The organism is Flavobacterium sp. HJSW_4, assembly GCF_042436695.1.
GTDB lineage: Bacteria > Bacteroidota > Bacteroidia > Flavobacteriales > Flavobacteriaceae > Flavobacterium.
This window is the reverse complement of record NZ_JBHNPP010000007.1, coordinates 57,672-114,625: the sequence shown is the minus strand read 5'-3', so window position 1 is coordinate 114,625 and position 56,954 is coordinate 57,672. Positions and strand designations below refer to the sequence as shown.

The window sequence follows — 56,954 nt, the reverse complement described above, 5'->3', positions numbered from 1 at the left end:
TTTATATTGTGAATCAAGCCTAACATAGCCGCAAACGGAGCCCCTCTTAAACTCGCACTCAATAACTTAACATTTTCTAATCTTGACTCATTTAAAATTTTAGACAATTTATCTGATAAAAAGAAAACTATCCAAATAAATTTGTTTGGATTTGAAATTATTTCACTTGAATTGAATTCTCCATTAGCAATTATTGGTGTAGAACATAATCTAATTTCTCGAGGGAATTTCTTAAAAGAATTTGATATAGTACTTTTTATAAATTTTTCAATATAAATTTCTCTTTCTTTAAATACTTCAATGAAATCTACCTGTGAAGCTTTTCCAATAGTTATTGTTTCATTTTCTGAATTACTATTTATTATTGCTTTTGAATCTTTTTTCAGTTTATCAATTTTTCCTAGCAAATGATGACCATTTATTATTACTAATTGTTTTTTATTATCATTCAATTTTAAAAAAATACTATCCATTGCATGGTCGTCAATATCAGTAATTCCTTTAAAATTAATGACTATTGGTTTATTAGCTTCAGTCTCACTAACTATCAAGGCTAATAATTCACATGCATCTTTTTCTAAAATATTTAATAATGAAGTTCCATTAGCTATCCACGTTAAAACTTGAATCCTAGAATATACATAAGATGTAGTAGTGAAAGAAATATCATTTAATTTATGTTCCATCTCCATGATTAAAAAGGTATTTCAAATGTTATTCTACTTCCAACTAAAAAATCTTCATATTTTTTAAAATACCCTTCATTCCTTAATCTTGTATCTACAAATCCATTAGTATAATTGCCAATACTATCAATTGAAATTTTATCGATGCCAATTGCACCTTCAGTAGTTTTAGCCTTTTTCCAAAGTTCCTGTTTCCACAATATTTCACCATCAAAAGATGACATAATCACATAGCCATCTGACAGAATAATGTCGTCAATAGCTCTGTAAAGTCCAATTTTGTTTTTACTCTGAAGAGAGGAAATTAGCAATGCTTTTAAATTTGAATTTTCAAGATTTTCATTTAAATAAGATTTTGTGTCTTTCATTGACCTCAAAAAACCCCGACCACTATCACAAACTACCGTGCTAATTCCCCTTTTTGTTCTTTGAACTGCAACAAATGCAATCTCTCTACCATGTAATAAAGAGTTTACTACAAGTTCAGACAATGTAATTGTAAAAACACTTTCAAGATTTTTATTCCAATTATCATGAAAAATTTTTGAATTGAAGATATTGTTTAATCGAAAGTGAATAGAGTGTTTAATCTCTTGTCTTTTAGTATCTTTCCAATCAATTATTTCAGATTGATTATTATAATCAATGTTTGGCACATCACTATAATAAAATATTTTTGTAGTTATGCTTGTTTTATTATTATCATAGCCTCCAAGCATTCCTTTCCAATCATACAAGTCAAATTCATGGGCGATTCTTAAAAAGCCTATATCAGATAAAAAGCCTTGAAATTCTGGTTGCCAAAAAGCTAAAACTTCGATTGGCTGACCAATAAAGTCTCTAATAGTTTTTGAAATACCTAAAAAAGCTGTTAAAGCAGAGATGCTAGCATTTTTAGGAGGAATATTTCTCATATCCCACACTGGAATTTTGCCATTTCCAATAATATAGCTTTCACGTAGTAAGTTTAACTCTTTTCCTAAGTGATAATTTAAATTTGATAAATTAATTAAAGAGCCAATGTTAATTATTTGTTTTTCCATTCAAAGACTTTAATTATTTAATATTTACCAAATGTAGGTAAATTCCATCCAATTGAAACAATTAATTTATTACTGATTATAGTACCCTCCTTGTCCTAATGGTGACCAAAAGCAATAGCGTATAAATTTATTTCTTCGCTTATCTTCGGGTATTTCTCGAACTAGATGAGGTATTCCACCTTCTCTAACATTCTTCTGTGCCAAAAAAGCAAATGTCAACTCAACAATATCAATTACGTTAATAAATGTATGTTCTAAAAATTCATGTAACGAAGTTCGTTCTAATTTGATTTTTTTGTGTTGAAGTTCAATCGTCGGGGATATTATATCTCCATTAGATTGTAATTCATAATCTAAAACTTTTGTGTGGTCAAGCCTATGGTCAAGCCCATTCCTTAGCTCACGAATAACTTGCATAAAATGAATAGCATTTCCGATGAAAAGTACAAAAGAATCATTCTCATTATATTTTTCCTTTAATTTTTGATGCAAATTAGGAAAGTGAGATTGTTTTGTTAAACCAATATTAGGATAAAAATTAACGATTATGTCCATCAACGTTTGTTCTACGTGGTCTGCTTTTTGAAAAATGGTTTTACACTTCGACTCGAGACTAACTACAGATGGTAGTTTATAAGAGCTTAACTGCTTTTTTCTCTCTTCATATTCGTTGGAAGCACTATCTTCAGCCAATTGATACTCTTTAATTTCTTTTTCAAGGATTGAAATTTCAGAAAGTAAATCAATAGCTAGACTAATTATTTTTTTACAATCAATGGAATCCACGATATAATCTTTATTGAATAGAGTCATAGCTGTCAATAAAGTTCTCGAAACAACTTCAGATTCAGTCCCTTTGTCTATAATAAGTTTTTGAATTGTAGTTGGAAGATTAATATTTGTTCTTTTAGGGTCAATGGTATCTGCCATTACCATTTCATATATTGCTCTTTCTTTTATTATCAATGCTCGTCCTCCAATATCTCTCATTTCCATAATTGCTCCTTCTTCTTTCGAGCCAATATCTGCATATCCTCCAGATTCTCTTTTTCTATCAATCGGCTTTTTTTCTTCCATCATTTACGTGTGAATTAAGATTAAAGATGTTTTTATAATCAAACTACATATTAAAAACGATTGCACTTAAATTAGAGGCTTTAAAAATCTTGAAATTTTTCTTGGTTTATAATCTCCCCAAGGCATTAATCGATTTTTTGGGTACGTAACATATAGAAACCTTTTAGCCCTAGTAAAAGCCACGTATGTATTGTTTTTTTCTTGTTGTAATTCTTCGCCTCCTTTATTAATCGCTCTAAAATCTGGAAATGTACCGTCGTCCATCCCTATTAAAAAAACAATTTCACTTTCTTGCCCTTTCATTGTATGAACAGTGCTGAGACAAACACCAAAATCTTTGTTATTTGAATTATTGGTCAGGCCTAACGCTATTGCGGATTTGAATCCATCTAATGATGGTCTTAGGTTTTGTTTTTTATATTGAATCAATTGAGTAGCAAAATCTTCTAATTCATCTAGAGTGAGTTTCTTTTCATCATCATCATTTATTAGTTCATTAAATAGCTTTTTTAATGCCTCAATTTTCAAATGAAGATTTTCAATTGTAGAATCAGTTACTATTTCTTTAATATTTAATGAAATTGGATATTTAGAAGCTTCAAGTTCGTTTGAACTTAATACGTCATTGACTTTCAGAATATCTTCTAATTTTTTTTGATGTAGTTTGTCAAGAGGATTAATTTTCACTCGAAAGTATAAATCAAAAATTTTCATTGAAATCGAACTAAATTTAATTCCTATATTTCCAGATTTGAAGTAATAAGGTATATCTTCTTTAATAAGTAGTTCTTCAACGTATTTGAATACAAATCTATTTCTTCCTAAGACAGAAATTTTGTCAAATGTAATTTCACCCTCAATATCATTGTGCGATTTTAGATTAATGAGTTTTTTAATTCCATTTACTACCAATTTAGCTTCATCAATTTCTGTCTCAGCATCTTTAATTTGAAAAACTCCATTAATTACATAGTTAATAGCTTCTACTTCTAATCCCATTAGAATATTTGAAGCTTCAATTACGGATTTAGAGCAACGATAGTTTTCATCAAGTGTAATTTTTTGGGCTTTGAAATCTGATACAAAATCTTCTTGCATAAATGATGATGCTGAGCCATTAAAACCATAAATTGCCTGATTAGGGTCTCCTACCATCATCACATTTTTTATAATGTTACCACATAATGATTTTAAGAGAAAATATTGAAGTTTATTTAAGTCTTGACATTCATCAATGCAGACATAAGAATAAGCTTTACGATATAGATTTGCAACAGCTTCATTATTTGTAAATAATTCGTAAACCAACCTTATTATATCATCAAAATCAATAGCATTATTTGACTTTAATAAATCTTGATATGTCTCGAATAAGTATTGATATTCTAAGTTTTCTGAACTTTCAGCTAATTCCTCCGCTGAAATAAGTTCTCGTTTGACCTCCGAAATAAACTGTAGTACATTGTAAGTGTATTCATTTTTTTTCTTTGGTTCTAAATTGTCGTATATATCTGTGAAAAATGGCACAGACTTAATCGCTTGTTTAATTAGTTCTAATCTATCGGAATCGTCTTCAAAAATATGAGGCATTCTATTATATCCCAGAAGCTTAAATCTTAATTCAAGGATAGATTGACAAAAACTGTGAAATGTGCCAACAAAGACTCTTTTGTTAATGTTATCTGACGAACCTAGTCTATCTTTAATTTCAGCGGCAGCCTTATTAGTGAATGTAATTGCTAATATTTTATCATTTACATTTTCAGATAAACGTTTTATTCTTTCGGTTAAAACCCGTGTTTTCCCGCTACCTGCACTTGCTAAAACCAAATAAGCACCTTGGTTTAAGTTTACAATACTACTTTGATTTGGTGATAAATTAATTTTATTCATTAGTTGGGGGATTTATTATTATATTCACTTGGTCAAATAATTCTGTAATTTTAGCAGGTAAGCCTTTTTCAGAATTATAGATAAGTTCTGACAATAAACTAGGATATTTGGTTTTGTTAAGAGTTAACAAATCATTTATTGCATTTGCTCTGCCTTCTTCACCATTATAATCTCTTAAACTATCTACAAAAATATTTTGAGTACAAGTTTCGCATACGTCTTCTGTTTTCATTCTGCCTTTTGAAGTTCCATTTTTATTTGCAATCAATTCGTCTAAATCCTCAATATCTAATATTGTTTTAAGACAAATTTCAATTTCCTCAGAAAAACCATTATTTGAAATGTAAGATTCAAAATCATCTCCGTTGTCAAAATGAACTATATTCTGAGGCAAAATTATTTGATTTATTGCTGAATTTGATTTAGATAATTTTTTAAAATCTTTTTTTAACTTTTTAATTATCGCTTCTTCTCCATCGCTTAAAATAAACCATTTTAAATGGAGACTCTCTGCAAAATAAATAAATGGAAAATAATTTCCTCCACCATCAATTCCGACAACATCAATTCCAAGTTCTATAGTACTTTTGTCAAAATGTTTTTTGAGTAGTAAAGGCAATGCTTGTTCTTCTGTCTCTCCCTCACATAGTATTATTACCTTAGAAAAATATAGTTCACCTCTTGTATTGACAACTTGACGATTAATTTTTCGTATTTCCTCAGGAGTCAAATCAATATCGTTAATTTTACCAATTAGTGTTGTGTCAATATTTTTAACGATACTTCTTATTTCTTTTAGTTTAGCACTTCCAGCAATATAGCTTGAATGAGTAGCTACTATTTTTTGCCCAATTATATCATTAATTTGAGAATATAATTTTTTTTGAGCGTTTGGATGCAAATGTGACTCAGGCTCTTCAATTGCAATTATTGGATAATAGGCAACTTGGCTATCGTGAGCTAACTTCATGTTTTGCAAAATGAATGCCTTTAGAATTAGTAATGAAGACCAACTTCTTGTCCCCATTCCATGATACTCCATAGAAAATTGAGAATAATTAATCTTAATTCCTTTATTTAAGTCTCTTAATTTCTTCGTAAATGGAGTGATATCTACAGTATTATTAGGATTGTCCATTGCGGTATCCAATTCTTCCAAAGTCTTGTGTAAATTTGTTAAGATATCACTTTTGTCGATTGTTTCTTTATTCAATTCCCTAATAAGTTCTTCAATGGTTTCCTTGTCGCCATCAGAATAATTGATAGAAGAAAGAATCTTTCCTAGAAAAGAAGTTTTAGATTTTAAATCTTCTAGAACATCTCTATTAGCATCTAAATAGAAAAATGGAATCTCATCAAAGTAAAAACTTAAAGAGTTGTTGTAATCTTTTTGATACCAATATTCATTAGCATCATTTTGAAAATCAACCCATTCATCAATAACAAATTGTTTTTTTGTAAATGTCTTTCTAATTAAGTTTTCTTCTATTACAGTTCTAAACGCTAATATTTGATTGTTACTAGTATCCAAGCTAATTCTATGCTCAGTAAAAACGGTGAACCATAGGGGTTCAAATTCAGGGAGTTGGGCATTGTTTGCGTCTACACTTATAAAAAGTAAGTCAATAATTATTTTATTTCGATTAATAGCATCTGAAAAGAAAAAATCATCATCTGTGATTTGAAATGAATTGGATAATGCAATCTGGAGTGCTTTTAAAAGGGTTGTCTTGCCTGCATTATTTGTGCCAACAAGAACAGTTGTTGGTTCGAAATCAATTTCAATATTATCTAATCCTCTAAATCCGTGTACTCTTATTTGTTTTAGTAATATTCCCATTTTAAATCATTTCGTTAAATTAGATGAATGCATTTGTGGTTATAATGTTTTTGTATTCTTTGTCTTAAATTATATAATAAGGCTTTTAATTTAATTTTTTAGTCAGAAAGAACGAATTTATGAAATTACTCCTTTGCGATACTATTTCGGACAAGCAAATTGTGTCGTTTTACTTTAATGTATGAATCAAGGTAAACAATTTAAACCCAATATCATTATACAAGTTTCGTTATGTCTATTTTTGAAAAGCTCCATCTTTTTAATGCAAAATCAATGATTTTCTTATGTCTTTTTTCAATAGAGCCAATTTTCCAAGTATTATCAAGTGAAAACTCTTTAATTTCTGCTTGTTGGTTGAGTAAAGGATTTTGATTGTAAGACTTTATTTTTTCTGAAAATGGTTTGTTGCCAATAGAAGCATTATGAGAGCCAGATATTAACATAAGATTCCCTACTGAGTTCAAATATTTAGATAGAAATTCTTCAGTATATTCGTTTTTTTCGTTTACATCGTATCCAGATGCTAATTTTTCATTTTCTCCGGGAGTTCTTGGAGAAATATGTTCAATTTGTTCTTTATCCAAAGAAAATTGCTTAATTGAATATCCCTTATTTTGGATGGAATTTTCATACTGCCAAAGTAGATAATTTAATACAGTACTGCCATAAAGACCTCCATTAAGGTAGCTTTTAAAATTACTATCTCCCCAATACCATTCGAAGTTAAGTTTTTCATTGATTTTATTAATTAATGCCGATAAATCTCCATTAAAGTTTAATAAAATGCTATTTAGACGTTCTTGAATATTAGCTCTAGAGTTAATTAGTTTTGCACGAAAAGTTATAATTTCAAGAATATTAAAGAGAATAGAAAGTTTGCTTTTATCTTCTCCAAAAAAATTATAGCCTTTTATTATGAATGGGTATATATACGCAGGAACAGATAATTGTTTTAATTTATGAGCATAGATGTCATCTACACTTTCAAATTTTTTCATGTTTGAAAAAGTTGTATGCAGTTCCGATATGTAGCTCTTAATCCAATCTATTTTGTCTTTTGATTTTTTAAAAACATCTTTTAGGTCATCTAGTGTTCTATAATTATATCCTCTTATATATGCATTGTTGTGATAAATTAAGATACTGTCCTCATTTAGAGTTTTAAGGTCATTTATAATTAGATAAATGTGTTTAAAAATATTAGAGATGTTTTCAATGTTTGATTCAGTTTCTTCAGGAATACTGTAAACATACATTTGATACATGAAGTAGGATTTTATCTTTTCCATGTTTGTTAAGTCCTTTCCTCTGTTGTTTTCTAGTTCAAACATGAGTGCAGAATCTTTTTTTCCTCCAAGTTCAATAATTGTTAAATCTGTGCTTTCAATTTTATCTAATAACTTCAGTATTTTTTCTGTTGGAAGTTTGTCAATTTCGTTTTCAAAATGCTTTTTACCTCCTTTTATTCTTTTTTGAGAAGGAGAACTAGTTTGAAAATCTGATTTATTATCTATGATTATTGCATCATAGCAAGCTCTGTCGTACTCAACAGGACGCAACTTAATATTTCCTCCATTTTTTAAAAATATATTTTCTTTTGTGGCGAAGTCGAACTCTTTTAATAATATATCTTTATTTCGGCTTTTTAAAATGTTTAAAATTGCTCTAATAAAAATTGATAAAGTTGTAATTCTCTGTTGCCCATCTATAATTTCATAAGTGACATCTTTTTTTATTGTCTCTAAAAGAATATTTCCATAAAAATAGTTATTATTTCCTTCGATTTGTTCTAATAGGTCATTTAGAAAAACATTCCATTCTTCCTTCTCCCAAGAATAGGCTCTTTGATAAACAGGTATTAAAAATGATTTTTGCGAACTGTCAAATAGTCCTAAGATTGATTTTCTGTAAAAATCCATGTTATTTATTGATTATTAGTGTTTTTTTATGTAGCCTAATTTAAAGCTAAGAATGATTTTAAACTCTGCTGATTTTTTCAAATGTATTAAAATCAAATTCCAAATTTACAGGTATTTTTACTGTTTTATTACAGCAATTTGTGTGTCATCTAAGTGTACTTATTAAGTGGTAAAATGTATAATAATGTCATATTTTGTAACTTCACTTTTTAGTAAGTGATTAATAGCCAGATACACAATGTAATACAAGTATTACTCATAATCAGGTGGTCCCTGGTTCGAGCCCAGGTGGGACCACTCTTTTAGAAACACAAAGCCTTTACAGAAATGTAGAGGCTTTTTTGTTTTTAGTCCTTTTTTTTCGATGTGAAAATTGAAATTTTTGCATTAGAATAATTAAATTCAAATCTTTTAAAATATCTTAACTTTATCCATCCGAAACAAATTTAATCTTCAGATGGATAGATTAACTCCCGAACAGAGGAGGAAAACTATGCAGGCGATAAAAAGTACTGCTACAAAAGGTGAAGTAAGGCTTGCTAAAGCATTATGGAAATTGGGTCACAGATACCGGAAAAATAATAAAAAGGTATTTGGAAGGCCTGATCTTACTTTTGCCAAATACAAAATTGCCATTTTTGTGGATAGCGAATTCTTTCACGGAAAAAATTGGGAAACGGAGCAGTTCAGAATTAAAACGAATCGTGAATATTGGATTCCGAAAATTGAAAGAAATATTCAGCGTGACGAAGAAGTAAATGCTTTTTTAATTTCAGAAAACTGGACTATTTTAAGATTTTGGAGTAAGGAAATTGAAAAAAATCTAGAAGTTTGTTTGGCAAAAATTGAAGGGACAATAATGCTTTTGAGTATTTAAATTTTTTCAGTTTTTAATTGTCTGGCTTCTGCTTTCTCGATGCATTTGAATATTTCAGAAGCAATTCTTTCTATAACAGGCATGCTTACCGAATTTCCAGCTTGTTTGTAAAGGCTAGAATTTGAAATTTTGGGTAGTTTATAATGATCTGGAAAGCCTTGAAAACGAAAACATTCTCTTGGAGTTAATTTTCGAAAACCAAATTCGGTTGTAATAATTGGAACATTGTGTCCGCCAGTTCCCATATTTGCAGTTAAAGTAGGACAAACTTCTTTTTTGTTTTCTCGCACATACTGCCTCCTAAACTGGTAGATCCTGTCTTCTCGTACAACCGCTTCCTTCAACATGTTGTACATGTATTTGTCTTCGGTGTAATAGAATTTTTTATCGACTTTTTCTTTTGTGATTAAATCGGTAACTTTTTTTGTTAATTCTTCTTTGTCGGGGAAATTAAATTTAAAGCCTTTTTTAACGAAGTTCTTATCAAAAGCAACCATGAAAATTCGTTCGCGATTGTGCGGAATATTTCCGAAATCTCTGGTGTTTAATATGGCGGAGTCAAAAGTGTAGTCGCGTTTTTTGATTTCACGCTGAATTACTTTCATAGTATTTCCCTTGTCGTGTCCTTTTAGATTTTTGACATTTTCAAGAAATACCACTTTTGGCCGCATTTCATCAATAAAATCTAATATTTTGAAAAAATGATTTCCTCTGCTGTCTTTAAAACCTTTTCGGTGGCCAGCAAGAGAAAATGGCTGGCATGGAAAACCTGCAGTCAGAATGTCAATTTTATTAAGATCTTTAACGTCAAGCTGCATTACATCTCCTTCAATAAGGGTATGTTCAAAATTATTTCTATAGGTAACACAGGCTTTTTTGTCAAATTCATTCGCCCATTCTAATTTAAAACCAGCATTTTCAAAACCTAAACATATACCGCCTACGCCTGCGTATAAACTTCCGACTGTATATTGGTTTTTCATTTTTTGTTTTGATTGTGAGTTTGAATTTGGATTTCTAGCCCTTTTAAAGTGGTCTAAATTTATTTGTGCAAATATATTAATTTGAGAACATTCTCTATAAATGTATTTAGAATTGGAATCCAAACTTCTTTTTTTGACGTAAATCTAATCAATGAAATTTTTTTTCACGAAGTAAAAAATGTATTTTTGTTAAAATCAGGAAATTCTTATAAGCTTGTAAATCTTGTATATGACTTTAAAAAAGAGATTTTGCATGTCAAAGGGGTTTCTGAAAGGAATGCTGGAATTTTTCAAAAGAAATGTTAAAATTAGCCTCTCCTTTTTTGATTTAAAAGTTGGTTTTATGCAAAAAACTTATACTTTTGTTCCAGATTTTGGAAATGGAATGTATTTGTGCGAAATTCCATTAAAGAAAATTTGTCAATATTTATCTAGACTTGCGTTAGCAAAAGCTTGAATTTATGAAAAATCTAAAAGCCCCATTTTTAGTAATTGCCTTATTATTAAATGTTTTATTAGCGTCTGCGGAAACTTCTTCGCATCCGCCAAGCCCAACGGCAAGAACTGCCAGTGCTATGGCTGAAGATGATTGTCCTCCACCTAACAATTGCGAGGCAGATATGCCAATAGATCAAAATATTGTTTTTCTGGTAATCACCGGTTTGGCTTTAGGTCTTACTGTAATATATAAAAATCAAATAAAAAAAGCTTCAATTTAAATTGAAGCTTTTTTTATGGAAAATGTAAAACGTTATTTGTTGATCGAATAAAGTCTAGAGATGTATTTTCCGACTACATCAAATTCAAGGTTGATTTTTGTTCCAACTTTGAAATTTTTAAAATTAGTATGCTCATAAGTATATGGTATGATTGAAACACAAAATTCATTTGTTTTTGAATTTACCACAGTAAGACTTACTCCGTTTACGGTAATCGAGCCTTTCTCAATTGTGATATTGTTTAAGTTTTTATCGTACTCAAAAGTGTAGTTCCAGCTTCCGTTTGCTTCTTCGATTTTGATGCAAGTTCCGGTTTGGTCTACGTGGCCTTGTACAATATGCCCGTCAAGACGGTCTCCAAGCTTCATTCCTCTTTCTAGATTTACAATGTCGCCAGTTTTCCAATCGCCGATATTGGTTTTTAGAATAGTTTCCTCAATTGCGGTTACTGTGTAAAGAGAATCTTTAATAGCGACAACTGTAAGGCATATTCCGTTGTGCGAAACGCTCTGGTCGATCTTTAATTCGTGGGTAATTGATGAGTCAACTGTTATGTGAAGATTGTTTTGGTCTTTTTGAATTTCGTGAATCCTGCCAAGTGTTTCTATAATTCCTGTAAACATTGTGGTTTTATTTTACTAAATTTGCACATCAAAATTAGTAATAAATAAACTGAGCTCATGAATAAAAAAGCAGAAAATATAATTGTTGGAATTTCAGTTGGAGATTTAAACGGTATTGGAAGCGAAGTTATACTGAAAACATTCGAAGATTCTCGTATGTTGGAATTGTGTACGCCGGTTATTTTTGCAAATGCTAAAATTCTTTCATTCGTTAGAAAAAGCTTTACATCGACAGTTCAATTTCACGGAGTTGATAAATTAGAGCAGATCATTCCTGGAAAAGTAAATGTTTTGAATCTTTGGAGAGAAGGAGTTGATATAAATTTTGGTGTAAATGATCCTAAAATAGGAGAGTATGCTATAAAATCTTTTACAGCCGCTACAAAAGCTTTGAAAGATGGCGAAATAGATGTTTTGGTGACGGCGCCTATCAATAAATACAATATACAGTCTGAGGATTTTAAATTTCCAGGTCACACAGATTACCTTGATAAAGAATTAGAAGGCAATGCGCTTATGATGATGGTTCAAGATAATTTAAGAGTAGGGTTGATTACAGATCATGTGCCTTTAAATGAAGTTGCTTCTCATTTAACAGAAGAATTAATTGCTAAGAAGATTGAAACGATAAGAAAGTCTTTAGTTCAGGATTTTAGTATTGTGAAACCAAAAATTGCAGTTTTAGGATTGAATCCTCATGCTGGCGATGGTGGTGTGATTGGAAAAGAAGATGATTTGGTTTTAAAGCCAACTTTAAAGAAAATATTCGATTCTGGTACTATGGTTTTTGGTCCATTTCCTGCTGATGGTTTTTTTGGAAGCGGTCAATATGAAAAATATGATGCTATTGTAGCAATGTATCACGATCAAGGATTAATTCCGTTTAAGACATTGTCTTTTGGAAAAGGAGTGAATTATACGGCAGGTTTAAATAAAGTGAGAACCTCTCCAGACCACGGTACAGCTTACGATATCGCTGGAAAAGACATGGCAGATTACAATTCGTTTAAAGAGGCAGTCTATCTTGCGATCGATATTTTTCGCTCGCGTAATCAGTATGAGGAGATTAGCCAAAAACCTCTTAAAATAAAAGAAAAACAGTTATAAACAAAAAAAGGTGAATAAGATTATTAGATTTGTAATAATTTTATATCTTTGCACCCCAATTCAGATATCTAGTTTTAGAACTGAATTGTTCAAATTGATGTTGAAATGAGCAAAACAAAAGAATTTTTAATTCCTTTCGTAGGATTAAAACTAGGAAAACACCATTTTGAGTATCAGATAAATAACGAGTTCTTTAAGAATTTTGAATACGATGAGTTTCAAAGTTCGGATATTAAAGTCAACTTGCTTTTCGATAAGAAAAGTACAATGTTAGAATTAGAATTCAAACACAAAGGAACGGTAAACGTGCCTTGTGATCTAACAGGCGAAGATTTTGATTTACCTATAAAAGGGAAAATGAAGTTAATAGTTCGCTTTGGAGAAGAATTTAACGATGATAATGAAGAATTGTTGATTTTGCCGCATGGAGAACATGAGATAGATGTAGCGCAGTATATTTATGAAATGATCGCGCTTTCTGTACCTCATAAAAGAATTCATCCAGGAGTTAAAGATGGAAGTCTGCAAACAGAAGCTTTAACAAAGTTGAATGAGTTGAGTGTGAAAGAACAAAAGGAAGAGAGTAACAAAGAAGAAGATATTGACCCGCGTTGGGAAAAATTAAAGAAACTATTAACGGATAAATAATATAGTAAAATGGCACATCCTAAGAGAAAAACCTCGAAAACAAGAAGAGATAAGAGAAGAACACATTACAAAGCTACTGTAGCTCAAATCGCTACATGTCCTATTACAGGTGAGGCGCATTTATACCACAGAGCTTACTGGCATGAAGGTAAAATGTACTACAGAGGGCAAGTTGTTATCGATAAATCTGAAGCGGTTGCTTAATACGTTTTTGTAAATTATACTAGAACTCTCACATAGTGAGAGTTTTTTTTGTTGGTTATAATTTTCGTTTTTTAGGAAAATATAGACAAATTCGTTACGTTTTTTTTTGTAATTTTCGGGTCTTTTAAAAATTTTTCAAATTATCATTAATTTGAAAGGAAAATAATAGAATATAATGAATACAATCACAGCCGCAATTACCGCTGTTGGAGCTTATGTTCCTGACTTCGTTCTTTCGAACCAAGTACTAGAAACAATGGTTGATACCAATGATGAGTGGATTACCGCTCGAACAGGAATTAAAGAAAGAAGAATTCTTAAAGATGCTGATAAAGGTACATCTTACCTTGCTATACAAGCAGCAAAGGATTTGATTGCAAAAGCAAATATTGATCCGCTTGAGATTGATATGATCATTATGGCTACTGCAACACCAGATATGATGGTGGCTTCTACAGGAGTTTTCGTTGCTACAGAAATTGGAGCAACAAATGCATTTGCATACGATTTGCAAGCTGCATGTTCAAGTTTCTTATATGGAATGTCAACTGCTGCTGCATATGTTCAGTCAGGACGTTACAAAAAAGTGCTTTTAATTGGTGCTGATAAAATGTCATCAATTGTAGATTATACAGACAGAGCAACTTGTATTATTTTTGGTGATGGAGCTGGAGCAGTTCTTTTTGAACCAAATTATGAAGGTCTAGGTTTACAGGATGAATATTTAAGAAGTGACGGTGTAGGACGCGACTTCCTTAAAATTCCTGCAGGAGGTTCTTTGATTCCACCTTCGGAAGATACTGTAAAAAACAGACAGCACAATATTATGCAAGACGGTAAAACTGTTTTCAAATATGCTGTAACTAATATGGCTGATGCCAGCGAACTGATTTTGCAAAGAAATAATTTGACAAATGAAGATGTTGACTGGTTGGTGCCGCACCAAGCTAATAAACGTATTATTGATGCTACTGCTGGAAGATTAGAATTGGAAGATTCTAAAGTTTTGGTAAACATCGAAAGATACGGAAATACTACTTCTGGAACTTTACCATTAGTATTAGCTGATTTTGAAGATAAGCTTAAAAAGGGAGATAATATTATCTTTGCCGCTTTTGGTGGAGGATTCACTTGGGGATCTATCTATTTAAAATGGGCATACGATAAGAAATAAATTAAAACTAAAAACGAATCATTATGGATTTAAAAGAAATTCAAAACCTAATCAAATTTGTTGCAAATTCGGGCGTTGCAGAAGTGAAGTTAGAAATGGATGATGTAAAAATCACTATCAGAACAACTTTAGAAACAAATGTAACTGAAGCAACTTATGTACAGCAATTGCCAACTCAGGCAGCTTTACCTCAAGCGGTAGTTCCGCAAGTTACAGCTCCAACAGTTGTAAGTGTAACTCCAGAAGCGCCAGCTGCTAACGATTCTAAATATATTACTATAAAATCTCCAATCATTGGTACATTCTATAGAAAACCATCTCCAGACAAACCAGTTTTCACAGAAGTTGGAAGCACTGTATCTAAAGGAGACGTTCTTTGTGTAATTGAAGCAATGAAATTATTCAACGAAATTGAATCTGAAGTTTCTGGTAAAATTGTAAAAATTCTTGTAGACGATATGTCTCCAGTAGAATTTGATCAACCTTTATTCTTAGTAGATCCATCATAAATAAATTTAGATTTTAGATTTTAGATTTTAGATTGATTCGCATAAGAAATTTTGTTAATCATCTAAAATTATCTAATTATCAAAGTTGTCTAATTATCTAATTAAAGTAAGATGTTTAAAAAAATATTAATTGCGAATAGAGGAGAAATTGCACTACGTGTAATTCGTACATGTAAGGAAATGGGAATCAAAACTGTTGCAGTTTACTCTACAGCCGATGCAGAAAGTTTACATGTTAAATTTGCTGACGAAGCGGTTTGTATTGGCCCTCCTCCGAGTAACTTATCGTATTTGAAAATGTCAAATATCATTGCTGCTGCAGAAATTACAAATGCAGACGCAATTCACCCAGGTTATGGATTTCTTTCTGAGAATGCTAAATTCTCAAAAATCTGTCAAGAGCACGGAATTAAATTTATCGGTGCTGCTCCAGAAATGATCGACCGAATGGGAGATAAAGCTTCTGCTAAAGCTACAATGAAAGCAGCAGGAGTTCCTTGTGTGCCAGGTTCAGACGGATTGTTAGAATCTTACGAACATGCACAAAAAATAGCTAAAGAAATTGGTTATCCAGTTATGATGAAAGCTACTGCTGGTGGTGGTGGAAAAGGAATGCGTGCAATCTGGAAAGAAGAAGAGCTTTTAAAAGCTTGGGAAAGTGCGCGTCAAGAAGCTGCTGCAGCATTTGGAAATGACGGAATGTACATGGAGAAACTTATTGAAGAGCCACGTCATATCGAAATTCAAGTTGTTGGAGATTCTTATGGAAAAGCATGTCACCTTTCTGAAAGAGATTGTTCTGTTCAACGTCGTCACCAAAAACTTACTGAAGAAACACCTTCACCTTTCATGACAGACGAACTTCGTGCAAAAATGGGAGAAGCTGCTGTAAAAGCTGCTGAATTCATTAAATATGAAGGAGCTGGAACTGTAGAATTCTTAGTTGACAAACATAGAAACTTCTACTTCATGGAAATGAATACACGTATTCAAGTTGAGCACCCAATCACAGAACAAGTTATTGATTATGATTTGATCCGTGAGCAAATTATGGTTGCTGCTGGAATTCCGATTTCTGGTAAAAACTACCTTCCACAATTACACGCTATTGAAGTTCGTATTAATGCTGAAGATCCTTATAATGATTTTCGTCCTTCACCAGGAAAAATTACTACGCTTCATATGCCAGGAGGGCACGGAGTTCGTTTAGATACTCACGTATACTCAGGTTATAGCATTCCACCAAACTACGATTCTATGATTGCTAAGTTAATTACAACTGCGCAAACTCGTGAAGAAGCTATCAGCAAAATGCGTAGAGCTTTGGATGAATTCGTAATCGAAGGTGTGAAAACTACAATACCTTTCCACAGACAATTAATGGATGATCCAAAATATATTGCAGGAGATTATACAACTGCATTTATGGATACATTTAAAATGAATAGTCCAGAATAATTTAAAGGCCGTCAATATTGACGGCCTTTTTTTATTTATAAAATTTCAAACTCCCAAATTTCAAGTTCCAAATCTCAAACTTGGAGCATGAACATTCAACTTGGAATTTGGATTTTTTAAAATTTCGAAATTTAATTTTCCATAAGGTTACACTTTAAGTGTTTACTTATTACACACTTTTTTTCTTATTTACACACCTTTCAAGTTTTATCTTTTTTTAGTATATTTGATATAAAGCCCTTAAAAACAGGTTTTTATGATCTTTGGCATGGCTCTTTTCTTTTACGGCATAATAATTTCATTACTTAAAGCGTAAACAACTATTAATTTAAATATATACGTTATGAAAAAATTATTTTTATCAGCCGCAATTGTTTTAGGAAGTTTAACTTCATTCGCTTCGACTACATCAGCAATCAATACAAATGTAAAAGTGGTTTCTATTGTAGACGATTATACTGAAATCAAATTAGAAGAATTACCAGCTGCTATCTCAGAATCTTTGAAAAAAGCATATCCAGAAGCAGTAATTACTAAAGCATACAAAAACGAAAAAGCACAGTATAAACTTGATGTTACTGTTGGCGACAAAGTAGGAAACTTATTTGCTAACGCAGACGGAACTTGGATTAAACAATAATCTAAAAGTAAGATTTTGTGAAAATCCAGATCAAGAATACTAAGATCAAATTAACTATATTAAAATACAACTATCATGAAAAATTTATTTTTATCAGCCGCAATCGTTTTGGGAGGTTTAACATCATTTGCTTCAACTTCGCCAATTTCAAATACAATCGTAAAAACAATCTCTATCCAAGATGATTATACAGAAATTAAATTGGAAGAAGTTCCAGCAGCTATAACAGATGCTCTTAAAAAAGCATATCCAGATGCAGTGCTTTCTAAAGCCTATAAAAATACAAAATCTGAATACAAGCTTGATGTAACTGTTGGAGACAAAACAGGAAATCTTTTTGCTAACGCAGATGGAACTTGGATTAAAAAATAATTAAGTCTAACCCTTAAAAACTATTACTATGAAAAAGTTAATCTTATCGGCAGCAATTGTTTTAGGCAGTTTGTCGATGAACGCAGAAACCCCTGTTGTAACCAATCAAATGGTACAAACAGTAAATGATCAGGATGGATATAAAGAAGTAGATGGAGTTCCGGCAGCCGTAAAAAAAGGCTTAGATGCAGCTTATCCTGGTGTAGTGCTTGAAAAAGCATGGGTTAATGAAAAAAAGGAGTACAAAATTGAGATAACCGTTCGAGGTGAAAAATCGATCGTTTATACAGACGCTTCTGGTAACATTCTTAAAAAATAATTTAAACCACTAAATATTATGAAAAAGTTAATCTTATCAGCAGCGATTGTTTTAGGAAGTCTTACAGTAAATGCTGCGGTTCTTCCAGCGATCTCAATTACTCAATCAGTAATTTTTCAAGATGCATTTACTGAAGTTGCTGCAGACCAAGTGCCTGCCGCTGTGAAATCTACAGTAGAAAAATCGTTCCCAAATACTAAGCTGGAAAAAGCTTATAAAAATGATAAGAACGAGTACAAACTTGAGATTTCAAGTGGAGATAAAAAATACACAATCTTCACAGATGCTTCAGGAAATATCATTAAAAAATAATTAAATCAGCATCATGAAAAAACTAATCTTATCAGCAATAGTAGTTTTTGGAACTATGTCAATGCATGCAAATGTGTTGCCTGTTTCGCAAAATGCTAAATCAACTGTAACTATTCAGTCAGAATATACAGAAGTTACAGTAGATGCTGTGCCTGCACCTGTAAAAACAGCTCTGCAGACAGCTTATCCAGGTGCAAAACTGGAAAAAGCATTTGTCAATGACAAAAAAGAGTACAAACTTGAAATATCAGTTGGGGACCAAAAGGCTACTGTTTATTCAGATGTCAATGGTAACTGGTTGAAGATATAAATTAGGTGAATTTAGATTTATGTTTTTGGTGAAAAAGAGATTGCGTCGTGCAATCTCTTTTTTTTTACATATTTTACATAAATTTATGAAATAACAAGTTTAATAATATTATTTTAGCAAAAAAGTCCCTAAAAGCAAATGCCGAAGATATTACTGATAGAAGATGATATTGCGTTCTGTAAATTATTAGAGAAATTTCTAATCAAAAAAGCGTATGAAGTAACAACTACTTTCTCTGCTGCAGAAGCGCGCGAAGCAGTTAAAAACGAATCATTCGATTTGATTTTAACCGATCTTCGCTTGCCTGATTCTGACGGTATCGGACTTATGTCTGAATTTAAAAATTCCCACCCGCATATTCCTGTTATTTTAATGACGGGTTACTCTGATGTAAACACTGCTGTTAAAGCCATTAAAAATGGTGCGGCAGATTATATTTCTAAACCTTTTAATCCAGACGAAGTTCTTCTTGTAATTACTAATGCTTTACAAGCGCCAAAAGAGGAAGAAGAACAAGCTCCTGTAAAAGAAAAAAAGACAGCAAAAAAACAGTCGCCATCAGGAGAAAATGAATTTGTTAAAGGAATTTCTGTTGCATCCAAAAAACTTTTGGATCATATTCAATTGGTAAGTCCAACTGATATGTCGGTTTTGATTATTGGCGAAAGCGGAACAGGAAAAGAAATTATTGCAAAAAGCATTCATCAGCAAAGCAGAAGAAAAGACAATAATTTTATTGCGGTCGATTGTGGAGCGATTCCAAAAGAATTGGCGGCAAGTGAATTTTTCGGACATTTAAAAGGATCTTTTACTGGAGCAATCAGCGATAAAAAAGGATATTTTGAAGCGGCGAATGGCGGAACTTTATTTTTGGATGAAATTGGAAATCTTTCATACGAAAATCAAATTCAGTTATTGAGAGCGCTTCAAGAAAGAAAAATTAAACCCGTAGGAAGCAATAAAGAAATAAACGTCGATATACGCATTATTACAGCTACAAATGAAGATTTACGCGAGGCAGTAAAAAACGGTGATTTTAGAGAAGATTTATACCATAGAATCAATGAATTCTCGATTCAGTCTCCATCTTTAAAAGATCGTGGCGAAGATTTAATGGTTTTCGCAGATTATTTCTTAGAAAAAGCCAATCAGCAATTGCATAAAGATGTCATTGGATTTTCTCCAGAAGTGGTTTCTATTTTTCAAAATTATTCATGGCCAGGAAACTTGAGAGAATTGCAAAACTGTGTAAAACGGGCGACTCTTTTAACTCGAGGTGATTTTATAGAAAGTGATGTGCTGCCAGCAGAATTTTTCCAGATTCAAAATCAGTCTGCTGCAACTGAAGTTTTCTCCTTGTCTGAAAACGAAAGAGAAACTATTATTAGTGCCTTGTCAAAAACGCAGAACAATAAATCTGAAGCCGCAAAATTGCTGAAAATTACCAGAAAAACACTTTACAATAAATTGAAACAATATAATATCGAATAAAAAAAAGCAGTCATTTTGACTGCTTTTTTTTATATAATTAAATTTCTTGTTTTAATTCTTTAAAAAGAACTTCTATCTTTTGGGTCAAATCCTCATAAGTGGCTTTGATATCAATTGTATTTAAATCTTCTTTTTCTAAATCCTTCAAAAGTTCGCCAATTTCATTTGCCTGAATTTGTTTGAACATTGGAGCAATGCGATGTGCAATAGATTTTATTTCATCATGATTTTTCTCTTGAACGGCAGCTTTCAAAAAGCCCAAATTCTCGATGGTTGTTTCTACAAAAGATTTCAAAACTTCTTTCAAAGCAGCTTCGTCTTGACCTAGAAAATCTTTTAAAGTTTCTAAAGAATAGATTTGAGAATCATCTTTTTTTGAATTTTCGGTAGATTCGGTTTCAGGAATTTCTTCATGATCTAGAATATGTTGAATCGTTTCGAGCAAAATTTTTGGCGAATAAGGTTTCTTAATAACAGTAGTAAAACCAGCATTTTTATAAACTGAAAGATCCAAATCGGTGCGGCCAGTCAAGGCAATTACAGGCTGATTTTTGAAAACTGTCTCAGGAAGTTCGCGAAGTTTTTCTAAAAATAAAAATCCGTCAATTTCTGGCATTTGAATATCTGTAATGACAAAATCAAATGACGTAGTCTGAATCGTTTCCAAAGCTTTGGCAGGATTAGTAAACGAAAAAACCTGATGCTGTTCTTGTCTTAAAACCCCGCTTGTTAAATTCAAAAGATTAATATCGTCATCAACAACTATAAAAGTTTGTTTTTTGGTTTTTTTCCCCTTTTTTGGTTTGAATTCGACTACAGGAATGGTTTGGCTATTGTCAAATAATAAAGGAAGTTGGATAACAAATGTGCTTCCTTTTCCGAAAATACTTTCTAAGCTTAAATTTCCTCCCAAAATAGAAATGATCTTCTGGCAGATTGACAAACCTAAACCAGTTCCTCCATATTGCTTTTCAATACTTTCATTAGCTTGTGCAAATTCTTCAAAAACCAATTTTTGATTCGCTTTTTCAATTCCGATTCCAGTATCTTGAATCGAAATGGTCAAGAACTGGTCGTTATTCGCGTAAGCGGCAATTCGGATATGTCCATGTTCTGTAAACTTGTAAGCGTTTCCGATAATGTTGGTCAAGATTTGTTTTAAACGAAATGGATCGCCAACAATACGTTTTTGAAACTGCTCGTCAACATTAATAATCAGATCAATATCTTTTTGTTTGTAAACCGTTTGAATGTTTCTCGCAACATCTTCAATAATTTCTGGCAATGAAAACGGAACTTTTTCTATCGAAATTTTTCCGGCCTCGATTTGCGAAAAATCCAATAAATCCTGAACGAGTTGCGTAATATATTCAGACGAATTTTTAATGTTTTTAATGAAATACGATTGTTTCGTATTGACATCTGAATTGCCTAAAAGTTCAGAATAACCGACAATCGTACTCAAAGGTGTTTTCAAATCGTGACTTACCGTTGAAATTAATTGTTCACGGCTTTTCAGCAGATTCTTTGTTTTGAAATTGGCAATTTCGAGCTGTTTTTTATACAATTGAGATTTCGAATAATCGCTAACAATTAGAATAGAGAAAAAGACCGTCAATAATAAACCGATAACCGCAGAAGCCGTGACAATTTCGTTGACTCTTTTTAATGATTTTTCTTTTAATGAATTGTTTTTGATCGAATTGATGATGATTTCTCGCTCAATAATTCGAAGAATTTTTCTAAGCTGATCTGAAATGGCAATTTCATTCTGAAGCAATTTGTTTTCTTCAAAATTTAGAGATTCTTTCTTTTTTTCGGCTTTTATTTTTACTGAACTTAAAAGCTTTTTAGAATTAGCCAAAATAGAATCTGAAGCTTTTTTGCTCAGCGTGTTGGTGCTGTCATCTGGAATATTCGAATTTAAATAATCCACATATTGCTGTAAAACACTTCGCTGGTAACTTCCTAACTGATTTGGGTTTTTAGTGAAATCCTGAAGTTCGAGTTTTCTTAAATTAAACTCCATTTTCGTGATTTCATCAATAGCATTATTTACAGAAGTTTCATCGTCTGCTTTATTCTTGATTTCTCTTAACTGTTTGATGTTTTTTGTTTTTTCAGACAAAAAATAAGTCACACTATCTAGAAGTGTTTTTTGATATTCGGTAGTAACAACTTGTTTTAAAGTATCGATGCGTTTGCGAAGAGAATCGGTTTCGATCAAATAATTTTTAAAATCTTTTTCGGAGTTGTTTTGAATGGTCTGTCTGGCTAAACTTTCTGTTTTATAAACATTTGAATACAATCTGCTGACTCTGATGATTTTGGTCTTTTCTAAAGCAATCTTGTCTTCCAGTTTATTGTAAACGACATTTTCAGAATAAAGAAACCATCCAACTGTAACAACCAAAGCCAATAATGCAACATAGCTGAATAAAACTTTGATTGCGGTGTAACTTCTTTTGGTCTCCATATTTTGCTGAAAGATTTGAGGGAATTATGCCCCGATCCCGAAACTTCGGGACGAGATTAAAAGATTGCAATTTATCTAAAAAAATCTGTTTTACGAAGAGTAAATCTACCCAATATGTTATATAATTGTAAGGTTTGCAAATAAAAACAGCCGTAGATTATGTAAATCTACGGCTGTCAAAATGTTGTTTTATGAATTACAAAGTTTCATCTAACCATTTGAAGAATTCACCTTGCCAAACTTGAGCGTTTTGTGGTTTTAAAACCCAGTGATTTTCGTCTGGGAAATAAACAAATCTACTTTTGATTCCTCTTAATTGAGCAGCTTGGAAAGCTTCTTGTCCTTGTCCGATTGGCACACGGAAATCTTTTCCTCCTTGGAAGATCAAAATTGGTTTATTCCAGTTTTGAACCAAAGTTGCAGGATTAAATGTTGTATACGCTTTTTGTGCTACAGCATTATCTTTTTCCCAGTATGGTCCGCCAAAATCCCAGTTGTTAAAGAAAACTTCTTCTGTTGTTCCTAACATCGAAACGGTATTGAAAACTCCGTCGTGAGCGATAAAAGTTTTGAAACGGTTTTTGTGAATTCCTGCTAAATAAAATACAGAATATCCTCCGTAACTAGCACCAACACATCCTAAACGGCTTTTGTCAACATAGCTTTCTTTAGCAACATCATCAATTGCAGAAAGGTAATCGTCCATAACTTGTCCGCCCCAATCTTTACTGATTTGCTCGTTCCATTCAACTCCGTGTCCTGGCATTCCACGACGGTTTGGAGCAACAACTACATAACCTTTAGCAGCCATTAAAGAAAAATTCCAACGGAAAGAATACGATTGTGTCAACGGACTTTGTGGTCCTCCCTGGCAGAATAATAAAGTTGGATATTTTTTAGAAGCATCAAAATTTGGAGGAAGAATTACCCAAACCAACATTTTTTTACCGTCAGTTGTTGTAACGTAACGTTTTTCTGTTTTGCTTAACGCTAAAGTTTTATACGTATCTGTATTTACATTTGAGATTTGTTTCCAAGTATTTTTCTTTAAATTGAAAGAAAAAATCTCACCCGCATGATTCATGTCAGTTCTTGTAACAATGATATCATCGCCAGCAAAACCAACTAAATCATTTACGTCAAAATCTCCATTTGTCAATTGACGAACATTGATTGCAATTTTAGTTAAACCTGGGAAATTAACAGAGAAAAGTTGTTTTGTTCCATCAATTGGCGCAACAAAAAATACTGTTTTTCCGTCTTTGCTCCAGATAAAATTATCTACAGTTCCGTCCCAATTTGCCGTTAAGTTCGTTTTGATTCCTTTAAATTCAACAATAATATCGTTTTTATCAGACTCGTAACCGTCACGTTTCATTTGCAACCAAGATAAATTTCCTGTTGGAGAAAATTGCGGAGCCGTATCGTACCCTAAATTACCATCTGTTTTATTAGTTGTTTTTTGAGTTTCTAAATTGTATTCATAAATATCTGTGTTCGTAGAAATTGCGTAAGCAGTTCCTGCTTTTTTCTTGCAAACATAGAAAATGCTTTTGCTGTCTGGCGACCAGATATAATCTTCGTCACCGCCAAAAGGTTTTTGCGGAGAATCGAAAGTTTCACCTTTTAAGATGTCAATTCCTTTTGCGCCGTCTTTGTTTTCTTTATAAAAAACATGGTTAAATTTCCCTTCGTTCCAAGTATCCCAATGACGATAATCTAATCCATCATAAATTTGAGCATCAGATTTACCAAGACTTGGGTAGAAATCTTTTCCTAAAACACTTTCCAGTTTTACTTCGTCATTATAAACGACAAATTTTCCGTCAGGCGAAATGTTTTTATCAGCCAGAATTTCTTTCGTGTCTTTAACTTCAACTGCATTTCCTCCATTTACAGGAATGGTATAAATTTTAGAACTTGATTTGTTTTCTTCAACTGAAGGCGTAGAAACCTTAAATACTATATTTTTTGCATCTTTAGAAATTCCAAGTGGAGTTACTCGTCCTAATTTCCATAACAATTCTGGCGACATAACATTCTGCCCGATAGCGTTTAAACTCATCATTATTAAGGTTGTTAATAATACTTTTTTCATAATCTATTTAATCTATTTTTTTTGTGCGCTAAAAATACAACTTTTAAACCCCAAATTGTTAAATTCCAAATCCTAAAAAATGTTAAAAAATTAAAATTAGAAGTTAGAAATTCCAATTGTCACCCTGAGCGAAGTCGAAGGGCGCCCCAAAAAGGGCTTCGACTCCGCTCAGCCTGACAAAAGCTTTAAATGAACTTACATTTCTTATATGGTTTAAAAAAATCATTATTTTTATCAAAACTCTAAAAAAATGGAACTAAGCTACTGGGAACTAAAAAACTGGTTCGCAAATATCGATTATACTATTGTAGGAAGCGGAATTGTAGGTTTGCATACGGCATTACGCTTACGCGAAAGATTTCCGGCCGCTAAAATTCTGGTTTTAGAACGTGGCATGTTACCGCAAGGCGCCAGTACCAAAAATGCTGGTTTTGCCTGTTTCGGAAGTTTGTCTGAAATTATGGATGACTTAAAAACACATTCTGAAGATGATGTTGTGGCACTTATAGAAAAACGTTGGAAAGGTCTTCAATTGCTTCGAAAAAGATTAGGAGATCAAGCTATTGACTTTAAGCCTCACGGCGGATATGAATTATTTTTGAAAGAAGATGAATTCGGGTTTAACGAATGCATTTCTAAAATTCCGTTTATCAATGAAGTTTTAAAACCGCTTTTTAAAGCTGATGTTTTTTCGAAAGAAGTAGACCGATTCGGATTTGAAAATATTCAGGAGTATTTAATTTTTAATCCTTTTGAGGGGCAAATTGATACAGGAAACATGATGCAGGAATTATTGAAGCAAGCGGTTTCAGCAGATATTTTAATCTTAAATCAGCAAACCGTTAAATCATATATAGAAGCTGGAAATCATGTTGAAGTTGTAGTGAATGATTTTAGCTTTAAAACCCAAAAACTACTTTTTGCAACCAACGGTTTTGCGAGTGAATTAACAAAAGGAGCTGTAAAACCAGCAAGAGCGCAAGTGCTTATTACAGAGCCTATTCGCAATTTAGACATCAAAGGAACGTTTCATTTAGATAGAGGTTATTATTATTTCAGAAATATTAATGATCGAATTTTATTGGGCGGCGGCCGAAACCTTGATTTTGAGGGAGAAACAACAACCGAATTTGGAGAGACGAAAATTATTCAAAATAGATTGGAAGATTTATTGAAAAATGTAATTTTACCAAATCAGGATTTTCAGATTGCGCACCGATGGAGCGGTATCATGGGAATTGGAAATAGTAAGAATCCTGTTGTAACCCAACTTTCTGAAAACGTGTTCTGTGGAGTGCGTTTGGGCGGAATGGGAGTGGCGATAGGCAGTTTAATAGGAACAGAATTAGCAGACTTAATAGAATGAAAGTAACAAAAAAACCGGCACCAAAAACTACTGCAAATAAACCCAAACCGAAAACGGCTCCCAAAAAATCGAAGCGTTCTTTAGGAGAAAAAATAAAATGGTTTTTTATCAAATCGGCCTTATGGTTTTTTGGCCTTTCAATCGGGTCGGTTATCTTTTTTAAATATGTTCCCGTACCATTTACACCTTTAATGCTCATTCGTGCTATCGAAAATAAAATGGACGGTAAAGAAGTTTATTTTGACCACGACTGGGAACCGATCGAGAAAATTTCAATGAATTTACAAAAAGCAGTTATTGCAAGTGAAGACGGAACTTTCTTAACTCATAACGGTTTCGATTTTAAAGCGCTCCAAAAAGCATATAAAAGCAATGAACGCGGACGCCGAATTCGAGGTGGAAGTACCATTTCGCAGCAAACCGCCAAAAACGTCTTTTTATGGCAAGGGAAAAGTTATTTCCGTAAAGGTCTTGAAGCTTACTTTACAGTTTTAATCGAAATTATCTGGGGTAAGCAACGAATCATGGAAGTTTATTTGAACAGTATCGAAATGGGTGACGGAGTTTATGGCGCTTATGCAGCAACAGAACATTGGTATCGTAGAGATGCTTCGAGTTTAACGCCAATGCAGGCGGCAGGAATTGCGGCGATATTGCCAAACCCAAGAAAATTTAAAGCTACTGGTTCGTCAAGTTATATTAATAGAAGAAAAGAAAGAATTGTTCGTGAAATGCGTTATGTTGGAAAAATTAATTATGATGGAAAAGAGGAGAAGAAGAAGTAAAAAAGCACTTTTTGCTTTTCTGATTTTGACTGTAACGTTAAGTTTTGGACAAGGAAGAACTAAAGAAATAGGTTTTATATCGGATAACGATTTGTACACTTCGTCTAAGTACGATATGTATTATACGAATGGTTTGGAACTTTTTTTTCGATATTTATCGAAGAACGAAAATCCGAAAATCAAGAAAGAAATTACCGAATTTAGAATTGGGCAATATCTTTATAATCCGAGATTTATAAACAAAGAAGCGGTTACGATAAACGACCGCCCTTTTGCAGGTTATCTTTTTGCTGAAGTAGGGAAGAACTTCTTCTATCAAAGCGAGTCGGTTTTGAAGACCGATTTTCAAGTTGGATTTCTTGGTCCGAATGCGTTTGGCGAAGAACTGCAAAAAGGATTTCACAACATGATTGGCTACAAAAAAGTATATGGCTGGCAAAACCAGATTCATAATGCTTTAGGTTTGCAAGCTCATGCTATTTACTCTAAAAAACTGTTTCCTTCAAAACACAATGATTTTGTTGATTTTCATTGGCAGTCAGAAGGAAATTTGGGAACTATTTTCTCGGGAGTTTCAACAGGATTTATGGCTCGATTCGGATTTAAAAAATTAATTCCGATTTACGATTCTAACATTCATGATGCTTCGATAAGTGCAGAAGCGCAGCCGAATATCAGAGAATTTTATTTCTACGCGGCGCCAAGTGTCAATTATCAATTTTATGATGCGACTATTGAAGGAAGTATGTTTAATGACACAAGTCCAGTAACTTTTGATTTAGAACCGCTTCGTTTCAATGCGGAAGCAGGTTTAAAATATCGCCACAATAATTTCAATATGTCTTATTCTTTCCTTTACCGAGGAAGAGAATTGAATGATCCGAAAATTAATACCAATTCAGGATATTTTTATGGATCGATAAGAATGGGATTTTTGCTTAAATAATCTTTTTTAAATGAAAATTTGAATCATTATGATTGGATATTTTGTCTTTTTCGTTTTCCTGACCATTTTTGTTTATGTCAGCGTTAAATGGGGAACATTTTTGATTTCAGATTTAATAGCAGGATTCTTTTTATTGGTATTCTTTACGTATTATCATTATAGAAACTATTTTGATAAAGGAGAAATTCTGGTGCTTATGCTTAACCTAATTCTCTATATTTTTGTTTTCATCTCTTCTATCTTCATTTATTTTGATGAAGAAAATGAAAAAAGAACCTACTGGATATTTCCAGTTCTTGCCTTTGTTTTTTTAATGATGATAGCAAAAATGATAGTAGATTTTGATGATACTTTTTGGGGAATGAGTGTCCCTGTTGCCTTAGCTTTTTTTCCAATATACTTTTTGAAGTATTATTTTAAATATATTAGAGAAGAAGTTTGATTTTCGAAGGACAATAAATGAATACGGTTTTCCGTAAAATTTATTGTAATTAAATTTTGATATTTGTTTGTGTAAGCTGATGATTTTTAAAATCTTAGTAATTGATTTATTTTTATTAGTTTAGTTCTGATTTTACTGTTTGTCTAACTAACCATTAACCCAAAATGACCACAAACATCCCAAAACAATCCATTAATCAGCTAAAAAAAACACTTGAAAGTTTTAAAATTAATGATGCAATTGAGCTTTGTACAAATGAAGCTCAAACCCGTAAATTTTTGATTGAACCATTTTTTCATCTTTTAAATTATATTTCTAATGATCTTATTCCAGAATTTAATGCAGATTTTGGAGAAAGAGTAAGCCAAAAAATTGATTACGCAATTCTACTCAATAAGAAAGAAACCATTTTAATTGAAGCAAAAAAATATAACAGCAAACTTAGTGATAAGGAAGCTGGGCAGCTTAATGGATACTTTAATAATACTAAGAGTTCCAGAATTGCAGTATTAACGAATGGAATAGAGTACCGATTTTATTCAGACATATTATTGCCAAACGTCATTGATTCAAAACCTTTTTTTGTATTTAATCTGATTAATTACTCAGATAAAGATTTAGAAACCTTAATCAAATTTGATAAAAGATATGTAGTTATTACTGAAATTATCAAGACTGCTCAAGATTGCGTTTTTGCAGAAGATTTCGAAGCTGGTTTGCTAAAAGAATTTATCGCACCATCGAAAGACTTATTAAAAATCATTCATCGGAATATGAATTTCAAAGTGAAATTTAATGAAGAAACACAAGGCAAGATGATTACGATGATTAATTCTGCACTCTTAAAATCTTTATATGATAAAAAAGTACTTTCAGAATCGAATTCAAATACGGGAGGAATTATAACTACGGAAACAGAAATTCAAGCTTATCATACCATTAGAACTTTATTAATACAAAATAAGAAAATTCCAAGTCAAAGGATTTTCTTTAAAGATTTCAAAAGTTTTTTTAATATAAGTGTCGATGACAATTTAAAAAAGGTGATATGTAAATTGGTCTTTACTGATACAAAATTGAAAATAGTAATTGAAAACAATGAATATTTGTTGAGCAGTGTTGATGATGTCTTGAAGTATAAAAATGAATTGATAAATAGAACTTTACTTTTGCTTGAATAGTACGTCTAATAAGATATTTTTGAATTACCTCCAGCTTCAGCTGGAGGTTTTTGAATTATAGGAAATAGGCTTTAGCCAAAATATTTTTTGCTAAAGCCTATTATTCATGAAATTTTCAATCTAAAGCTAAAGCTGTAGGCAATTATTCCATTTCCATATCTTTAGCCATTTCTTCCCATTTATTGTTTAAATACTCTTTGGTTTGTTCTACAAAGTTTGAATCGACATCATTTAAAGTCTGCACTTTCGGACTTAGTATTGCTTTTCCGTTTTCGAAAGAAATAAAAGCAGAAACATCACTATCTCCCCAAAAGAAAGGAAAAACAATTGCACTGTTTTCAGCACTTTCGCTAACGTATTTTTCCATGCTAATGATAAAGGCAAACATCGGAATCATTTCAACAAAATTTTCGCTAAAAAACATCATTCCCCAGTGCCATTCTTCCGCTGCTTCATCATAATCAGAAAAAGCCATTGCTTCGCGATATTCAATCCAACCGTCAATAACCTCTTGATTATTGTTGTCGCCATAGCTGCGTAAAAGCTCCTGCGTTAAAACTGATTTGGAATACATCTGTCGACTTTCCCAAAAATTTAACCAATTTTCATTGAGTTGTGGTTCTTCGAGCGGACTGTTTAGAAATTTTTCGAGTTGAGGTTTTGTTATCTTGACTTTGCAGTATAATGAGCTTAATTCAGACATGATTTTAGGGTTTTGTTAAAAGTTATTCTTATTACAAGCTGTTTTTTGTTAGTCGCTTTTTTTATATCACTTTAATCCCAGCGACTTAAATTTCCTTCAGCTCTTTCAAAAAGTTCTTCGAGTACATTTTCAAGAGATCTTTCAGGAAGACCAGTTCCTGAAAGTTTAAGTAGTTGATTTTTAGTTTTTTCAAGATTGTCCTGATGAGAATACAAATTCATGAAATTTCCATTTTTATCGAAAATAATGTATTCGCCGCTTTCATAATTGTCTTCTTCGGCCATGATCCAACCAATGCATGGGAAGGCTTTGTTAATTTTTTCGGTTTCTTCTTCAGAAAGCAGTTCAAATTCCTGAAATTCGGGTCTGTCATTTCCCCAAAATGCAATAATCATATCGATAATTCCAGTTGATTTATGTTCAAGATTTTCTCGTTCCTGAATTTGATTAAGGAAATTTTCTGGAGAAAAAATACGGAAGATTTCATTCGATTCGATCCCGCCAATAGCTTTATAAAAAGTGATTAATTCTTCTGGAATTGGCTGCGAAAAATAATCAGCCAAAGATTTTATGGTTTCATTTGATGCAGGAACTGATTCTTGGATTTCATCATATTCAAGTTCGCATGCTGCAAGGCGATTTTTAATTTCTTCCATAATTTATAGTATTGTTATTTGTAGAATTTTTTTGGTTTAATTAAAAAAGTATTAATGACGGTTATCGCATTGCAGATAAATTTCTTCGTTTGATTTGTCGATGATCGAAATTCCAGGACAACCGAAGGATTCGTATAAAAATCCAAAAATAACTTGTGGTTTATTTTTGAAAAGTTTACCCGTCCATTGATTAACTACATCGTCACCTTCTTCATAATTTAAAGGAGTAGGCGATGTGCCTTCGCTCGAACTGTATAATTTATCGATTATAATTTCTTTCGTTTTAGGATCGACAACTAAAAGACGTCTGGCAAAAAGCAGTTTGCGGTTGTCTACATAATCTTGCATAAAATAGTTGTAGCTGCTTGTTTTAAAAGCATAAGCAGTGCTGGCTGTATTGCCTTTCAGCGTTTTTTGATCTTCGCTTTTTAAAGATTTTGACGGAAATTCTCTTACTGTAATTTTCTTCCAATCAATTGGAGTTAATTTTTCTTTAGCAAAAGGATTTTCTTTGCCTACATAAACCAAAGCATCTCTATAATATTCACTGAACCCTTGCAGGTGTTTTTTGCTAATTTCAAAACCAATCATGAAATCATAATTGTGAAAGGGCCAATCTTCTTCAGAAGAATATCCATTTAACAAAGCGGCTGTTTTTAGGTTTTTTACAGCAAAAGAAACGAATTTGTTTTTGCCATAGTCATAAATAAAAAGTGAATCTGTTTCAGAAATATTGGTCTTAGACAAAAATCTTTTTCTGTAATTTTTTTCAAATGTAAAGTACTCAGCCTTTTCTTTTCCCATTTTTTCAATATTAGGCAAAGCAAGTGTATCCTTTTCATCGTCTACGGGATAAATATCCGAAAGAGAAACAAAAGCAATATCACTGCTGTCTTTTGGCATAAGAGTAAACAAGTTGATGCTTTCTTTTCTTGGAGTTTCTTCTGTGTTTTGTAATGTATCAGTTTCAGCTGTTGCTTTTTCAACTGAATTCGGTTGAACGGTTGTATTGCTTTCTTTTTTATTACAAGAAAAAAGCAGTAAAGTAAATACTGTAGAAAGGGCGTATAATTTTATTTTCATAAATGTTTATTTATTTTAAAAATTAGTTTTTCAATAGAGATAAGTTTGAATGGTTTTCTATTTTGTTATCCGTTTGTATTCTGTTATTGATATTTTGGTATTCAGATAATTGTCTGAAAAATTAAGCCCCTGATTACATTTATAAACTAGGATATTATTTTTTACGTCAATTTCGCAATAAGGAGCATGATGATCACTGTTTTCTGCAGGCAGAATTAATTTACTGCCTTTTATGAAAGCTTTATAAGCATCGATGTTTTCTTTTTTATCTAGATCGCCTGTCCAACCGTTTACAGTTGCGTAATCGAATCCTTCTTCAAAATAAAAAGTGACATAAAGATTTTCGTCTTCATTGTACCAAGTTCCGCCGTATTTTCTGTTTAGTTCACTGGCATCAGGTTTTTGATCTATAATTTTTCCCGTCTTTTTATCGAATGTAAGAGTTTTGTTTGGGCCTCCGTAAAAAAGTGTAAGTGTTAGCGTACTGTCGGTTTCTCTTTTAAAAATGATGTCTTTCGCCGTTCTGATTTTAATATCGAAATTATCGCTCATAATTTGTGAATCGGTGCATTTGAAGATTCTCTTTTCTATCAAGCCATTCTTTTCCATTACTTCAAGCCAAGGCGGAGTCATAGCACTGTATTCTACGATTTGCGCTCGATATTTTTCATTGAGATTTTTATTTGCCATTAATCCCAGCGGCGTAGTCGAAAGCAATATGGCATAAAAAGGAATCATCATTGGAATAATGCTAAATGCTAAAGTCAATAGTAGAGCTGCCAAAAGAAGTTTGGCCATGATTTTTTTCCAAAAAACGACAATTATTACGAAGCTCATAAAAAGCCACAGCCAAAATAAAGTGACATCACTGTAATAGCCTCTCAGACTTATTTCTTTGAAATAATAAAAGAAACAGTTTAAGCCAAAAATTAGGCTGATAATCAGATATAATCTTAGCGTTATTCTTTTGTTCGGACTCATATTTTCTTTGAAATATAATTTAAACCAAATATTGTAGCGATGGATAAAACTAGAATAGGAAAGAAAGACAATGAAAGCACGTACAATATTTCTTCTCTAAAAAGATAAGTGCTCCATGCTGATTCACGATCTACAAAAATGCTGTGATTCCAGAAAAACCAAACGAGAATTAAGAATACTAATTCGAGTGTTATTTTCAGATATGTTTTTTTTATAAAAGTAAACGCCAGAAAAAGAATCGTTAGAACAATAGTCGTAAGCGTAGCAATTATATAAGCATCCTCAGAAAACGAACTATCTGGATCTCCAGCTGATAATTTGTCAGAAAAACTTCCCATAGACCAATAGATTTCTATTAAGGTAGAAATGTAAATTAGTATAGGTATTATCAGGAGGTTTTTTAAAAAGCGAAGTAAAGCAGTATTCATTTAGTTGCAGTTATTGAAAATCTCTTCTTTCGACGGATTTGATTTGTTGCTTTGAAGATTGATTTCTTCAATCTTGTTTTCTTTAAGAAGGTTCTTGAAAATGCAGTAGTTTTCAAAGTTTTTATTTGAAAAGAAATACAGTATTTTCATTTTTTTTAAATTAGGGAAAGATATATTTCCGTTGATGATTTTGTTTTCATTTAAAGCAAAATATCCATTTACAGTTTCTAATTTTTCTAAAGTTATAGAAGTCAATGCTTCAGAATATTCAACGCTGAAATTTTCATTTACAGTCTGAAGATTTTTAAAACAATTTAAGGTTGTGATATCGCTATTCATAATCATAACCGTTTGAATTTCTTTAATCTGATTGAATCCGTCGATGGTTTTAAGACCTGAATTTCCTATGAAAAATATTTTTTCTGCTTTAATAAGATTATTAAAACCGGCAATTCGAACTAAAGGGCTTTGGCTGTATTTTCCGCTGTTATTTCCAAAAGTAATATCGCCATTGACAGAAATTAATTTATTAAATCCGTCAATTTGCTTTAAATCACATCCTGAAATAGTAAAATTTCCGTTTACTTTTTCAAGATTCATTAAACCTTCAATAGACTGAAGATTTTTAAGTTTGAGTATTAAAAGCTCTCCATTGATTTTCTTAATGCTTGAAAGCGCATTCAAGTTCTGAATTTCTTCTGATAAATCTAACGACAATGTATCGCCAATGCTTAAATTTCCATTGATGTAGCTGTAATTGTTTTTTCCGAAAGCATCAATCTCTTTTTGCGTTTTTAAATTGATGTTTCCTTTAAAAACTTTATCTGTTTTCATGATTTCTAAATTCAACTTTTCTTTATTTTGATTTGAAACTCCAGAATTTTGCGCTGAAATGACAAATGAATTTAGAATTACAAAAACTAGAATTGGAATGAATCGTTTCATGAATTTTTATTGGAGAGAATTTGATTTGGCTTGGATCTGATTCCTACAAAAATATAAAACCTTTATTAAAGAAATATCTTTCAAAAGTTTTATCTCTGAAAAAAACCAGATTTGGCTTGAAAAAATAATGCTTAACCTTTTGATAATATGCTGAATACTTTAAATTTTTATTTTTAATCAAAATTTAAGCTATGGACATTAATTGGAATATAATTGGAGTTGTCGCGATTTTGGTTCTTGTTTTGGTTGTATTGACGATCAGAAAAAATCTGCGTGAAAAAAAGAAATTAGAAAATTTGCTAAACAACGATTTCAAAAAAGCAGAGAAAACAGATGTTGATGCTGATGATGCAGCAAATGAAAAATAAATTGAAATGATATTTCAAAAAAAGAAAAACCCTTGTAAAAACTAAATTTACAAGGGTTTTTCATTTTGTGGAGAATATCGGATTCGAACCGATCGCCTCTACGCTGCCAGCGTAGCGCTCTAGCCAAATGAGCTAATCCCCCAAAGCATTAACAAATAAAGTCAAATAATCCTCAAAAAACAAATTTGGCAGCTTTCGGGATAAATATTTATCAAAAGCGTAACTTTACCTTAAATCTAATTTTTATGAGTTTAGAAAACGCAAATGGAAGTCTAGAAACTTCCTTTCAAAATACGATTGCAACGGTACAATTTGGGCATCCAGCGAGTAATTCTTTTCCGCGTGAATTATTAGATCGCCTTACTTCAGAAATAAATTCTTTGAGTCGAGATGAAAATGTTTCAGTGATTATTTTGAAAAGCGAAGGCGCTAAAACATTTTGCTCAGGAGCTTCTTTTGATGAACTTTTGAAAGTGAAAAATGAAGAGCAAGGAGTTGAATTCTTCTCCGGTTTTGCTCATTTATTAAATGCAATGCGAAATTGTAATAAAATTATAATTGGCCGCGTGCAAGGAAAAGCAGTCGGTGGTGGGGTCGGAATTATTTCGGCTTGTGATTATGTTTTTGCAACTCATCAAAGTGATATTAAATTATCAGAATTGGCAATTGGAATTGGGCCATTTGTAATTGAACCAGCAGTTTCGAGAAAAATCGGAAAAACGGCAATGACACAAATGACATTAGCGGCTCACGAATGGAAATCGGCAGATTGGGCTTTTGAAAAAGGATTATTTTCTGTTTTATGCGAAGCTGAAAATCTAGATACTGAGGTAGAAAGTTTTGCTTTAAAATTAAGTTCGTATAATCCTGAAGCTTTACATGAAATGAAAAAGATTATTTGGGAAGGAACTGAAACTTGGGAATCGCTTCTTTTTGAACGTGCAGCAATTACAGGAAAATTGGTTTTGTCTGATTTCAGCAGAAATGCTTTGTTTCAGTTTAAAAAATAGGTATGATATAAGTCATTGATTTTAGACAAATAGTAACATAGTTTTGAAAAATATTTTAAAATCAATTCGTCACTATATAAATTATTAAACATGACTATTATTTCGTTACTCCAAAAAGTAGACATTACAGAGAAAATTAAAGATGCTCCAGATAGCGGTTATGAAATTGGCGTTGTCATCGGATCTTTTATTCCGTTCCTAATTTTGGGCGGAATTGCTTTGTGGATGTATAACAGAGCTAAAAAAAGAGACAAAAACGGTTATTAATTTGTAAATTTGCAAGCTTAAAATTAAAAATCGATGAGTAATATCAGAATTACAAAACAATTTAGCTTCGAAACTGGCCACGCTTTGTACGGTTACGACGGAAAATGCAAGAACGTTCACGGACACAGTTATAAATTATCGGTAACGGTTATTGGTTCACCAATTACAGACCGATCGAATGTAAAGTTCGGAATGGTGATTGACTTTTCTGATCTAAAGAAAATTGTAAAAGAAGAAATCGTCGATCAATTTGATCATGCAACTGTTTTCAATCAGACAACGCCGCATGTTGAATTGGCTGCAGAATTGAAAAACCGCGGACATCATGTAATTTTAGTAGATTATCAGCCAACAAGCGAAAATATGGTGGTAGATTTTGCTGAAAGAATTGTAGCAAGACTTCCAGAAGGAATTTCTCTTTTCTCATTAAAACTTCAGGAAACAGAATCTTCTTTTGCAGAATGGTACGCAAGTGATAATCTTTAATTAAGTCAAAAAGTCGAAAGTCAAAAGTGAAATGTTTTTGCATCTCACATCTCACAATTCACATCTCACAATAATGAAAAAAATATATTTTGCTTCAGATCAGCATTTTGGTGCGCCAACTCCTGAATTGAGTTTACCGCGCGAAAAGAAATTTGTAGCTTGGTTAGATGAGGTTAAAGAAGATGCTGAAGCGATTTTTTTGCTTGGAGATTTATTTGATTTCTGGTTTGAATATAAAACGGTTGTCCCGAAAGGTTTTGTGCGTATTTTAGGCAAGCTGGCTGAAATTCGCGACAGCGGAATTCCAATTTATTTCTTTGTCGGAAATCATGATCTTTGGATGAATGATTATTTTGAAACCGAATTGAATATTCCGGTTTATCACGATAATGCAGCATTTACTTTTAACGGAAAAACCTTTTTAATTGGTCACGGCGACGGAAAAGGTCCTGGCGATAAAGGCTATAAAAGAATGAAAAAGGTTTTTACAAATCCATTTTCAAAATGGCTTTTCCGCTGGTTGCATCCAGACGTTGGCGTAAGTTTAGCGCAATATTTATCAGTTAAAAATAAATTGATTTCTGGTGATGAAGATGTGAAGTTTTTGGGAGAAGAAAACGAATGGCTGGTTTTATACGCTAAGCGAAAACTCGAAACCCAACATTACAATTATTTTATTTTCGGACACCGCCATTTGCCAATGATTATTCCTGTTGGCGAAGATTCTAATTATGTAAACCTAGGCGATTGGATCGGCTATTTTACGTATGGTGTTTTTGACGGGGAAAAATTTGAACTAAAGAAATTCGAAAAATAATTTACTTTTTCACACTCGGATAAATTCCGATTTTGTGTGTTCTCAAGATATAGTTAGACAATTGCTTGCTATTTGAAAGCTGAAAATTAATAGCATTTGAAGCTTGTTTCGGCATATGGCATTCTACACAATTGCTGGCCAATAATTTCTCAGGCATTGTTTTTAACGTGGTTTCATTATGTTTTAAACCTTGATGACAGCTCATACAGATTTTAGAGTATGAAGCCATGTTTTTAGAAGCATTTTCATGCGGATTATGACAAGTAATGCAATCCATTTTTTGACTGTTGAAACATTTGCTCTGCGCCATTAAACGAAACTGATTTCCATGAACATCAAATTTTGCAGTATCGGTAATGCTTTTCGTTTCACGAAAGAACTCCGATAAATTATCTCCAGGCTTAAATTCAAAACGCGATTTTAATTTCATACCGTCGTTTCCTGCGTGACATAAAGCACAGGCATCGAGTTTTTGCTGTCTGTTTAACGTTTTAAAGCTAGTAATGCTGTTGGCAACTTTTACGTTTGGATTTTTTAAATGAAATTCAACATGTTTTTTCGCTGGACCGTGGCAGCGTTCGCAATCAATTCCGTAAACAATAGTTTTTTTATTGATTATGTCTTCGACCTCCATAGACATAAAATTTCTATCTGTAGAATTTTGGTTAACGGTTCTAGAACTAATATTTGAGCTGTGGCAAGAATAGCAATCTTTCACCACCATACGGTCAAAATACGGTTTGTCGGCAGGAAAACCTGGACTTGTTGCCCAATTGTTTATAGAATGATAAAATGAAACTGGAAGCTCGTATGTATTATTGTTTTTCCAATAAACAGAAGTTTGCGCGTGCTTGGTTCCAAATACAATTTCAAATTTATAGCGAGCTGTTTCTTTTCCATTTTTATATAAAACTTGATACAAACTGTCGCCATCTTTTTCCATGACCAGTTTGGTGTCTTTATCGTAAATGAAAGTGTGATTTTTAGAATCGAAATCGCCAGAAACGTTTCCTAAAATAGCTGGTGCTGTTGCTTTAAAGTGCGAACTTTTGAATGCCATTTCAGATTGCATTTTATGACATTGTATACAACTCTCAGATCCCGCATAATCGGTTCCGCGCGGATCAATATATTCTTCAGATTTGTTATTGCAACTGACAAAAAGAATTGCCAGAAGTGTTACAGTTAGTAGAAATACAGCTTTTTTCATTGCTGTAAATATACTTTTTTTTGAATTGAATCAAAATATATTTCAATAATGAAAAAAAGACGTTAAAAAATTTAGAATGTTTCTTAATTCATGCCAACTCCGTAAACATATTCATCTAGTTCGATTTTGAACAAAGAGCCTTCAACTAAATCCTTAATCGATTTTAGTTCGGTCATATTTACAGCTAAATCTATCGAATTGCATGGCGTTTTCAATAAAAATTTATGGCAAGAGTATTTCATTTCGCATGCTTCACAACAAGCGTTTTCAATCATGCTATCTTCAATCAAATCACAAAAATGATTCAATTCCTGAACTGTAAAATAAAAACCAGTTTCCTTAAAAACCAATTGCACTTTGTCTGAAATTGTAGTGTTGTGATCTTTCCAGTAAAAAGCTATGCCAAAGTTATTATGATATATTTGTTCAATTTCTCTCATCGTAATCCTTTTATTTCAACAAATATAAATATTATTTATATTAATTCTAAATAAAAAAATCTTAAAAATTTGAAAAAAAGTTCAATTTAGTAAAACCATTATTTTAGTTTAAACCAGAACCGTAAATATATTCATTGAGATTAAGTCGAAATAACGAACCATCAACCAAGTCTTTTATAGAATTTAATTCCATCGGTGATATTTCTAAATCTATAGCAACATAGGGTGTTTTCAATAAAAATTTATCGAAGGCGCGTTTTACACCATGCATATAATCATTGTGATCTGTAACGCAGTCTTCAATTAAATCGTGAAATTCATTTAATTCTTGAGCGGAAAAGTAAAATCCCATTTGTTTAAAAAGTAACTGAATTTTATCTGATATAATTTCGTTGCCTTCTTTCCAATAAAATGAAATTCCAAAATCGTTGCGGTATATCTGTTCTATGTCCTTCATGACATTTTTTTTAGGCCACAAAGATACGGAGTCTTTGTATTAATACTTGATTAATAAAAGCATAAAAAAAAGCTAAAAATCATCATTAGTAATTTGATTTTTAGCTGTTTACCGTTGTGTTTTTTTAGTAAAATAAAATCCTTATTTCAGCCAATTTTTTAAGTTTGAAAGAAAGGCTGCCTGTTGGTCAACAAATAAATAATGTGAACAATTATCAAGAAAGGCAAAGTGTTTCTCACCCGTTATCGTTTTCATAGAATTGATTTGTGCCGATGAAAAAACGCCATCCTCTTTTCCGTAAATTCCATAAATAGGAACCCCAGCAGCTTTGATTTTCTTTAAAAAAGGTCTGCTGTCGATATTGTTTAGTTTTTCATTTTGATAAAAAACTAAAGGCGCGTTTTTATTTCGAATATTCGTTTTATAAAATTCTCCAGCTTCGTAGTCGGCGTATAGCTTTTTAGATTCGACAGTTGGATTTGGCATTTTAAAAAAGCCATTTTCTCCTGCAAGTTCATAACATCCTTTTCGGTATTCAGCAGAATTTTTATTTAGATTTTCTACAATACTGATTTTCTTCAATTGTTCAGAATCATTGTTGTACTTTTTCTTCAACGTATTTAAAATATGATCATATGTTTCTTGTTGAGAAAACAAAGCGCCAGCCAAAACCAAAGCACTCACATTTTGCGGATATTTATTGGTATAAAGCGTAGCAACCAAACCGCCAAAACTGTGTGAAAGAAGAACAGCTTTCTTTAAATGATATTTTTTATAAATAGAATTTATATCCTGAAAAGCTTCTTCAAACGTAAATTTTGCATCAGGATCTGTAGATCTTCCTTCGCCTCTTCGATCATAAGCAATGACATAAAAACCTAAATCTGCTAGTTTTTGAGCCGTTGTTCCTTCAAACAAAGTTGCATTGCCGCTTGGTCCGCCATGAATGAAAATTATGGTTTTATTCTTTTCGTTTCCGTAGGTTTTAATGTAAAGATTTTGTCCATTCGCGAAAAGCGAAATAGTTAGAAATAAAACGGTTACTAATAATTTCATTTATAGAGATTGAAATTCTTTGATAAACTTATATGACTTATATGGTTTAATTATTTACTCCAATTTATGGTGTTCGTCCATATCTCTTTTTAGATCTAAATTTCTAAAAGTAGGAGATTTTAAAGCAGTAAAAATTACAGTTAAAAGCGTAACACTTCCTCCAAAAACAACAGAAGTAACAGCTCCCATTAATTTTGCAGTTGCGCCACTTTCAAAAGCACCTAATTCGTTAGAAGATCCAACAAAAATAGAGTTTACCGCACCAACGCGCCCACGCATATGATCTGGCGTTTTAAGTTGCAAAATAGTCTGACGAATTACTACGGAAATTCCATCAGCCAATCCGCTTAAAAATAAGGCGAAAACAGAAAGCCAGAAATAAGTTGATAATCCAAACAAGATGATGGATAGTCCGAAAATAAAAATGGCGATTAAGAGTTTCTTTCCTGCATTTTCATACAAAGGTACGTAAGCAGAAACCAACATCGTAATAAAAGCACCGACAGCAGGAGCGGCTCTTAAAATTCCGAAACCTTCAGATCCCACTTTCAAAATGTCTTGCGCGAAAACGGGCAATAATGCAACAGCACCTCCAAAAAGTACCGCAATCATGTCAAGAGATAATGCACCAAGAACAATTTTGTTTTTAAAGACAAATGTTAAACCTTCCATAAGGCTATCTTTCATAGATTCACCCATCTTCGGATTTATAATCGGTTTTTGACTGATTTGTGATAAGGCAATTAACGAAAGAATGGAGAATCCGAAAACCAAACACATTGACCAGTGAACGCCAATCCAGTTAATAGAAAAACCAGCCAACGCAGGTCCCATAACGGCTCCAATTTGCCAAACCGAACTACTCCAAGTTGCAGCATTTGGGTATACTTTTTTAGGAATGATTAATGACAGAAGCGAGAAAATAGTTGGTCCCATAAAAGAACGAACGATTCCTCCAAAAAATACTAAAGCATAAATCGAATACAAAATAACATGCGTAGACCAACCTCCAACTACTTTTGGCCAAGTCAATAAGAAAAGTCCAAAACTAATTACTGAAAACCCAAAAATACATTTCACCAATAAACTTTTCTTTTCTCTTCGATCTACAATATGTCCTGCAAATAAAGACATGGAAACAGCTGGAATAATTTCCATTAAACCAATAATTCCTAGAGAAAGCGGATTTTTAGTTAAACTGTAAACTTCCCATTCAATTACAATAAACTGCATTGACCAGGCAAAAACCATCGCAAAACGCAATAATAAAAAGATGTTGAATTCTTTATAACGAAGCGCCTGATACGGATCTGGCTTACTTGATTTAATTTCTTCCATTTGTTCTAATGTCTTTCAGCATAAGCTGTGTTGAAACAGTTCCGTTCCATTCATTTTCGGCAATGCAATACGCCAATTGAAACGGATTTTGATTTTTTACAATATTTAATTTTTTTCCTAATCCGAAACCTATTGCAGCGATTCCGTCAGAATTATGTTGTTTGGCAAAAAGCCTCAAATGTTCTTCTTCTGCACCCAAAGTTTTAGCGTAACCTGTATCAATCGCATTTTCAGTCATAAAAACAGGTGTCATGTTCTGAGGTCCAAAAGGTTCGAATTGTTTTAAAATTCGAATTAATTTTGGTGTTATATCAGAGAAATTGATTTCGGCATCGATCTCAATTTCTGGAGTAAGCATTTCTGGTAAAATCGTTTCTGAAACTTGTTTTTCGAAAGCATCTTTAAAAGGCTGATAGTTTTCTGCTTTTAAGGTCATTCCTGCAGCGTACATGTGGCCTCCAAATTGTTCCAAATGTTCGGCACAGGCGTCTAATGCATTATAAACATCAAATCCTTTTACAGATCGGGCAGAGGCAGCATATTTGTCGCCACTTTTAGTGAAAACTAAAGTCGGACGATAATACGTTTCAATCAATCTTGAAGCTACAATTCCGATTACGCCTTTGTGCCAATCTTCTTGAAAAACAACGGTCGAAAAACGTTCTTCTTCCTTGTTTTCTATAATCTGTTGAAAAGCTTCTTTAGTAATTTTTTTATCTAAATCTTTTCGGTCTGCGTTATATTGTTCAATTTCTGAAGCAAATTGCTGTGCTTGCTCAAAGTCGAATTCAGTTAATAATTCAACGGCATGATTGCCATGTTTGATTCTTCCCGCAGCATTAATTCTTGGCGAAATAATAAAAACGACATCCGTAATATCGAGAACTTTCTTTTTTACTTGATGCGTTAAGGCTTTAATTCCAGGTCTTGGTTCGCTGTTAATGACTTTCAATCCGAAATGTGCTAAAACACGATTTTCTCCTGTAATCGGAACAATATCGGCGGCAATTGCAGTGGCGACCAAATCCAAATACGAAACTAAATCTTCAGTAGTTTCATTTCTATTTTGACCCAAAGCCTGAATCAATTTAAAACCAACTCCGCAACCGCACAATTCGTCGTAAGGGTAGGAGCAGTCTTCTCTTTTTGGATCCAAAACGGCAACAGCATCCGGAAGAAATTCTCCAGGACGGTGGTGGTCGCAAACAATAAAATCAATGTTTTTTGCTTTCGCGTAAGCGATATGATCAATCGATTTGATTCCGCAATCGAGAGCAATAATTAAAGAAATTCCGTTGTCGTCTGCGTAGTCAATTCCTTTATACGAAATGCCATAACCTTCGTCATAACGATCGGGAATGTAAGTGGCAACGTGAGGATAATGCGATTTTAAATACGAAGAAACCAAAGAAACAGCAGTCGTTCCGTCAACATCATAATCTCCAAAAACCAAAATATTTTCTTGATTTTCAATTGCTTCTTCAATTCGAGCAACGGCTTTGTCCATATCTTTCATCAAATACGGATCATGCAGATGTTCTAAAGATGGACGGAAGAAATTCTTCGCTTCATCAAAAGTTTCAATTCCTCGCTGAATCAAAAGTGTCGCTACAAAATCTTCTACATTTAGAGCTTGTGCCAAATGTTTGACTTTTTCTTCAGAAGGTTTTGGTTTTAATGTCCAGCGCATAATTGATTTTAGATTTTAGAGTGTTGATTTTAGATTTTTGATTTGCTATATATGATCTTAAAGTACTTGATTTTAAGATCTGAAATCAAAAATCGTTAATCAAAAATCTTAAATATAATTATTTTGCTTCTAGAGCATTTCCTTCAAACTGAATTCCATCCCAACCTAAGTTGATGAAATTTCTAATGTTCTGGTGATTCGTTCCGCTTGGATCGCCTAAAACTTCTTCAAAATAAAAAGCTCCAAAACAAGCTAATGTTTCTTCTTTGCTTAAGTTTTGCAATTTTGCGAAAGAAAACAATTTGCAAGAACCTGAATTTTCGCCTGCTGCGTTATGTTGTGTTCCGTTTTGAAAAGCTGTTGGAGTAAAGTTGTAATTTTCTTCAATTACTGCAATAGTTTCAGGAAATGTGATTTGTGTTGGAGTTTGTTTTACTTTTTCTAAAAAGGCTTGAATGCTCATATTATGGGTTTGTTTTTTAGATTAATTTAAAGGTTTTTATTACCTATTTCAATTAACTCCTGCTTAGAGTATTGAAAAGATTGTTTGCCTTCTTTTTTTAGATATATTCTAACAATTATATCATTATAATCAACTTTATTTTTTGAAAGATGTTTTCTAAGTAAAAGAGCAATTTTGTCTGAATGGAATTTTAAATTTTCTTTTTCTTCTTTCAATAGATCACTATTAAAAATGTCTATTTCATAATTCTTTTCATCAGAATTAATATAAAGTTTAATTGGTCTGGTGGTAAGTGTTTCTGGATTATATAAGTGTCCAATTTCTTGAATTCCTTGATCATTAAACTCTTTATTATCAGGTTTTATTTCATTGTCTTTTTTCTTTTCATTACAAGAAAAAAATACAATTAATAATAAGAAATAAATTGTTTTGCGCATAAATACTTTAATCTTCATCCTTAGAAAACTTACTTTTCTTCGGTTCTTTTGTTATTGTTTTTCCTGCAACCACCACAACGATTTCTCCTCTTGGTGCTATTTTTTCAAAATGTGCTAAAACTTCTTTAGCAGTTCCGCGGACGTTTTCTTCGTGCATTTTTGATAATTCGCGTGAAACGCAAACTTGTCTGTCTTCTCCAAAATACTGAACAAACTCACTTAAAGTCTTAACTAATTTATGTGGAGAAACGTATAAAATCATGGTTCTGGTTTCTTCGGCTAAAGCCAAAAAGCGAGTCTGGCGCCCTTTTTTATCAGGAAGGAAACCTTCAAAAACAAATTTATCATTTGGAAGTCCGCTGTTTACTAGGGCGGGAACAAAAGCCGTTGCTCCAGGAAGACATTCTACCTCGATTTTATTTTCGACGCAAGCGCGCGTCAATAAAAATCCAGGATCTGAAATGGCTGGAGTTCCAGCGTCTGAAATTAAAGCGATGGTTTCGCCAGCTTTCAAACGCGCAATTAAATTCTCAGTTGTTTTATGTTCGTTGTGCATATGATGACTGTGCATGTGCGTGCCAATTTCAAAATGCTTCAACAATTTACCGCTTGTGCGCGTGTCTTCCGCCAAAATCAAATCGACTTCTTTCAAAACCCGAATGGCTCTAAAAGTCATGTCTTCAAGATTGCCAATTGGCGTTGGAACGATATATAATTTTGACATATTTTTTATTCGTGAAAATGTGAAATGTGAGTTGTGAAAAATGAAATGTTACAAGAATTTTTTCTCGATAATTCCCATAAAACGATCTGCGTAATCGTCTTTTCCTTCCCAATTATTATAATCAGGTTTTACCATGTTTTCAATAAAATCTTTTACTTCTGCATACGAGTCAAAAGTTAATAATTGGTTCAAAACACGGCTATAATCTTCTGTGCTGTTGCCAAAAAGATTTTTAGTAAAAGCAATTCTGTCATTCAAATCAATATGAAAACCTCTTGCTAGTTTATCATTCAAACTAACCGATTTTGGTTGAGCAGGAGTTTCAAGAATGGCAGTTTCTATTTTTTTAGTTTCTTTAAAATCATTGATTGAAGGCGTTTGAACTGGCGGAACAGCCTCGAAACTGTCTACTTTTACAAACTGCGCATCAGCATAATTAATTCCAAAATCCTCAAATTGGATAGTTGGAGTTGAAGTTGCTGGAGTTTCTGCTTTTGGTTCTTCTTTAACTTCGTCTTTGATTTCTTCTACTTCTAATTCAAAAGCAGGTTTGAAATCCGGAATTGGTTTCAATTCACTGATAGTTGTAAACGAAAGATCATCAATAGGTTTTTCCGTTTCTTCTACCTTTTCAGCAATTGGCTCAATAATTTCTTCAACAACCGCTTCTTCAATTTCAGCAGCGATTGGTTCAGGAGTTTCTTCGATTATTGGTTCTGCGACTTCAACAATTGGTTCGACAGTTTCAACAATTTCTGCTGGTTTTTCTTCTGAAATTTCAGGCTCGTAAGATTCTTCAAGTGCAATTACTTTCTCTGGAGTTGGAGCTTCATTTTCAATTATTGCAGGAATAATTTCTTCTCCTTTTACGAAAATGGTTTCCAATTCAGAAGCAATATCACTTTGTCCGATTGTTGGTTTTGCAGAATCGAAATTCTCTTCAACAAATTTTAATACTGCTAATTTCTCGTATAATTTCTGAGTTTCAAGGTACAATTGATTGATATCGGATTTGTTTTTAAGTTTCAAAATTCGATGCGCAATGCTGATTAAATCAGCTTCCAATTTTTTTTTCATAACTGTTGAAAATTATAGTGAATAAGGTATTTTAGTGTATTTGATGTCTGAATGTCTCTATTATCAAGGAAATTCAAAAGATAATTTTTTATTTCTGTTAATACGCTTTCGCGAATTTAAGGTTTGATAAAAATTTTCTACTTTTGAAAAAATGTAAAACAGCACATTTTTACATCAATTTATTGCCAGTACAAAGTAATAAAAACTATTCATTTTTAAAGGTAGAAAAATACAAAATGTTTCTCGAAAATACAGTAAATCACAAAGAACAATTTGGTTGGATTGAAGTTATTTGTGGATCAATGTTTTCGGGTAAAACCGAAGAGCTGATCCGTAGATTAAAGCGCGCCCAATTTGCCAAACAAAGAGTCGAAATCTTTAAACCTGCTATTGATACCCGTTATCATGACGAAATGGTCGTGTCTCATGATGCCAACGAAATTCGTTCTACACCCGTTCCTGCGGCAGCTAACATATTGATTTTAGCTCAAGGTTGCGATGTAATTGGTATTGATGAAGCTCAGTTTTTTGATGATGAAATTATTACCGTTTGCAATGATTTAGCAAATCAAGGAATTCGTGTAATTGTGGCTGGTTTGGATATGGATTTTAAAGGAAATCCGTTTGGTCCAATGCCAGGACTTATGGCTACTGCAGAATATGTAACGAAAGTTCACGCCGTTTGCACGCGAACTGGAAACTTAGCCAATTATAGTTTTAGAAAAACTGCCAATGATAAATTGGTTATGCTTGGTGAAACCGAAGAATACGAGCCACTTAGCCGTGCAGCGTATTTTAATGCTATGAAAAAGAATCAGGAAAAATAAATTTAAATTCCATTTATAAAGCCTTTTAATAAAAATACAAAGTATGAGAAAACAGAATATTTTATTGTTGATATTGATTGGAATTGCGGTTGCTTTAGTGGCATATTTTCAGTTTTATCTTGACAAAAATGCTGATGAAGTAAATAATGAAGTTAAAGAACTAGTTGCAAAATATAATAAAAGCTGCCCGTTAAATATTCAAGAGGGAATGCGTTTAGATAGCGTGAGTCTTCCAGAAGGAAGAGTAGTTCAGTACAATTTGACATTATTGAATGTTGCAAAAGAAACTGCTGAGGTAAATGTGATAAAAGAAGAAATTGAAAAAAGTCTTATCAGTACAGCAAAAGCAAATCCAGGCTTAAAAGTTTTTAGAGATAACGATTATGATTTGATTTATCATTACAGCGATAAAAAGAAAGCATTTTTATTTGATGTGAAGATTCAGCCAGATCAATACAAATAAAATTAAAAGTAAAAAGAAACCCGACAGATTTTAAATTTGTCGGGTTTTTTATTTGTGAAAATTAAATTTTCTTTCTCATTCTAGCTACCGGAATATCAAGTTGTTCACGGTATTTAGCAATTGTTCTTCTAGCAATTGGATAACCTTTTTCTTTTAAGATTTCAGCCAATTGATCGTCTGGAAGCGGTTTTCTCTTATCTTCTTCCTCAATTGTATTTTGAAGAATTTTTTTGATTTCTAAAGTCGAAACATCTTCTCCCTGATCATTTTTCATGGCTTCAGAGAAGAATTCTTTAATCAGTTTTGTTCCGTATGGTGTTTCAACATATTTGCTGTTGGCCACACGTGAAATTGTCGAAATATCCAAACCAACCATATCCGCAATATCTTTTAAGATCATTGGTTTTAGTTTGGTTTCGTCACCATCTAAGAAATATTCTTCTTGATAATGCATAATTGCATTCATTGTTACAAAAAGTGTTTCCTGACGCTGTCTGATCGCATCGATAAACCATTTTGCAGAATCCAGTTTTTGTTTGATAAACTGAACTGCATCTTTCTGTGCAGTCGATTTATCACGAGATTCTTTATACGTCTGCATCATTTCTTGATAATCTTTAGAAACGTGCAAAGAAGGAGCGTTACGACCGTTTAAAGTCAATTCTAACTCGCCATCTACAATTCTGATGGCAAAGTCTGGAACGATATTCTCCGTTACTTTGTTGTTTCCTGTAAAAGAACCACCTGGTTTCGGATTCAAACGTTCAATTTCGTGAATGGCTTTTTTAAGCTGTTCGTTCGAAATGCTATATTTCTGTAATAATTTGTCGTAATGTTTCTTCGTAAAAGCATCAAACTGATTTTCTATAATGTCAATCGCTAAATCAACATATTCAGTTGGTGTTTTGTGTTTTAATTGCAATAATAAACATTCCTGCAAGTCACGCGCGCCAACTCCTGAAGGTTCTAATTCGTGAATTACAGTCATCATTTTTTCGACCATTGCTTCATCAGTGTAAATTCCCTGAGTAAAAGCCATGTCGTCAACAATGTCTGGAATGCTTCTGCGGATGTAACCCATGTCGTCAATACTTCCTACTAAGAATTCAGCGATTTCGCGCTCTTCTTCATTCAAAATAAAAGTATTCAACTGATTGATTAAATCCTGGTGAAAACTAATCGGAGCCGCAAAAGGAGTTTCGCGTTCCTCGTCATCACTATAATTATTTACCTGAGTTTTGTAATCAGGCGTATCGTCGTCGCTTAAGTATTCGTCAATATTAATATCGTCTGCTTCGATTCTGTCAGATTCTGCATCATCGTAATCGTCGTAGTCTTCATTAGCGTAATCATCAGCTTCGTATTCTTCTTCTTTTCCAGCTTCAAGTGCTGGATTTTCGTTCATTTCTTCTAATAAACGTTGTTCAAAAGCTTGCGTAGGCAATTGAATTAACTTCATCAGCTGAATTTGCTGTGGAGATAATTTTTGGGATAATTTTAAATTTAAAAATTGCTTTAGCATAATAAGGCGCTATTTTTTAGCCACTAAGGCGCGAAGGCGCTAAGTTTTTTATTTTTTTGCCCAAGGGCTTTTGTTAAACTTTAAAACACTCTCTTTGTGTTTATGAATCTTCTTATGCCACTTTTAATTAGTGGCACATTAAAATTAATTAAGTAACCTAAATCTTTGTCTAGTAATTTTAACTGACTTATAATTTGTGCTTCCCAAACCGGATTAATTTGTTCAACTGCTTTTATTTCTATGATTATAGAATCCTCGATCAATAAATCTAATCTTAATCCCTCAGTAAATACAATTCCGTCATAAACGATCGGAATATCAACTTGACGTTTTACATCTAGACCAGCTTTAGCGATTTCATGAGCTAAACAAACTTCATAAACTCTTTCTAATAATCCAGGACCAAGTTGTTTGTGAACTTTGAATGCAGCGTTTATAATTATTTTTCCAATTTCTTCTATTCTTTCAGAGAGCATGTTTTTTTGGTTTTGCCACGAAGGCACAAAGACGCGAATTTGATTTAATAAAAATACAGCATTGACTTTTTTGTGTCTTCGTGGTATTTTTATTTCAATTTTTAATTAAGCAAAATTTTTAAAATAAACTTTGCGTCTTTGTGCCTTTGTGGCAATGAACCTTATATGTTAAAATTCCGCGCTTCCAGGAGTTCTTGGGAAAGGAATTACGTCTCTAATGTTTGTCATTCCTGTTACAAACAATACTAAACGCTCAAATCCTAAACCGAAACCTGCGTGTGTTGCAGAACCGAATCTTCTGGTGTCTAAGTACCAGTATAATTCTTCTTTATCAATTCCAAGAGCTTCCATTTTCTGAACTAGAACATCGTAACGCTCTTCTCTTTCAGAACCACCAACGATTTCTCCAATTCCAGGGAAAAGGATGTCCATTGCGCGAACTGTTTCTCTTCCTGGTTCTGTGTTGTCATTCAAACGCATGTAAAACGCTTTAATGTTTGCTGGGTAATCGTATAAAATTACCGGACATTTAAAGTGTTTTTCTACTAAATAACGCTCGTGTTCTGATTGTAAATCAGCTCCCCATTCTGTGATAAGGTATTGGAATTTCTTCTTTTTATTTGGAGTTGAATCTCTTAAAATGTCAATTGCTTCAGTATAAGAAACACGTTTGAAGTTGTTCTCTAAAACGAAGTTTAGTTTTTCCAACAACGCCATTTCGCTTCTTTCTGCTTGTGGTTTTGATTTTTCTTCTTCTAAAAGTCTTCCTTCTAAGAAAGCCAAATCATCTTTACAGTTGTCTAAAGCATATTTAATTACATACTGAATAAAATCTTCAGCCAAATCCATGTTGTCATCAAGGTCGTTGAAAGCAACTTCAGGCTCGATCATCCAGAATTCTGCCAAGTGACGAGAAGTGTTTGAGTTTTCTGCTCTAAACGTTGGTCCAAAAGTATAAATCTGACCCAAAGCCATGGCGAAAGTTTCACCTTCTAATTGTCCAGAAACTGTCAAGTTTGTATGTTTTCCAAAGAAATCTTTTTTGAAATCAATGTTTCCTTCTTCATTTTTAGGAAGATTGTCAAGTGGCAAAGATGTTACTTGGAACATTTCTCCAGCACCTTCAGCATCAGCTCCAGTAATGATTGGCGTGTTTACATACACGAAACCTTTTTGTTGGAAATAGCTGTGAACCGCATAAGACAATACCGAACGCACACGCATAATTGCTCCAAAAGCATTTGTACGTACACGCAAGTGAGCGTTTTCACGTAAAAATTCTAAAGAGTGTTTTTTAGGTTGCATTGGGAATTTTTCAGCATCAGAATCTCCAAGAATTTCAAGTTTGTTAACCTGAATTTCGTATTTCTGACCAGCACCTTTACTTTCAACTAAAGTTCCAATTACAGAAACTGCAGCTCCAGTAGTGATTCTTTTTAAAGTTTCTTCTGGTGTATTTTCAAAATCAACAACACATTGAATATTATTAATTGTAGAACCGTCATTTAAAGCGATGAACTGATTATTTCTAAAAGTTCTCACCCAACCTTTTGCATTCACTTCCTGTAACGTCGTCGTACTGTTTAATAAGTCTCTAACTTTTGTGTGTTTCATTTTTATATATAATTGATATTAAGTAATATTCATTTTGAACAACTGCAAATATAATCGATAATAATTAATTTGAGAAGTTGAATTTTTTATAGGTTTGTTTTATGTCCATTTTTGTCATTTCGACGAAGGAGAAATCTTCGTAAGAAACTTGACAAAGTTATAATTACTATGCGGAACTACTTGCGGAGATTTCTCATCCATAGAAATGATAAGATTATGGAAATATCGGTATGCTATTGGACTATAATCTCAAATATTTCAGTAAATTTCTTTTCTAAATTTCTCCTTTTTCTTTTAGGGATCCATCGTGTTAAAAGTATTGAAAGGACAACGAACAAATTAAAGATTACATATACTTGTAAAGGAACTTCTTCTTGGCTGATAAATACTGAGTTGAACAATATAAATGCAACAAGCGGATAATATTTTAGCCAAATTGTCTGGAATTTATGTGTCGGTTCAATATTGTAATTGATGTGTAATGTTCTGTTAACTGTTTTATAATTGCCTTTAATAATGAAAAATGATGGAGAAACAGTTGAATTCGTTGTTAAACGAAATGTTGAATCATCAAAATTTCCATAAAAAGGCTTTGAAAAATCTCTAAATATTCTGAATAAACTAAAAGGACTAATTAATTTAAGTTTTGGATTTCCAATTACCGTATTTTCTTTAATTTGATTTCTAAACTCAATTAAACTCAGTTTTGATCTCATTTGTTATCGAAATTAATTCGCGTCAATTCGTGAAATTCGTGGCAAAAAAAAACTCTACTTCTGCAAATTCTCCAAATCCTCTTTCTTCGTTTTCTTCTTTTCGAAAGTTAAAACCAACGATGGTAAAACTACCAAGTTAGCAAACATCGCAAAAACCAAAGTACAAGAAATTAATCCTCCTAAAGCAATTGTTCCGCTGAAACTTGATAAAGTGAATGTTGCAAAACCTAAAATCAAAACGATAGAAGTGTAGAAAGTACTTACTCCAGTTTCTCTTAAAGCGCTGAAAACAGATTTTTTTACTTTTCCTTTATTTTGAGTCAATTCATCTTTGTATTTCGCCATAAACTGAATGGCATTATCTACCGAGATTCCGAAAGCGATACTAAATACCAAAATCGTTGACGGTTTTAACGGAATTCCGAAATAACCCATTAATCCAGAAGTAATACAAAGCGGTAAAATATTCGTAATCAAAGAAGCCAATACCATTTTGAAAGAACGGAATAAATACAGCATCAAAATTGCAATAGTTGCAATCGCAAAAAGCAACGATTCGATTAAGTTGTGCGCCAAATAAGTTGTTCCTTTTTGGAAAACCAATGCTTTTCCTGTAATCGTAACTTCAAAACGGTCTTTCGGGAAAATTTCGTCAATTTTTTTGCGAAGTTTTCCTTCTACTTTCGCCATTTCATCTGTTCCGATATCTTTCATGAAAGTTGTAATTCTAGCATATTGTCCAGTCGAATCAACGTAAGCTTTCATTAAGTTTTCCTTACTGTTTTTAGTCGCATTTTTAGCATAGCTCAAAATAAAAGTTTGCTCTTGCGAAGTCGGTAATTGGTAATATTCTGGGTTTCCGTTGTAGAAAGCCTGTTTAGAATATTTCACCAAATTTACCACAGAAACTGGTTTTGCCAATTCTGGAATTTCAGCAATTGTACTCTGCAATTCATCCATTTTACGAATTGTCGAAGCCTTCATAACACCTTTTTTCTTTTTGGTGTCGACCATAATTTCAAGAGGCATTACTCCGTTAAATTCCTTTTCGTAAAATAAAATATCTTTAAAGAAAGAAGCGCTTTTTGGCATTTCACCAATCAAACTTCCCGAAACTTTCATTTGTCTAACTCCATTCAAACTCACGATAAACAGAACAGCATAAATGCAATAAACGATCGTTTTTTTGCCTTTAACGATAGTTGTAACTGTGTTTAAAAGTGTCGAAATGTAAGTTTTGTCTAAGTGATATAAGTGTTTTGCTTTTGGCAACGGCATAAAACTGTAAATAATCGGCACGATAAAAAGTGTCAAAGTATAAACAGAAAGCACGTTGATAGAAGTTACCAATCCGAATTCAAACAGCAATTCGTTTCCTGTAATCATCAAAGTTGCAAAACCAATTGCAGCCGTTAAATTGGTCATGAAAGTCGAATGTCCAATTTTTGAAATAACACGCTGTAATGCTTTTGCCTGATTGTTATGAATTTTTATTTCCTGCTGATATTTATTAATCAAGAAAATACAGTTTGTAATTCCGATTACGATAATCAGCGGCGGAATGATAGCTGTTAAAATTGTGATTTTATATCCGAATAATCCAAGTGTTCCAAAAGACCACGTTACGCCGACAATTAAAATAACAACCGAAATAAAAGTTGCTCTAAACGAACGGAAAAAGAAAAAGAAAATCAATGAAACTGTCAATAAAGATGCTCCAATGAAAAGTCCGATTTCGCCTTTCATATTGTCAGCATTGATCGTTCTGATGTACGGCATTCCCGAAACTTTCAAATCAATTCCAGTTGTTTTTTCGAATTTATTGATTTTAGGAACTAGATTTTCAAGAATAAAAGTCTTTCTGTTGGCAGTATTCACCAAATTTTTGTTGATGTAAACTGCAGAACGAATACTTCCGCTTTCTTTGTTGAATAAAAGACCTTCGTAAAAAGGCAAATTATTGAATAATTCGTGCTGAATTCTTTTTAAATAATCAGGATCTAGAACTTTACTTTGGTCAATGAAAGGTGCTAAAACAAATTTTTCGTTAACCGTATCTTTTTCCAGTTTTTTCAAATCGTTTAAAGAAACTACCAAATCAACTTCTTTAGATTTTTTCAAACCTGTCATCATTTCATTCCAAGCGGCGTAGTTTTTTGGAGTAAAGAATTTTGGATCTTTAAAACCAATAACGATAAGATTTCCTTCCTCGCCAAACTTATCTAGGAATTTTTGATAATCCTTGTTCGCAATATGATCTTTCGGAAGCAAGTTAGCTTCTGTATAAGTCATGGCAAGATTTTTCCACTGATAACCGAAGAAAAGGGTTAAAACAGAAAGTATAACCAGAATCGTAATTCTGTTTTTAAGTATAATTCGGGCTAACTTTTCCCAAAATCCAACTTTAATAGCGTTTTTCATAACATCTTTAAAAAATGGATGCAAATGTAGTGAAAAGTGCTCGAAATCATAAATATTCCGTTCTATTTTACTTTATGTTAACACAAAATACCACATCTTTAAAAATAGGATAATTTACATGCTTTTTGCCGTTTAGTCGTCAGCTTTTGCCATATTTGCAATTAATTTACAATCAAAAAAAACGGTTATTGTAATTTGAAATAAAAAATAAACAGGCAACGATGCAACAAAATAATACTACAACTTTCATTTTTCTAGCCATTCTTTTGCTTTTAATTGTCATCATTTGCTTCATGATTTATCAATTAATGCAAACCAAAAAAGCAAAAGACGATGCCGAAAAAAGTTTTTATACTTTAGAATCTAAGGTCAACGATTTGCAGTTGGAAAATTTAGAATCGAAACTAAATCCGCATTTGTTTAAGAATATTCTAAATTCGATTCAGTCGCATGCATATCAGACTTATTTTGCTTTGGATAAGCTGGCGAATGTTTTGGATTATATTTTATACGAAAGCAAAAAGAAATTCGTAACAGCAAAAGAAGAAATTGATTTTGCATTGAATTTAATCGAAATCAATAAAATCAAAATCAGTCCGCTTTTTGAGTTGAAAGTAAAAACCAATATCAACGAAGAAGATAAATTGTACGATCAGCCTTTGCTTGCGCCATTAATTTCGATTGATTTAATTGAAAATGCTTTTAAACACGCCGATCTTCAAAGCGCAGATGCTTTTATTTCGGTAGTTTTTGAATTTAAAAACAATGCTTTTTTTATGACGGTTTCAAATAAAATCTCAGATAAAAAAGTGCTGAAAAAGGAACGAAGCGGTTTTGGCCATGCAACGCTTGAGCACCGTCTTCGCATTATTTATAAGAATAATTTCAAACTTGATAGGTTTATAGAAAACGATGTTTATATTGCCCATCTAAAAATTGATTTACTTGAATACAAAACTGAAATGCTTGCTGCTGGACGATGAACTTCCAGGATTGACTTACCTAAAAATGCTTTGCGAACAAATTCCAGAATTGGAAATCGTAAAAACGTTTAATAATCCTGAAAAACTTTTGTCTGATTTTTCGAACCTTGATTTTGATCTATTGATTTCGGATATTGAAATGCCCGGAATTGACGGCCTGCATTTGGCTGAAAAATTGCAAGATAAATTGGTGATTTTTTGCACGGCGTATAAAGAATATGCAGCCGAAGCTTTTAATATTGATGCCGTAGATTATATTACAAAACCTGTAAAATTGGAGCGTTTGCAAAAAGCGATCGCCAAAGCTTTGGAGCGTTTTGAAAAATCAAATTCAGATAAAAAATTCATTCAGCTGAATACTGACAAAGGAAAAACGTTGCTGTATTTTAATAAAATTCAATACATAAAAACTGCCGCCAGCGATAGCCGAGATAAAACGGTTTTGCTTACTGATGGAAGTTTTTTGAATTTGAAAAATGTAAAATTCGATACACTTTTGAACGAATTGCCTGATGCCGATTTCTGCCGAGTTAATAAAAAAGAAATTGTGGCTGTGAAAGCAATTAAGTTTTTTAATCATAACGAAATTGTCCTGCATCATTTAGAAGAAAATAATAAAAATACCACGCTAATCTTAAGCGAAACCTATAGAGCTGATTTTTTAAAGAAAGTAAAACTTTAAAACTTATTACAATTTTTTCCCGACTTGTTACATGCGACTGAAATTAAAAAGTGAATTACTTTTTCACTAAATTCACAGTGCGGATATTTGCGTTAATTAAATCTAAAGAACGAGTTTATGAATAAAATTAGGAACTCTCTATTCTATGTAACGGTTATTGGTGGATTTACAGCGCTAATATATTGGGTAATTTCAAAAGGCGCATCATTAGAAGTGGGGCGCAATATTGTAAAGAAAAGTGTAGAAAGTAATCATTGGAAAGACTTTCTTCATTCGATGGTCGAAAATCTGCAGCATCCATTAGCTATTTTATTGGCGCAGATCGTAACCATCATTTTAGTTGCTCGTTTGTTTGGATGGTTTTTTAGAAAAATCGGACAGCCGTCGGTAATTGGTGAAATGATTGCTGGAATTGTTTTAGGACCTTCTTTGGTCGGAATGTATTTTCCAGAGTTTTCCGCAACTTTGTTTCCAGCAGCATCTTTAGGTAATTTACAGTTCTTAAGCCAAATCGGTTTAATTCTTTTCATGTTTGTCATCGGAATGGAATTGGATTTGAAAGTCCTAAAAAATAAAGCGCATGATGCCGTTGTAATCAGTCACGCTAGTATTGTAATTCCGTTTGCTTTAGGTTTATCATTAGCATTTTTTATTTATGAAACTTATGCCCCGCTGGGAGTAGAGTTTTCTTCTTTCGGATTATTTATGGGAATCGCCATGAGTATTACTGCTTTTCCGGTTTTGGCTAGAATAGTTCAAGAACGCGGTATGCAGAAAACAAAACTAGGAACCATTGCAATTACTTGCGCCGCTGCAGACGATATTACCGCTTGGTGTATTTTGGCCGTTGTTATTGCAATTGTAAAAGCGGGTTCGTTGGCAAGTTCTCTTTACGTAATCGGAATGGCGATTTTGTATGTGATTATCATGCTAAAAATCGTTCGTCCGTTCTTGAAAAGAGTAGGAGACTTAAATGCAACGCGCGAAAGTTTGAATAAACCAGTTGTTGCAATTTTCTTTATTACACTTTTAATTTCTGCTTATGCATCTGAGTTAATCGGAATCCACGCTTTGTTCGGAGCTTTTTTGGCTGGAGCGATTATGCCAGAAAACAAT

The 56,954-nt window shown here is 32.6% G+C and carries 60 protein-coding genes and 1 tRNA gene (2 of these 61 cut by a window edge); 29 read left to right on the top strand and 32 right to left on the bottom strand.

The window, feature by feature from the left end; all coding sequences use genetic code 11:
* The 6 genes from ACE01P_RS08900 to ACE01P_RS08875 form a co-directional block, all read right to left on the bottom strand.
* Positions 1–686 carry the 5' portion of a hypothetical protein gene (locus ACE01P_RS08900; protein ID WP_379696409.1) on the bottom strand. Its footprint begins 292 nt before the window's first position, so only the first 686 of its 978 coding nucleotides appear in the window; its start codon is at positions 684–686; its stop codon lies beyond the left edge, outside the window.
* An 8-nt stretch (positions 687–694) separates the two neighbouring features.
* Entirely contained in the window at positions 695–1,729 is a 1,035-nt protein-coding gene (locus ACE01P_RS08895) for a hypothetical protein (protein ID WP_379696406.1), read from the bottom strand.
* A gap of 69 nt (positions 1,730–1,798) precedes the next feature.
* Positions 1,799–2,809 (bottom strand): hypothetical protein, encoded by a 1,011-nt coding sequence (locus ACE01P_RS08890; RefSeq protein WP_379696404.1) that lies wholly within the window; start codon positions 2,807–2,809, stop codon positions 1,799–1,801.
* 63 nt (positions 2,810–2,872) lie between these two features.
* Complete coding sequence (locus ACE01P_RS08885; protein ID WP_379696401.1) at positions 2,873–4,699, bottom strand: ATP-dependent helicase; 1,827 nt, start codon at positions 4,697–4,699, stop codon at positions 2,873–2,875.
* Entirely contained in the window at positions 4,692–6,539 is a 1,848-nt protein-coding gene (locus ACE01P_RS08880; RefSeq protein WP_379696398.1) for an AAA family ATPase, read from the bottom strand. The genes ACE01P_RS08885 and ACE01P_RS08880 overlap by 8 nt, the downstream gene beginning before the upstream one ends.
* A 215-nt stretch (positions 6,540–6,754) precedes the next feature.
* Entirely contained in the window at positions 6,755–8,458 is a 1,704-nt protein-coding gene (locus ACE01P_RS08875) for a DUF262 domain-containing protein (protein ID WP_379696395.1), read from the bottom strand.
* Between the two features lie 457 nt (positions 8,459–8,915).
* Between ACE01P_RS08875 and ACE01P_RS08870 the strand changes: the two genes are divergently transcribed.
* On the top strand, positions 8,916–9,335 hold the full coding sequence (locus ACE01P_RS08870; RefSeq protein ID WP_379696392.1) for a very short patch repair endonuclease: 420 nt from the start codon (positions 8,916–8,918) through the stop codon (positions 9,333–9,335).
* Here ACE01P_RS08870 and dcm read toward each other — a convergent pair.
* Complete coding sequence (dcm, locus tag ACE01P_RS08865; protein ID WP_379696389.1) at positions 9,332–10,318, bottom strand: DNA (cytosine-5-)-methyltransferase; 987 nt, start codon at positions 10,316–10,318, stop codon at positions 9,332–9,334. The genes ACE01P_RS08870 and dcm overlap by 4 nt on opposite strands.
* 461 nt (positions 10,319–10,779) lie before the next feature.
* On the opposite strand from dcm, the gene ACE01P_RS08860 reads away from it, so the two are divergent.
* Positions 10,780–11,037 (top strand): hypothetical protein, encoded by a 258-nt coding sequence (locus tag ACE01P_RS08860; RefSeq protein ID WP_379696386.1) that lies wholly within the window; start codon positions 10,780–10,782, stop codon positions 11,035–11,037.
* A 32-nt stretch (positions 11,038–11,069) separates the two neighbouring features.
* Here ACE01P_RS08860 and ACE01P_RS08855 read toward each other — a convergent pair whose 3' ends face one another.
* The gene (locus ACE01P_RS08855; protein ID WP_379696383.1) at positions 11,070–11,660 is read right to left on the bottom strand and encodes a riboflavin synthase; all 591 of its coding nucleotides are present in this window, start codon (positions 11,658–11,660) and stop codon (positions 11,070–11,072) included.
* A gap of 57 nt (positions 11,661–11,717) precedes the next feature.
* Here ACE01P_RS08855 and pdxA point away from each other — a divergent pair, with 57 nt between their 5' ends.
* The 12 genes from pdxA to ACE01P_RS08795 all read left to right on the top strand — a co-directional run bounded on the left by pdxA (position 11,718) and on the right by ACE01P_RS08795 (position 20,204).
* A complete protein-coding gene (pdxA, locus tag ACE01P_RS08850) occupies positions 11,718–12,767 on the top strand; it encodes a 4-hydroxythreonine-4-phosphate dehydrogenase PdxA (RefSeq protein WP_379696380.1) in 1,050 nt (349 codons plus the stop codon).
* A 105-nt stretch (positions 12,768–12,872) separates the two neighbouring features.
* The gene (locus ACE01P_RS08845) at positions 12,873–13,415 is read left to right on the top strand and encodes a YceD family protein (RefSeq protein WP_379696377.1); all 543 of its coding nucleotides are present in this window, start codon (positions 12,873–12,875) and stop codon (positions 13,413–13,415) included.
* Between the two features lie 9 nt (positions 13,416–13,424).
* A complete protein-coding gene (gene rpmF, locus ACE01P_RS08840) occupies positions 13,425–13,619 on the top strand; it encodes a 50S ribosomal protein L32 (RefSeq protein ID WP_008465217.1) in 195 nt (64 codons plus the stop codon).
* 175 nt (positions 13,620–13,794) lie between these two features.
* Positions 13,795–14,793 (top strand): beta-ketoacyl-ACP synthase III, encoded by a 999-nt coding sequence (locus tag ACE01P_RS08835; protein ID WP_379696374.1) that lies wholly within the window; start codon positions 13,795–13,797, stop codon positions 14,791–14,793.
* Positions 14,794–14,816: 23 nt separating this feature from the next.
* The gene (gene accB / locus ACE01P_RS08830; protein ID WP_379696372.1) at positions 14,817–15,302 is read left to right on the top strand and encodes an acetyl-CoA carboxylase biotin carboxyl carrier protein; all 486 of its coding nucleotides are present in this window, start codon (positions 14,817–14,819) and stop codon (positions 15,300–15,302) included.
* A 111-nt stretch (positions 15,303–15,413) separates the two neighbouring features.
* A complete protein-coding gene (gene accC / locus ACE01P_RS08825) occupies positions 15,414–16,760 on the top strand; it encodes an acetyl-CoA carboxylase biotin carboxylase subunit (protein ID WP_379696369.1) in 1,347 nt (448 codons plus the stop codon).
* 343 nt (positions 16,761–17,103) lie between these two features.
* A complete protein-coding gene (locus tag ACE01P_RS08820; protein ID WP_379696367.1) occupies positions 17,104–17,400 on the top strand; it encodes a hypothetical protein in 297 nt (98 codons plus the stop codon).
* Positions 17,401–17,475: 75 nt separating this feature from the next.
* On the top strand, positions 17,476–17,772 hold the full coding sequence (locus tag ACE01P_RS08815) for a hypothetical protein (RefSeq protein ID WP_379696364.1): 297 nt from the start codon (positions 17,476–17,478) through the stop codon (positions 17,770–17,772).
* A gap of 28 nt (positions 17,773–17,800) precedes the next feature.
* Positions 17,801–18,091 carry a hypothetical protein gene (locus ACE01P_RS08810; RefSeq protein ID WP_379696361.1) on the top strand — a complete coding sequence of 97 codons (291 nt, stop codon included), beginning with the start codon at positions 17,801–17,803 and terminating at the stop codon, positions 18,089–18,091.
* Positions 18,092–18,109: 18 nt separating this feature from the next.
* Positions 18,110–18,403 carry a PepSY-like domain-containing protein gene (locus ACE01P_RS08805; protein ID WP_379696358.1) on the top strand — a complete coding sequence of 98 codons (294 nt, stop codon included), beginning with the start codon at positions 18,110–18,112 and terminating at the stop codon, positions 18,401–18,403.
* 13 nt (positions 18,404–18,416) lie between these two features.
* Positions 18,417–18,713: a hypothetical protein gene (locus ACE01P_RS08800; protein WP_379696356.1), complete on the top strand. Its 297-nt coding sequence runs from the start codon at positions 18,417–18,419 to the stop codon at positions 18,711–18,713.
* Positions 18,714–18,851: 138 nt separating this feature from the next.
* Positions 18,852–20,204: a sigma-54-dependent transcriptional regulator gene (locus ACE01P_RS08795; RefSeq protein WP_379696353.1), complete on the top strand. Its 1,353-nt coding sequence runs from the start codon at positions 18,852–18,854 to the stop codon at positions 20,202–20,204.
* A gap of 37 nt (positions 20,205–20,241) precedes the next feature.
* Here the strand turns inward: ACE01P_RS08795 and ACE01P_RS08790 are convergent, their stop codons facing one another.
* Positions 20,242–22,680, bottom strand: coding sequence for a hybrid sensor histidine kinase/response regulator (locus ACE01P_RS08790; RefSeq protein WP_379696350.1), 2,439 nt, complete (start codon positions 22,678–22,680; stop codon positions 20,242–20,244).
* 196 nt (positions 22,681–22,876) lie between these two features.
* Positions 22,877–24,778 (bottom strand): alpha/beta fold hydrolase, encoded by a 1,902-nt coding sequence (locus ACE01P_RS08785; RefSeq protein ID WP_379696347.1) that lies wholly within the window; start codon positions 24,776–24,778, stop codon positions 22,877–22,879.
* Between the two features lie 250 nt (positions 24,779–25,028).
* On the opposite strand from ACE01P_RS08785, the gene ACE01P_RS08780 reads away from it, so the two are divergent.
* The 5 genes from ACE01P_RS08780 (at position 25,029) to ACE01P_RS08760 (ending at position 29,498) form a co-directional block, all read left to right on the top strand.
* Positions 25,029–26,144: an NAD(P)/FAD-dependent oxidoreductase gene (locus tag ACE01P_RS08780; protein WP_379696344.1), complete on the top strand. Its 1,116-nt coding sequence runs from the start codon at positions 25,029–25,031 to the stop codon at positions 26,142–26,144.
* Entirely contained in the window at positions 26,141–26,929 is a 789-nt protein-coding gene (gene mtgA, locus ACE01P_RS08775) for a monofunctional biosynthetic peptidoglycan transglycosylase (protein WP_379696342.1), read from the top strand. Before ACE01P_RS08780 ends, mtgA begins: the two co-directional genes overlap by 4 nt.
* Positions 26,901–27,875, top strand: a complete 975-nt coding sequence (locus ACE01P_RS08770; protein ID WP_379696339.1) for a lipid A deacylase LpxR family protein — start codon at positions 26,901–26,903, stop codon at positions 27,873–27,875. Before mtgA ends, ACE01P_RS08770 begins: the two co-directional genes overlap by 29 nt.
* 28 nt (positions 27,876–27,903) lie before the next feature.
* Complete coding sequence (locus ACE01P_RS08765; protein ID WP_379696336.1) at positions 27,904–28,317, top strand: hypothetical protein; 414 nt, start codon at positions 27,904–27,906, stop codon at positions 28,315–28,317.
* Between the two features lie 164 nt (positions 28,318–28,481).
* The gene (locus ACE01P_RS08760; RefSeq protein ID WP_379696334.1) at positions 28,482–29,498 is read left to right on the top strand and encodes a type I restriction enzyme HsdR N-terminal domain-containing protein; all 1,017 of its coding nucleotides are present in this window, start codon (positions 28,482–28,484) and stop codon (positions 29,496–29,498) included.
* A 142-nt stretch (positions 29,499–29,640) separates the two neighbouring features.
* Here the strand turns inward: ACE01P_RS08760 and ACE01P_RS08755 are convergent, their stop codons facing one another.
* The 6 genes from ACE01P_RS08755 to ACE01P_RS08730 all read right to left on the bottom strand — a co-directional run bounded on the left by ACE01P_RS08755 (position 29,641) and on the right by ACE01P_RS08730 (position 34,294).
* On the bottom strand, positions 29,641–30,201 hold the full coding sequence (locus tag ACE01P_RS08755) for a hypothetical protein (RefSeq protein ID WP_379696331.1): 561 nt from the start codon (positions 30,199–30,201) through the stop codon (positions 29,641–29,643).
* Between the two features lie 71 nt (positions 30,202–30,272).
* Positions 30,273–30,857, bottom strand: a complete 585-nt coding sequence (locus ACE01P_RS08750) for a hypothetical protein (protein WP_379696328.1) — start codon at positions 30,855–30,857, stop codon at positions 30,273–30,275.
* A 51-nt stretch (positions 30,858–30,908) separates the two neighbouring features.
* Entirely contained in the window at positions 30,909–31,940 is a 1,032-nt protein-coding gene (locus tag ACE01P_RS08745; protein ID WP_379696325.1) for an oxidoreductase, read from the bottom strand.
* A 57-nt stretch (positions 31,941–31,997) separates the two neighbouring features.
* On the bottom strand, positions 31,998–32,738 hold the full coding sequence (locus ACE01P_RS08740; protein ID WP_379696322.1) for a hypothetical protein: 741 nt from the start codon (positions 32,736–32,738) through the stop codon (positions 31,998–32,000).
* Positions 32,739–32,917: 179 nt separating this feature from the next.
* Complete coding sequence (locus ACE01P_RS08735) at positions 32,918–33,259, bottom strand: hypothetical protein (RefSeq protein ID WP_379696320.1); 342 nt, start codon at positions 33,257–33,259, stop codon at positions 32,918–32,920.
* Positions 33,260–33,349: 90 nt separating this feature from the next.
* A complete protein-coding gene (locus tag ACE01P_RS08730; protein ID WP_379696317.1) occupies positions 33,350–34,294 on the bottom strand; it encodes a hypothetical protein in 945 nt (314 codons plus the stop codon).
* Between the two features lie 191 nt (positions 34,295–34,485).
* Here ACE01P_RS08730 and ACE01P_RS08725 point away from each other — a divergent pair, with 191 nt between their 5' ends.
* A complete protein-coding gene (locus ACE01P_RS08725) occupies positions 34,486–34,662 on the top strand; it encodes a hypothetical protein (protein ID WP_379696314.1) in 177 nt (58 codons plus the stop codon).
* Positions 34,663–34,730: 68 nt separating this feature from the next.
* On the opposite strand, the gene ACE01P_RS08720 is transcribed toward ACE01P_RS08725, so the two are convergent.
* Positions 34,731–34,804, bottom strand: a tRNA-Ala gene (locus tag ACE01P_RS08720).
* A gap of 103 nt (positions 34,805–34,907) precedes the next feature.
* Between ACE01P_RS08720 and ACE01P_RS08715 the strand changes: the two genes are divergently transcribed.
* From ACE01P_RS08715 to ACE01P_RS08700, 4 genes are all read left to right on the top strand, one after another.
* Positions 34,908–35,672: an enoyl-CoA hydratase/isomerase family protein gene (locus tag ACE01P_RS08715; protein ID WP_379696311.1), complete on the top strand. Its 765-nt coding sequence runs from the start codon at positions 34,908–34,910 to the stop codon at positions 35,670–35,672.
* A 90-nt stretch (positions 35,673–35,762) separates the two neighbouring features.
* Positions 35,763–35,939: a hypothetical protein gene (locus ACE01P_RS08710; RefSeq protein WP_379696308.1), complete on the top strand. Its 177-nt coding sequence runs from the start codon at positions 35,763–35,765 to the stop codon at positions 35,937–35,939.
* 33 nt (positions 35,940–35,972) lie between these two features.
* Complete coding sequence (locus tag ACE01P_RS08705; protein ID WP_129746573.1) at positions 35,973–36,425, top strand: 6-carboxytetrahydropterin synthase; 453 nt, start codon at positions 35,973–35,975, stop codon at positions 36,423–36,425.
* 73 nt (positions 36,426–36,498) lie between these two features.
* The gene (locus ACE01P_RS08700) at positions 36,499–37,242 is read left to right on the top strand and encodes a UDP-2,3-diacylglucosamine diphosphatase (protein WP_379696305.1); all 744 of its coding nucleotides are present in this window, start codon (positions 36,499–36,501) and stop codon (positions 37,240–37,242) included.
* 1 nt (position 37,243) lies between these two features.
* Here the strand turns inward: ACE01P_RS08700 and ACE01P_RS08695 are convergent, their stop codons facing one another.
* The 10 genes from ACE01P_RS08695 to ACE01P_RS08650 all read right to left on the bottom strand — a co-directional run bounded on the left by ACE01P_RS08695 (position 37,244) and on the right by ACE01P_RS08650 (position 46,134).
* Positions 37,244–38,452 carry a cytochrome c3 family protein gene (locus ACE01P_RS08695; RefSeq protein ID WP_379696302.1) on the bottom strand — a complete coding sequence of 403 codons (1,209 nt, stop codon included), beginning with the start codon at positions 38,450–38,452 and terminating at the stop codon, positions 37,244–37,246.
* A gap of 83 nt (positions 38,453–38,535) precedes the next feature.
* On the bottom strand, positions 38,536–38,892 hold the full coding sequence (locus ACE01P_RS08690; protein ID WP_111425144.1) for a hypothetical protein: 357 nt from the start codon (positions 38,890–38,892) through the stop codon (positions 38,536–38,538).
* 103 nt (positions 38,893–38,995) lie between these two features.
* Positions 38,996–39,349, bottom strand: a complete 354-nt coding sequence (locus ACE01P_RS08685; RefSeq protein ID WP_379696300.1) for a hypothetical protein — start codon at positions 39,347–39,349, stop codon at positions 38,996–38,998.
* 141 nt (positions 39,350–39,490) lie between these two features.
* On the bottom strand, positions 39,491–40,405 hold the full coding sequence (locus ACE01P_RS08680) for an alpha/beta fold hydrolase (protein WP_379696297.1): 915 nt from the start codon (positions 40,403–40,405) through the stop codon (positions 39,491–39,493).
* A 54-nt stretch (positions 40,406–40,459) separates the two neighbouring features.
* Positions 40,460–41,743, bottom strand: coding sequence for an MFS transporter (locus ACE01P_RS08675; RefSeq protein WP_379696295.1), 1,284 nt, complete (start codon positions 41,741–41,743; stop codon positions 40,460–40,462).
* A complete protein-coding gene (gene recJ, locus ACE01P_RS08670) occupies positions 41,730–43,433 on the bottom strand; it encodes a single-stranded-DNA-specific exonuclease RecJ (RefSeq protein WP_379696292.1) in 1,704 nt (567 codons plus the stop codon). Before recJ ends, ACE01P_RS08675 begins: the two co-directional genes overlap by 14 nt.
* A 118-nt stretch (positions 43,434–43,551) precedes the next feature.
* Positions 43,552–43,896, bottom strand: coding sequence for a HopJ type III effector protein (locus ACE01P_RS08665; RefSeq protein ID WP_379696289.1), 345 nt, complete (start codon positions 43,894–43,896; stop codon positions 43,552–43,554).
* A 26-nt stretch (positions 43,897–43,922) separates the two neighbouring features.
* A complete protein-coding gene (locus tag ACE01P_RS08660; protein ID WP_379696287.1) occupies positions 43,923–44,333 on the bottom strand; it encodes a hypothetical protein in 411 nt (136 codons plus the stop codon).
* Between the two features lie 7 nt (positions 44,334–44,340).
* Entirely contained in the window at positions 44,341–45,057 is a 717-nt protein-coding gene (gene rsmI / locus ACE01P_RS08655; RefSeq protein ID WP_379696284.1) for a 16S rRNA (cytidine(1402)-2'-O)-methyltransferase, read from the bottom strand.
* Between the two features lie 48 nt (positions 45,058–45,105).
* Positions 45,106–46,134, bottom strand: coding sequence for a hypothetical protein (locus ACE01P_RS08650; protein ID WP_379696281.1), 1,029 nt, complete (start codon positions 46,132–46,134; stop codon positions 45,106–45,108).
* Between the two features lie 236 nt (positions 46,135–46,370).
* Here ACE01P_RS08650 and ACE01P_RS08645 point away from each other — a divergent pair, with 236 nt between their 5' ends.
* Both ACE01P_RS08645 and ACE01P_RS08640 read left to right on the top strand, forming a co-directional pair.
* Positions 46,371–46,961, top strand: a complete 591-nt coding sequence (locus ACE01P_RS08645) for a thymidine kinase (RefSeq protein WP_095928508.1) — start codon at positions 46,371–46,373, stop codon at positions 46,959–46,961.
* 43 nt (positions 46,962–47,004) lie between these two features.
* Positions 47,005–47,424 carry a hypothetical protein gene (locus ACE01P_RS08640; protein WP_379696278.1) on the top strand — a complete coding sequence of 140 codons (420 nt, stop codon included), beginning with the start codon at positions 47,005–47,007 and terminating at the stop codon, positions 47,422–47,424.
* A gap of 61 nt (positions 47,425–47,485) precedes the next feature.
* Here the strand turns inward: ACE01P_RS08640 and rpoN are convergent, their stop codons facing one another.
* The 5 genes from rpoN to ACE01P_RS08615 all read right to left on the bottom strand — a co-directional run bounded on the left by rpoN (position 47,486) and on the right by ACE01P_RS08615 (position 54,173).
* Positions 47,486–48,946, bottom strand: coding sequence for an RNA polymerase factor sigma-54 (gene rpoN / locus ACE01P_RS08635; protein ID WP_379696275.1), 1,461 nt, complete (start codon positions 48,944–48,946; stop codon positions 47,486–47,488).
* Between the two features lie 80 nt (positions 48,947–49,026).
* Complete coding sequence (locus ACE01P_RS08630) at positions 49,027–49,422, bottom strand: GxxExxY protein (RefSeq protein WP_379696273.1); 396 nt, start codon at positions 49,420–49,422, stop codon at positions 49,027–49,029.
* Positions 49,423–49,590: 168 nt separating this feature from the next.
* Positions 49,591–51,036, bottom strand: coding sequence for an asparagine--tRNA ligase (asnS, locus tag ACE01P_RS08625; protein WP_281231660.1), 1,446 nt, complete (start codon positions 51,034–51,036; stop codon positions 49,591–49,593).
* A gap of 233 nt (positions 51,037–51,269) precedes the next feature.
* Complete coding sequence (locus tag ACE01P_RS08620; protein ID WP_379696270.1) at positions 51,270–51,752, bottom strand: hypothetical protein; 483 nt, start codon at positions 51,750–51,752, stop codon at positions 51,270–51,272.
* 54 nt (positions 51,753–51,806) lie between these two features.
* Positions 51,807–54,173: an RND family transporter gene (locus ACE01P_RS08615; RefSeq protein ID WP_379696267.1), complete on the bottom strand. Its 2,367-nt coding sequence runs from the start codon at positions 54,171–54,173 to the stop codon at positions 51,807–51,809.
* Positions 54,174–54,394: 221 nt separating this feature from the next.
* On the opposite strand from ACE01P_RS08615, the gene ACE01P_RS08610 reads away from it, so the two are divergent.
* The 3 genes from ACE01P_RS08610 to ACE01P_RS08600 form a co-directional block, all read left to right on the top strand.
* Positions 54,395–55,156, top strand: coding sequence for a sensor histidine kinase (locus tag ACE01P_RS08610; protein ID WP_379696264.1), 762 nt, complete (start codon positions 54,395–54,397; stop codon positions 55,154–55,156).
* A complete protein-coding gene (locus ACE01P_RS08605) occupies positions 55,119–55,838 on the top strand; it encodes a LytR/AlgR family response regulator transcription factor (RefSeq protein ID WP_379696261.1) in 720 nt (239 codons plus the stop codon). The genes ACE01P_RS08610 and ACE01P_RS08605 overlap by 38 nt, the downstream gene beginning before the upstream one ends.
* A gap of 117 nt (positions 55,839–55,955) precedes the next feature.
* Positions 55,956–56,954 carry the beginning of a cation:proton antiporter gene (locus tag ACE01P_RS08600; protein ID WP_379696258.1) on the top strand. 1,272 nt of this gene lie beyond the right edge of the window, so 999 of the gene's 2,271 nt are visible here — the first part of the coding sequence; the start codon lies at positions 55,956–55,958; its stop codon lies off the right edge, out of view.

Excerpts from the sequence above, each read along its gene's own strand:
- ACE01P_RS08895 (WP_379696406.1), bottom strand. The coding sequence starts at position 1,729 with ATGGAAAAACAAATAATTAACATTGGCTCTTTAATTAATTTATCAAAT.
- ACE01P_RS08890 (WP_379696404.1), bottom strand. The coding sequence starts at position 2,809 with ATGATGGAAGAAAAAAAGCCGATTGATAGAAAAAGAGAATCTGGAGGA.
- ACE01P_RS08885 (WP_379696401.1), bottom strand. The coding sequence starts at position 4,699 with ATGAATAAAATTAATTTATCACCAAATCAAAGTAGTATTGTAAACTTA.
- ACE01P_RS08880 (WP_379696398.1), bottom strand. The coding sequence starts at position 6,539 with ATGGGAATATTACTAAAACAAATAAGAGTACACGGATTTAGAGGATTA.
- ACE01P_RS08875 (WP_379696395.1), bottom strand. The coding sequence starts at position 8,458 with ATGGATTTTTACAGAAAATCAATCTTAGGACTATTTGACAGTTCGCAA.
- ACE01P_RS08870 (WP_379696392.1), top strand. The coding sequence starts at position 8,916 with ATGGATAGATTAACTCCCGAACAGAGGAGGAAAACTATGCAGGCGATA.
- dcm (WP_379696389.1), bottom strand. The coding sequence starts at position 10,318 with ATGAAAAACCAATATACAGTCGGAAGTTTATACGCAGGCGTAGGCGGT.
- ACE01P_RS08860 (WP_379696386.1), top strand. The coding sequence starts at position 10,780 with ATGAAAAATCTAAAAGCCCCATTTTTAGTAATTGCCTTATTATTAAAT.
- ACE01P_RS08855 (WP_379696383.1), bottom strand. The coding sequence starts at position 11,660 with ATGTTTACAGGAATTATAGAAACACTTGGCAGGATTCACGAAATTCAA.
- pdxA (WP_379696380.1), top strand. The coding sequence starts at position 11,718 with ATGAATAAAAAAGCAGAAAATATAATTGTTGGAATTTCAGTTGGAGAT.
- ACE01P_RS08845 (WP_379696377.1), top strand. The coding sequence starts at position 12,873 with ATGAGCAAAACAAAAGAATTTTTAATTCCTTTCGTAGGATTAAAACTA.
- rpmF (WP_008465217.1), top strand. The coding sequence starts at position 13,425 with ATGGCACATCCTAAGAGAAAAACCTCGAAAACAAGAAGAGATAAGAGA.
- ACE01P_RS08835 (WP_379696374.1), top strand. The coding sequence starts at position 13,795 with ATGAATACAATCACAGCCGCAATTACCGCTGTTGGAGCTTATGTTCCT.
- accB (WP_379696372.1), top strand. The coding sequence starts at position 14,817 with ATGGATTTAAAAGAAATTCAAAACCTAATCAAATTTGTTGCAAATTCG.
- accC (WP_379696369.1), top strand. The coding sequence starts at position 15,414 with ATGTTTAAAAAAATATTAATTGCGAATAGAGGAGAAATTGCACTACGT.
- ACE01P_RS08820 (WP_379696367.1), top strand. The coding sequence starts at position 17,104 with ATGAAAAAATTATTTTTATCAGCCGCAATTGTTTTAGGAAGTTTAACT.
- ACE01P_RS08815 (WP_379696364.1), top strand. The coding sequence starts at position 17,476 with ATGAAAAATTTATTTTTATCAGCCGCAATCGTTTTGGGAGGTTTAACA.
- ACE01P_RS08810 (WP_379696361.1), top strand. The coding sequence starts at position 17,801 with ATGAAAAAGTTAATCTTATCGGCAGCAATTGTTTTAGGCAGTTTGTCG.
- ACE01P_RS08805 (WP_379696358.1), top strand. The coding sequence starts at position 18,110 with ATGAAAAAGTTAATCTTATCAGCAGCGATTGTTTTAGGAAGTCTTACA.
- ACE01P_RS08800 (WP_379696356.1), top strand. The coding sequence starts at position 18,417 with ATGAAAAAACTAATCTTATCAGCAATAGTAGTTTTTGGAACTATGTCA.
- ACE01P_RS08795 (WP_379696353.1), top strand. The coding sequence starts at position 18,852 with ATGCCGAAGATATTACTGATAGAAGATGATATTGCGTTCTGTAAATTA.
- ACE01P_RS08790 (WP_379696350.1), bottom strand. The coding sequence starts at position 22,680 with ATGGAGACCAAAAGAAGTTACACCGCAATCAAAGTTTTATTCAGCTAT.
- ACE01P_RS08785 (WP_379696347.1), bottom strand. The coding sequence starts at position 24,778 with ATGAAAAAAGTATTATTAACAACCTTAATAATGATGAGTTTAAACGCT.
- ACE01P_RS08780 (WP_379696344.1), top strand. The coding sequence starts at position 25,029 with ATGGAACTAAGCTACTGGGAACTAAAAAACTGGTTCGCAAATATCGAT.
- mtgA (WP_379696342.1), top strand. The coding sequence starts at position 26,141 with ATGAAAGTAACAAAAAAACCGGCACCAAAAACTACTGCAAATAAACCC.
- ACE01P_RS08770 (WP_379696339.1), top strand. The coding sequence starts at position 26,901 with ATGATGGAAAAGAGGAGAAGAAGAAGTAAAAAAGCACTTTTTGCTTTT.
- ACE01P_RS08765 (WP_379696336.1), top strand. The coding sequence starts at position 27,904 with ATGATTGGATATTTTGTCTTTTTCGTTTTCCTGACCATTTTTGTTTAT.
- ACE01P_RS08760 (WP_379696334.1), top strand. The coding sequence starts at position 28,482 with ATGACCACAAACATCCCAAAACAATCCATTAATCAGCTAAAAAAAACA.
- ACE01P_RS08755 (WP_379696331.1), bottom strand. The coding sequence starts at position 30,201 with ATGTCTGAATTAAGCTCATTATACTGCAAAGTCAAGATAACAAAACCT.
- ACE01P_RS08750 (WP_379696328.1), bottom strand. The coding sequence starts at position 30,857 with ATGGAAGAAATTAAAAATCGCCTTGCAGCATGCGAACTTGAATATGAT.
- ACE01P_RS08745 (WP_379696325.1), bottom strand. The coding sequence starts at position 31,940 with ATGAAAATAAAATTATACGCCCTTTCTACAGTATTTACTTTACTGCTT.
- ACE01P_RS08740 (WP_379696322.1), bottom strand. The coding sequence starts at position 32,738 with ATGGCCAAACTTCTTTTGGCAGCTCTACTATTGACTTTAGCATTTAGC.
- ACE01P_RS08735 (WP_379696320.1), bottom strand. The coding sequence starts at position 33,259 with ATGGGAAGTTTTTCTGACAAATTATCAGCTGGAGATCCAGATAGTTCG.
- ACE01P_RS08730 (WP_379696317.1), bottom strand. The coding sequence starts at position 34,294 with ATGAAACGATTCATTCCAATTCTAGTTTTTGTAATTCTAAATTCATTT.
- ACE01P_RS08725 (WP_379696314.1), top strand. The coding sequence starts at position 34,486 with ATGGACATTAATTGGAATATAATTGGAGTTGTCGCGATTTTGGTTCTT.
- ACE01P_RS08715 (WP_379696311.1), top strand. The coding sequence starts at position 34,908 with ATGAGTTTAGAAAACGCAAATGGAAGTCTAGAAACTTCCTTTCAAAAT.
- ACE01P_RS08710 (WP_379696308.1), top strand. The coding sequence starts at position 35,763 with ATGACTATTATTTCGTTACTCCAAAAAGTAGACATTACAGAGAAAATT.
- ACE01P_RS08705 (WP_129746573.1), top strand. The coding sequence starts at position 35,973 with ATGAGTAATATCAGAATTACAAAACAATTTAGCTTCGAAACTGGCCAC.
- ACE01P_RS08700 (WP_379696305.1), top strand. The coding sequence starts at position 36,499 with ATGAAAAAAATATATTTTGCTTCAGATCAGCATTTTGGTGCGCCAACT.
- ACE01P_RS08695 (WP_379696302.1), bottom strand. The coding sequence starts at position 38,452 with ATGAAAAAAGCTGTATTTCTACTAACTGTAACACTTCTGGCAATTCTT.
- ACE01P_RS08690 (WP_111425144.1), bottom strand. The coding sequence starts at position 38,892 with ATGAGAGAAATTGAACAAATATATCATAATAACTTTGGCATAGCTTTT.
- ACE01P_RS08685 (WP_379696300.1), bottom strand. The coding sequence starts at position 39,349 with ATGAAGGACATAGAACAGATATACCGCAACGATTTTGGAATTTCATTT.
- ACE01P_RS08680 (WP_379696297.1), bottom strand. The coding sequence starts at position 40,405 with ATGAAATTATTAGTAACCGTTTTATTTCTAACTATTTCGCTTTTCGCG.
- ACE01P_RS08675 (WP_379696295.1), bottom strand. The coding sequence starts at position 41,743 with ATGGAAGAAATTAAATCAAGTAAGCCAGATCCGTATCAGGCGCTTCGT.
- recJ (WP_379696292.1), bottom strand. The coding sequence starts at position 43,433 with ATGCGCTGGACATTAAAACCAAAACCTTCTGAAGAAAAAGTCAAACAT.
- ACE01P_RS08665 (WP_379696289.1), bottom strand. The coding sequence starts at position 43,896 with ATGAGCATTCAAGCCTTTTTAGAAAAAGTAAAACAAACTCCAACACAA.
- ACE01P_RS08660 (WP_379696287.1), bottom strand. The coding sequence starts at position 44,333 with ATGCGCAAAACAATTTATTTCTTATTATTAATTGTATTTTTTTCTTGT.
- rsmI (WP_379696284.1), bottom strand. The coding sequence starts at position 45,057 with ATGTCAAAATTATATATCGTTCCAACGCCAATTGGCAATCTTGAAGAC.
- ACE01P_RS08650 (WP_379696281.1), bottom strand. The coding sequence starts at position 46,134 with ATGAAAAAAAAATTGGAAGCTGATTTAATCAGCATTGCGCATCGAATT.
- ACE01P_RS08645 (WP_095928508.1), top strand. The coding sequence starts at position 46,371 with ATGTTTCTCGAAAATACAGTAAATCACAAAGAACAATTTGGTTGGATT.
- ACE01P_RS08640 (WP_379696278.1), top strand. The coding sequence starts at position 47,005 with ATGAGAAAACAGAATATTTTATTGTTGATATTGATTGGAATTGCGGTT.
- rpoN (WP_379696275.1), bottom strand. The coding sequence starts at position 48,946 with ATGCTAAAGCAATTTTTAAATTTAAAATTATCCCAAAAATTATCTCCA.
- ACE01P_RS08630 (WP_379696273.1), bottom strand. The coding sequence starts at position 49,422 with ATGCTCTCTGAAAGAATAGAAGAAATTGGAAAAATAATTATAAACGCT.
- asnS (WP_281231660.1), bottom strand. The coding sequence starts at position 51,036 with ATGAAACACACAAAAGTTAGAGACTTATTAAACAGTACGACGACGTTA.
- ACE01P_RS08620 (WP_379696270.1), bottom strand. The coding sequence starts at position 51,752 with ATGAGATCAAAACTGAGTTTAATTGAGTTTAGAAATCAAATTAAAGAA.
- ACE01P_RS08615 (WP_379696267.1), bottom strand. The coding sequence starts at position 54,173 with ATGAAAAACGCTATTAAAGTTGGATTTTGGGAAAAGTTAGCCCGAATT.
- ACE01P_RS08610 (WP_379696264.1), top strand. The coding sequence starts at position 54,395 with ATGCAACAAAATAATACTACAACTTTCATTTTTCTAGCCATTCTTTTG.